The following is a 57,671-nucleotide window of genomic DNA, read 5'->3' as shown; positions in this document are numbered from 1 at the left end:
TGGAATCGGCTACCGGGTGCGCACCGAGTCAGGCTGGCAGAACCAGTCGGTCAATCTGAGCAAGCAGGAGGTGTTGGAACAGCTGGAGGGAGGCATAGGCCAGGGGAGGGTCACGGTCTCTACCATTCACGCCGCCAAGGGATTGGAGTTCCCCCATGTCTTCATCGTGGGCTGTGCCGAGGGGTTGATTCCCTTTGGTTCACCGCCGGAGGGGGATGCCCTGGAAGAGGAACGCCGTCTCATGTACGTAGGGGTGACCCGTGCCGAGGACACACTGCACCTTTCCTACGCGGAGCATAAGGACGGCAGCGCCTTCGTCCGACGCGCTCCCAGCCGGTTCATTCACCGCTGAGCGCTATCGCCTGGGCCCTCGGAACATGGGGGAGCCGCTGTTCAGGCGTGGTCGTTGTCCGAGTCGTCTCTGTCCGAGTCGTCTCTGTCCGAGTCGTCCTGGTCCGGGTGGCCATCATCGAAATTCTTGGTATCTTTGCCGGCGCTGTTCTGGCTGCCAGGAGCCTCATGGTCTGGATGCCCCTGGTCATTGGAAGCGTCGGAGTCTGCCGGGGTGATCGGGTTGGCAGAGGAATCCTTCTCTTCGGCATTCAGCAGTTTGTCCAGCTCGGCATCCCAATCCACTGAGGTGGCGGGAGTGTCGGCCTTCTGCTCGGATTGCCCGTCTGCAGAGGTCGATGTTCCGACTTGGTCGGCATCCTCCTTGACAGGCAGGGAGGGCAGCAGATCAGGATGGGACCAGTGATCGTCGCGGCCCCGCACGCCCTCGTCAGCGGTGATGCGCTCCCAGAGATCGGCGGCCTCGCGCAACCGCTTGGGATGGAGATGCAGTCCCAGCAGGGATTCGAAGGTCTGCTCGGCCGGCCCTCCCACGGCGCGCTCGCGTCGGGTCATCTCCCGCAGCTGCTCCAGGTGGGGCAGGTGGGCCATGCCAGCGTTCCATACCACGCAATCCACCCAGCCGTCGACCAGGGCCAGCAGGTCGCCCAGGCTGTGCAGGGCCTCCTTCTGCTCAGGGGTGTCTTCGATGCCGACATTGCTGAGATTGATGGCGCCGGCAATGGATTCGGGGTTGATTTGCTCAGCATCGCGCAGCTGGTCCTCCACAGCGTCCAGGTCGATGGAGACTCCCCGGGCGTATTTGCCGATCAGGGCCTCGAAGCGCGGCATCAACCAGGGGACGGCGGCGTAGAGCCGGGCGTGGGCGGCCTCCTTGAGGGCCATGTAGCGGGTGACCTCGTCCAGATCCAGTTCAAGGGATTTGGCGTAGGTCTTGATGTTCTGCGGAATGAGGGCGCCGGCGGGGTTCTTCAGCAGCGGGATGCCCTGGTCGAATCCTCCGCGGACCTCCTTGGCCAGCTCGCCGGCGGCCTGCCCCAGCTGCATGGCGAAAGAGGTGTTCCCCAGCAGCTTCATCAGCGTGGTGGGATCCTTGAGGTTGTCCGGCAGTGGAATGGGCACAGGTCCGGCGAACATCCCGGAAATCTCGCCCTGATCGAAACCTTGGAAGCGCTGGCTTATGACGGAGGTCAAGGCGTCGCTGACCGCCTGGGCCACCGGGGAGGCGAACTTTACCCAGGCGTCTATGCTGCCCTCGATCCATCCGGCACGGGTCAGGGCTTGCGTTTGGCCCGGGGCGGGGTCGAAGGCGCAGACGGTGTCCAGCCAGAGGTTGGCTTCGCTCATGACTCGGGCCACCCTTTCGCTGTCTTCGGCTGTGACTGTGGTATCGGACTGGTCGGCCCTGGTGCGTCCCAAGGCGATGTTCTTGGCCAGTGCAACATTGATGGGACCCTGGTCAGCCTGGGCCTGCATATCGGCAGGTGTGTTGAGCCCTCCAGCAGTGAAGGCCTGGATCAGGGCCTGAACCTCGGCGGGTTTGGGCAGTTGATCGGCTCCCTGGGCCGCCATTTGGGAGCGGATGGACTCAGGCAGCTGCGAGAACTGACTCCAGGCCAGCTCGCCCTGCACCGGGCCGAAGCACTCGATGAGCCATTGGTGGATTGCATTCTCGTCCATTGCTTTGATTCCAGTCCTCGCCAAGGCAGACCGTCCGCCCTCAAGGTTGACGTCTGCCGGGATTATCGTCTTCATCAACCATAATATTGGAGCTATGACACTTCCGCACGGGAAATCGGATCACTGCGCCACAGGCGCACCCGAAAGGCAAGCCGGGACGCTTGGCGGACCCACCCGCAAAATGCTGGTCGGCGGTCTTCTGGTCATTCTGGCCATCTTGGTGCTCTTCCTCCCATCGCCCTATACCATCGAGACGCCCGGCCCCACCCAGGATGTGCTGGGAAGTTCAAAGGGCTCACCTGTCATCAAGGTGAAGGGCGGCCAGGTTCACCATGACAAGGGTCGCCTACTGATGACCACGGTCAATGCCCGCGGAATCCCCGGCTACCCGGCCTCCAACCTTGATGCCCTGGTGGGCTGGGCCGACCCCCACGCCACGGTGCTTCCCCAGGAGGCCGTGGTCCCCCCCGGACAGAGCGTTGAGGAGTACAAGCGCCAGGAGCAGGGCGACATGCACGGCTCCCAGAAGGCCGCATCAGCCCAGGCTCTGGCCTTCCTCAAGGCCCGAGGATATGACGTTTCAGGCCTGCAATTCAGCATGAGGGTGGCCGACATCGGCGGTCCCTCGGCCGGACTCATGTACACCCTGGGGGCCATCGACAAAATCACTCCGGAGCAGGAGACCGGCGGTCTGACCATCGCTGGAACCGGCACCATGGATCAGAAGGGACGGGTCGGGGCCATCGGCGGTATCCAGCTGAAGATGCTGGGTGCCAGGCGGGACGGCGCCACCTGGTTCCTGGCCCCGGCGGCCAACTGCTCACAGGTGGCAGGTCATGTGCCCAAAGGGCTGCGCGATGTCCGGGTGTCCACCTTGGACGATGCCTACAAGGCCCTGGTGGCCATCGGCCATGGCCAGGGGGAGGGGCTGCCTCGCTGCACAGCCGCCAAGGGCAAGTAAGACAAGGCCGGTCCAATTGGTGAATTCCGGCAGTCTTGTTATGCTGAAGCCGTGGCTGAGACTACAACCTATACAGCGGAAGAGTTCGGTTTTCATCCCGGAGATATCGTTCAGGAATGGATGTGGGACGACGATGTCGACGACGGGATCCGGACCAGGATTGAGGATCTGACCGGCGAGGAGCTGGTGGACGAGGACTATGACGCAGCCGTGGATGGGGTCATCATCTGGTGGCGGGACGGCGATGCGGAGGACGATCTGGCGGATACCATCATGGATGCCTCGGCCATGGTCAACAAGGGAGCGCCTTTCTGGGTGCTGACTCCCAAGCCTGGCAGGCCTGGGGCTTCGGCGCCAGGGGTCGTCTCCAATGCGGCCAAGACTGCGGGCATGAACGCCCTGATGCCCACCACCGTCAGCGAGGATTGGAACGCCACCCAGCTGCGGGCTTTCGGCAAGGGCAAGTAAGACTTCTGGCTGCATAAGCGCCAATGAACGAGGTGGTGGGCATCGGGGTCAACCGGTGCCCACCACCTCGTTTGTCATTCATGAGGAATTCCCGGAAGAATCCGTTGGCCAGCGGCCTTTACTGCTCGCCCTTCTCAGCAATGGCAGGAGCCACCGTCGTGGCCTTGTTCTGGTATTCGGCCAGCAGGGTGCGCGAGCGGATGTCGCAGAGGTTGGCCACCAAGGCCACGATCAGGATGACCAGGCCCACCAGGAAGATCCAATGCAGGCCGTCGAAGACGATGGTGCGGGCCGGGCCCAACAGGCGTGAGGGGATGCTCCCTGCCGTAGCCGGGTTGATCATGCTGTTCATCATGTCCTCGGTCAGTCCCTTATGCTGGGGCACCTCGCGGGCGATGACCGTGTTCATGACGATGCCGAAGATGGAGACCATCAGGGTCTGCCCCAGGGAACGGGCCAGAGTGTTGAAGCTGGTCGAGGCGCCTACATCGCCGGCTGGCACCACGCTCTGGGCGGTGATGGTCGAGGTGGTGATGGTCAGGCCGAAGCCGAAGCCCACCACGGCGGAGATGACCAGGAAGACCCAGTAGGCGGTGGCCTGGGGGACGGCTATGTAGCAGACGCAGGCCGTCAGGATGAAGGCCAGGCCGATGTTGGTGGCCCGGTGCGGTGGGTGGTGCATGGTCAGCGGTCCGGCCAGGTAGGCGCCCAGGAGCCAGAGAATGGAGGAGGGGGTGACCACAAAGCCGCCCAGGGAGGGGTTCATTCCCAGCACAGACTGCATCCAGATGGGCATGTAGGTGTCGAAGCCCATGAGGAATCCGGCCACCAGGAGCATGCAGATGTTCTGGATGACGAAGGTCCTGATGCGGAAGAGCCGCAGAGGCAGGATGGGATCCTCCTGGCGGCCCTCCACATGAAGAAGCAGGACAAAGGTGACCACGGTGGCCGCAGCCAGGATCAGGGTGATTCGCACATCGCCTGCCGATCCCAGGCTCTGCAGGCAGAGCATCAGGCAGATCAGGCAGATGCTGAGCAGCCCGATGCCCATGTAGTCGACGCGCGTTTCACGCGCCTTGATATGCTCGCTCAGGAAGATCTGGATCATGATGATGACCAGCAGGCCGATGGGCACATTGATGGCGAAGACCCAGTGCCAGCTTATCTGCTGGACGATGAAGCCTCCCAGCAGGGGGGCGATGATGGAGGCGATGCCCCAGGCCGAGCCGTTCAGGCCGATCATGCCAGCCCGCTTGTCCAGGGGGTAGATGTCGGCCAGGACCGTGTATGTCAGCGGCTGGATGGCACCGGCCCCCAGACCCTGCAGAAAACGGGCGCCGATCAGTTGGGGCATGGACTGGGAGAGGGCGCACAGGGTGGACCCGATCACGAAGACCAGCAGACCGATGGTCAGCAGCGGCTTGCGGCCGAAGCGGTCCGAAAGCTTGCCGTAGATAGGCGTGGTGACCGCCGTCATGAGCAGATAGATGGAGTAGACCCAGTTCATGATGGACAGCCCATGCAGGTCCCCGATGATGGTGGGCATGGCGGTGGAGACGATGGTCCCCTCGATGGCCGTCATGAAGGTGGCGATGAAGACCGCCACCGTCACCAGGGTGCGGTTGGTCTTCCTGCCACTGCCTGTATCGACTGTCTGTGACAATCCGAACCCCCTCTTCTATGGTGAATATGGTGTGTTTCTCTTCTTTTGCGGACAAGGCCCGCGAATTCCTAGTGGATTATAGCCGCACCGTGCGGCCTTGTCACCGTGTATTCTGCTAAGGTAGTGTGCTGGTCCCGTGGCTCAGTTGGTTAGAGCGCCACCTTTACACGGTGGATGTCCCCGGTTCGAGTCCGGGCGGGACCACAGGGGTTTTCAGGGGGCATGCCCGGAATCGCGTCTTAGCGCTCACGTAGAATCGATGCACGACGATCGTTGGCAAGAAAGGTCAGGAGGTCGATGCCTGATGTCAGCTAAGCCTGATGCCCGTGGAACCGAGGCGACCATCGCGCGCTCGGGCAAGCGCAAGTGGGGATATGACACCAAGCAGGTGGACGCCTTCCTGGAGCGGGCTCACTCGCTCTATGAGAGCCAGGACCCCGATTTGACCCAGGAGGAGATAGCCAACGCCTCCTTTGATCTGTGCAAGAACGGCTATATCATCACCCAGGTGGATGCCGCCCTCTCGCGGCTGGAGAGGGTGATTTCCGACCGACAGACCAGCCTGGAGATAGCCCGGGTGGGCGTGGATGGTTGGACGACCAGAATGGTCAGTCTGCAATCGGAGCTGACCACCCATGCCGGCAGGCCCTCGGGCAGCGTCTTCAAGCGTGGGGATCCTGGCATGCCCTCATACGACTGCAAACAGGTCGAGCGGCTGATCGAGCAGGTCCTCAACAAGACTTCTGACCAGCTCAACCTGCAGGAGGGGCGGAAGACGGATTCGGGCAAGTCGAGGAACACCGACATCACGGCTGACCGCGTCTCCAATGTCATCTTCACCCAGCGTCGGGGGCCCAAGGGTTATGACGAGCGCCAGGTGGACTTCTTCCTGGCCAAGGCCGTCGAGCTTCTGGAGCAACTGGAGTCCTTTGCCAGGGTCAGCGAAAGGGCCAAGAGGGACAGAGCCAATGCAACGGCGCCTGCTGCTGTTCCCGCGCAGTCGCAGATGCCGGTTCAGGACCCTTCAGCTTCGGGCGTTCAGCCACTGATCGGACAGAGCCAGGCACCCGCCTGGAGCATCCCCAATGCTTCCGCTGTCGCAGGCGATCAGGGCAGTCAGGACGATTTCGCCCAACTGCACCAGGCAGAGCGGGCCATCTTCGAGGCTCCGGCAGCCAGTCCGCAGACGGCATCTACGGCGCCGACGGCGCAACCCAACAGTTCCCTGAGTGCTCTGGCTTCGGCGGTCAACCAGCGGCTGGCCCAGGAAGCCGCTGGTACGGCCCCGGCAGCATCGGCGGCAGCTGCTCCTGCCTCCTCAGCAGGCGTCAGCGGCGGAGCCCCAGCCCCCGTTGCTTCAGCCAATCCCACCCCTGCCAATCCCTTTGTCTCCGGTCAACAGGAATCGGTCATGCCCGCCTCCGTGCCGCCTGCGGCCGCCCAGTCGACCCCTGCGCCAACCAGCCACAATCCTGTGGTTCCCACTGCAGCGTCCGCGGCACCCGCGTCGGCTGCTCAATCCGTGCCTTTCAACCCGGTGGCGCCTTCTTCGCCCTCCTCCGCACCACAGACTCCTGAGCCTGCTGTATTCCAGCCGACCCCTTCGGCACCCGTAGCCTCCACCCCGCCTACTTCGGCAGGGGATGCCTTCTTCACCTCCACAACAGGGCCGGAATCGCCAGTGCCTCCCTCGACGACAGGGGCTGATGCTGACGGCTCGTCTACACCCGGGTCCACCTCAATCATCTCCTCGCCCTTCGTAGATGGTCCTCTGGGCGCAGGTGGACCCCTGGGCAGCTATGAGGAACCAGCGCCAGCGGCGTCTGAGGCCCAGGAGCGTCCCTGGGCTGAGACAGCCGGAAGCAGCACGGATACGCCCGACTGGGCCAAGCCCCGGTATTCGCAAAACACACAGGGGAACAAGCAGGACCAGGACCCGGATTCCTATCTGGCTTCGCTGCTCAACCAGGATCTGCCCAAGATGGATCTGGACATCCCCGATATTTCTTTCCCGGCCTTCGGCGACGAGGGGGAGCAGGATAAAGGCGGTCGATGAGTCATCTGACAGCAATGAATACAGGCAGTGAAGGCAGGCAGGACGGTTTGTCAGTCGAAAGAGAACGTACCTTGGTGGATTGGTCGCCCAGGGTCGATGCCGATCGGTCTCGCAGTCTGGTCATCCTGGGATCCACGGGGTCCATCGGCACTCAGGCCCTGGATCTGATCAGTCGCCATAGGGATCGGTTCCAGGTGACCGGGTTGGCCGCAGGTGGCGCGCATGTCGAGCTCCTGGCCCGCCAGGCCCGCGATTTTGGCGTGACCCGTCTGGCTCTGGCCGACAAGGCCCAGGTTCCGGCCCTGCAGCAGGCTCTCAATGCCTTGGGATTGACCGGTATCCATGTAGAGGCAGGCATGGAGGCGGTCCAGGCTCTGGCCGGTTCCGGCAGCGATCTGGTCCTCAACGGCATCACCGGATCAGTCGGTCTGCGTCCGTCCATCGCGGCTCTGCAGGCCGGATCCCAGCTGGCTCTGGCCAACAAGGAGTCCGTGGTGGCGGGCGGCCATCTGCTCTTTGACGCCGAGATAAGGCCGGGCCAGATCAACCCGGTCGACTCCGAGCATTCGGCCATCTGGCAGTCCCTGCGTTCGGGGCAGCATGGGGAGGTGGCCCGTCTGGTGGTCACCGCCTCGGGAGGTCCCTTCCGGGGCTGGAGCCGCCAAGCCATGCGCGAGGTCACCCCTGAGCAGGCCCTGAACCATCCCACCTGGTCCATGGGTCCGGTGGTCACCATCAACTCCTCCACCATGGTCAACAAGGGTCTGGAGGTCATCGAGGCCAGCAGGCTCTTCAGGATCGAGCCCGAACGGATCACCGTGGTGGTCCACCCCCAGTCCGTGGTCCACTCCATGGTCCAGTTCCAGGATGGGGCCACCATAAGCCAGGCTTCGCCTCCTGACATGCGTCTACCCATCGCCCTGGGCCTGTCGGCACCCGCCCGTCTTGACAATGTGGCCGCGGCCTGCGACTGGTCCAAGGCCAGCACCTGGACTTTCGAGCCCCTGGACGACGAGGCCTTCCCGGCGGTCAACCTGGCCAGGCGGGCTCTGGGCAGCTGCGAGCCCATGACTGCGGTCTTCAATGCCGCCAACGAGCAGGCGGTCAGGGCCTTCCTGGATCACCGGCTGCCCTACCTAAGCATCGTCGAAACCATCCGTTCGGTCATGGATGCCATGGAAACGCATCTTCCGGGAACATTCACATCCGTGGAGGTAATGGAGCAAGTCGAGCATGAGGCACGCCAAAGGGCTGATGCTTTGATAGACATGACAGCGTGAGTAGCATTCCCAAGACCGAACAGTCGACATCCTCCCAGGGGTTCCGCAAGACAGGCGAGCAGGCCATCAGCCAGACTCCGCTGCATCCTCGTCGCCGCTCCCGTCGGATCATGGTGGGGTCTGTGCCGGTCGGCGGGGGAGCCCCGATTTCGGTGCAGTCCATGACCAACACGGTCACCGCTGACATCAACGCCACCTTGCAGCAGATCGCCGAGCTGGCCGCCGCCGGCTGCGATATCGTGCGGGTGGCTGTACCCAGCCAGGACGATGCCGACGCGCTTCCCATCATTGCAAAGAAGTCGCCCATCCCGGTCATCGCCGACATCCACTTCCAGAGCAAGTACGTCTTCCAGGCCATCGATGCCGGCTGTGCAGCCGTCAGGGTCAACCCGGGCAACATCCGCAAGTTCGACCAGGTCGGCCCCGAGATCTGCAAGGCGGCCACCGACGCGGGCATCTCCCTGCGCATCGGCGTCAACGCCGGCAGCCTGGACAAGGACATCTACGCCCGCTACGGCGGCCCCACCCCCGAGGCCCTGGTCGCCTCGGCCCTGAAAGAGGCCCATATGTTCGAGGACGTGGGCTTTCACGACTTCAAGATCTCCGTCAAGCACCACGATCCCGTCACCACGGTCCAGACCTATAGGCTCCTGGCCTCCAAGGGCGACTGGCCCCTGCACCTGGGCGTGACCGAGGCCGGGCCCTCCTGGCAGGGGACCATCAAGTCCTGCCTGGCCTTCGGCGCGCTCCTGGCCGAAGGCATCGGCGACACCATCAGGGTCTCCCTGTCCGCGCCGCCTGTGGAAGAGGTCAAGGTGGGCTGCAAGATTCTGGAATATCTGGGGTTGCGCCAGCGCCACTTCGACATCATCTCCTGCCCCTCCTGCGGCAGGGCCCAGGTGGACGTGATCGAGCTGGCCAAGGAGGTCACCGAGGGGCTCAAGGACATCACCGCCCCCATTCGGGTAGCTGTCATGGGCTGCATCGTCAACGGACCAGGCGAGGCCAGGGAGGCCGACCTGGGAGTGGCTTCGGGCAACGGCAAGGGTCAGATCATCATCAAGGGCAAGGTGGTGCAGACCGTGCCTGAGGACCAGATTGTCCCCACCCTGCTGGAACGGGCCAAGGAAATCGCCGCCCAGATGGATGCCAAGGCTGCGGCCGAGGGTGAAACCCTGCCGGAGGCAGGACCCATGGTGGTCCCGGTCACCGGCCGTGCCAGCTGAGGGCGTAAGCGCCATCCCCGCCACCGGCTACAATGACCGACGTGTCCCAAGAGGTTGAGCGTTCCCTCCCTGCAAGCGGGTGGAGCAGGGTCAGGCGGCTGATGACCAGCCTGCCCGTCTTCATCATCCTTATGGGTCTGCTGGCCTCTGTCTCCCACTTGACCGCCGTTCCCTGGAAATACGAACCGGTGGATCAGAATTTTCCCACCCTGACTCCGGACACCGCGGTCACCTTCGACTGGCCTGCCGGGGTTGACAGGGATACCGTGGGGCAGTACCAGGTCGAATCCCGTCACCAGGAACTGAGCGTGGAAAGGCCCGCCACTGGGGAGCACCAGCGTATCCGGATTCTGATCCGCACCCCCAAGGGGGCTTCAGGGAATCGGCCGGCAGTGGTCTTCATGCATGGCGCCGGATATGGCACCTGCGACAACTCCTTCGGGGACGTGGCCCGGACCCTGGCCTCTGCCGGTTTCGTCACCGCCGTGCTGGACAAGCCGGTCTGGTCCACCACGGATGCCGACCGGGACTATCCCGCTTCGGCCAAGGCCTACGAGCGGGTTGCCAACCTGCTGCGCGACCGGGATGATGTGGATGCATCCAAGGTAGGCATCTATGCCACCAGCGAGAGTACCTGGATCGCCGCCATGCTGCTGACCATGGACCACCGGATCGCCTTCCAGATCCTGCTGAGCCCCATGGTCTATTCCCCGCGGCACGCCATGGGCTTCTTCGTGGCACAGGACTTCGCCATCGCCGGGGCCAACCAGGGCTACCAGTCGGTGGTCCGTCGGCTCTTCAGCACCGATGCCTCCCTCTTGGGTCTGAACAATCTGGACATCGATCCCACCGACCGCTACACCTATGCCATTCCCACCCTGTTGGCCTACGGGGCCAAGGATGTGATGACCGCCCAGGTGGAGGGGGTGCAGCGCGTGCTGTCCCAGGCCCACGCCTCCGGCAACGAGAACGTCACGGTGCGTTCCTACCCGGTCTCCAATCATGTGCTGCGGCTGGGGGATGAGGCCCGGACCGGCACGCCCCTGGCCGACCACTACCAGCAGGACATGATCGATTGGGCGGTGGGCCAGGTCCATGGCCTGCATCAGACCAGCCCCAGCGTGGGCGGGGCCACCATCCACCAGTCCATAGCCGTGCCCACTGACCTGCGGGGGCGGCGCTCGCTGACCATCTATATGCTGGTCCTGCACCTGCTGACCCTGGTGCTTTTGCTGGCGGCCCTGGTCATGGCCCTGGTGGCCGGTGTGATGAAATTGTTCCGCCTGCGACGACGCAAGGACCCGGTCCTGGGCTTCAGCCATGGCTTCGGCGGCACCCTGGTCACCATCACCGGCACCACCCTGGCTACCCTGGTCCTTTTCGGAGCTGGTCTGGGTCAGGTCATCATGGCGGTGGTACGACTGGGGTGGGGCGGTGTGCCCGATCAGGCCGGGGTCAGCTACTGGAGCTGGCCGGTCATTCAGGTGGTCTGCGCCCTGGTCATCTGGGCCTGGTCGCGCACCTTTGCCCGCATGGTCGAAGTCGCCTCCCTGAGGGGATTGGACCGGCTGCCCGACCAGGTGCGCACAAGCAAGGCCGGCGGCCCCAGTCTGCGCCAGCAGATGCGGAGCATGGATCCCAGGCCTGTGCTGGCCTCCACCCGTTTTGGCGTTGCCCTCTTCGTCGTCACCACCCTGGCCATGTTCGGGGTCCTGCTGATCTTCGCCTTCTGGGGCCTGTTCATCTACCAATGAAAGGACGGGACCGTCGTGGCCATCTATCGTGACGAGGGCCTGGTCCTCAGAACGGTCAAACTGGGCGAGGCCGACCGGATCGTCACCATTCTGACCAGGGGGCACGGCAAGGTCAGGGCCGTGGCCAAGGGGGTACGACGGACCAAGTCCCGCTTCGGCGCACGGCTGGAGCCATTCATGCGTGACGATCTGCTCATCTCCCGCGGCCGCAACCTGGACATCGTCTCCCAGGCCGTCTGCATAGCCGCCTATGCGGATGCCATATGCGCCGACTATGACCTCTACGCCAACGGGGGCGTCATGCTTGAGACAGCCGACAAGCTGGTGGTGGGCGAGCATGAGCCGGCCCCGGAGCAATACCGTCTGCTGGTCTCCGCCCTGGCCAGCCTGGCAGGTCACCGGCATGGACCCCGTGACATCGGCGCCTCCTACCTGCTCCGGTCCCTGGCGCTGGCAGGCTGGAGGCCCCGGCTGGATTCCTGCATCGTCTGCGGCCGAACCGACCAGCTGACCCATTTCTCGGTGCCCGGCGGCGGTGTGGTCTGCAGTCGGGACAGGCCTACCGACGCCGTGGCAGTGGATCCCGCCACCCTGACACGCTTCCGGGCGCTGAGCACCGGGGACTGGTCCAAGCTGGACGGCAAGGGTTCCACCCCCCTGTGCGACGGTCTTGTCGAGAAATGGGGCGAATATTACCTGGAGCGGCCCATCAGATCCCTCAGGCTATTAGATTCTTGAAGCATGAGCTTTGACCCCGTCGACTACACCTCCCTGGATGTGCCTGCAGCCCCCTTCTCCGATCCCGCTCGTATCCCGCACTTCCCCGAGGGCTCAGTCCCGCGACACCTGGGTGTGATCATGGACGGCAATGGCCGCTGGGCCAAGCAGAGGGGCATGGAGCGCACCCAGGGTCACCGGGCCGCCGAGCCGGTGGTCTTCGACACCATAGCCGGAGCCATCGAGGCCGGGGTCCGATATCTGAGCCTATATACCTTCTCCACGGAGAATTGGAAGCGCTCGCCGGCCGAGGTCCGCTTTCTGATGGGCTTCTCCCGGGACATCATCCACCGTAGGGTGGCCCAAATGGATGACTGGGGGGTGCGCGTGCGCTGGGCTGGCCGTCGGCCCCGGCTCTGGAAGTCGGTCATCGACGAGCTGGAGGCGGCCATGGAGCGCACCCGGCACAACACCAGGATCGATGTGATCTTCTGCATCAACTACGGGGGCAGGGCTGAGCTGGCCGATGCAGCCACCGATATCGCCCGGGAGGTGGCGGCCGGGCATATCAAGGGCTCCAAGGTCACCGAAAAGATGATCGCCCAGCACCTCTACAACCCAGACATACCGGACTGCGACCTGGTCCTGCGCACCTCGGGGGAACAGCGCACCTCCAACTTCCTGCCCTGGCAGGCGGCCTATGCGGAGCTGGATTTCGTACCCGAGCTCTTCCCCGACTGCGGGCGCGAGGTGCTTTGGCGGGCCATCGACGATTACATCCACCGGGACAGGCGCTTCGGCGGCGTGGACCAAGCCTAAAACCAAGCCTAAAGCAGATGAGGCCTCCGATTTTGTGAGGTTAGCCATAGTCGTCCAAATTTACACGTCTGAACACTCTCGTAATGCCCTTGAAAGGTAGTCTGTGTCATATCGCAGCGGAGCAAGCCATGTCTGCTGTGGAAATCAGGGCAGCAAACGAAGCGAAGGAGTGACAGGCGTGGACGACAAGCAGCGCATTATGCAGATCATCGAAGATAAGTCACAGGAGTTCATCGAGGCCGCCGACCATATTTGGGGCACCCCCGAGACCCGGTTTGCCGTGAAGGAGTCGGTCCAGCAGCACTACAAGGTGCTGGAGCAGGAGGGCTTCGACATCGAAAAGGGCGTGGGCCATATGGACTATGCCTACGTGGCGACCTGGGGATCGGGCCGTCCGGTGATCGGCATCACCGGCGAATACGACGCCCTTGGAGGCCTCAGCCAGGTTGCTGATCTGGGCGAGCACAAGCCACTGGTCGAGGGCGGCAATGGGCAAGGCTGCGGCCACAACATCCTGGGCATGGCCGCTGTAGCGGCCGGAGTCGGGATCAAGACCTTCATGCAGGAGAAGGGGCTCAAGGGGACCATCAAGGTCTTCGGCTGCCCGGCTGAGGAGTCGGGCTACGGCAAGGCCTTCATGGCAAGGGATGGGGTCTTCGACGGGCTGGACCTGGCCCTGTCCTGGCATCCCTCGGATGTGACCCAGGCCTGGGGCTCCTCCAGCCTGGCTGTCCTGCAGGCCTACTTCGACTTCACCGGCGTGCCGGCGCACGCGGCTGCGGCTCCTGAGCTGGGCCGGAGCGCCCTGGATGCCGCTGAACTGATGAACGTGGGCGTGCAGTTCCTGCGCGAACACATGATCGATGCGGCCCGCGTGCACTACGCCTTCATCGACGCAGGCGGCGAGTCGGCCAATGTGGTGCAATCCCACGCCCGGCTCTACTACTTCGTGCGCGCCCCCAGGATGGACCAGGCTCAGGATCTGTTCAAGCGTGTGGAGAAGATCGCCCAGGGTGCGGCTCTGATGACCGAGACCCAGGTCAAGGAGGAGTTCGACGCGGCCTGCTACAACTTCATCCCCAACCATCCGCTGACCGAGGCCATAGACAGGAACCTGGACCTCGTCGGCCCCCTGCCCCTGGACCAGCAGGAGTTGGACTACGAACGCCGCTATACGGACACGGTCCCCGAGGCCGGCAAGCAGCGGGTGCTCAGCCGCACCAAGGAGGCCTTCCCCGATCTTTCGGATGAGGAAGTCAGGAAGATGGCCGAGTCCACCATGGCCCTGAAGAAGTATCCGCTGGCCTTCACCGATACGGCATCGGGGTCCACCGACGTCGGCGATGTCAGCTGGCAGACGCCCACCGCCCAGTTCAGCGGCGGCTTCGAGCCCCAGGGCACCTCTGCTCACTCTTGGCAGTGGGCGGCCAACGGCAAGTCCTCGGTGGCCCACAAGGGTCTGCTGGCAGCAGGAAAGACCCTGGCTCTGACCGCCTACGATGCGTTTACCAACCCGGACCTGGTCAAGGCCGCCAAGGAGGACTTCGACAAGACATTCGCCGGCCAGGAGTACAAGGTCGTCATCCCTGACGATGTGATGCCCCACTGACCTACCTACCGTTCGGCTGCCGCCGGCCCCAGTGATCCATGCGGATCACTTTGCCCGGCGGCGGACGGCTTCGACTGAAGGATGACAGACCAATGGCAATCAAGCAATCCTCAAAAACGGCGAGCGGAACGCTGATCTTCTCCCTGATGGCCGGTTACTCGATCGTGTACATGGACAAGAACATGATCTCGACCGCCATCATCCCCATCTCTGAGCAGTTCCACCTGGACTCGGGGCAGACAGGCATCATCATGTCGGCCTTCTTCCTGGGCTACTCGCTCATGCAGATACCCAGCGGCTGGCTGGCCGACCGGCTTGGGGCCAAGCGTGTGTTGATGGCCTCGATGATCATCATCGGTCTGTTCAGCTACCTGTTCGGCCTGGCCAATGGTCTGGCCTTCTTCATCATCGTCCGGTTCTTCGCTGGCATGGGCCACGGCGGCTACCCGCCCTCCTGCTCCAAGTCTATTGCGGAGAACTTCCCCCAGGAAAGGCGTACCTTCGTACAATCGCTGATTCTGTCGACCTCGGGCATCGGCGGCATTCTGGCCTTCGTCCTGGGCGCCAACCTGGTCGCCATCAACTGGCACCTGGCCTACGCCGTGCTGGGCACCCTCTATCTACTGGCCTTTGTCTGCATCCTGATCTTCGTGCCCTCCAAGCCCCGCCAGCCCGAGGTTGACCAGAAGCCCGGAACCAAGGGTGCAGGGTTCCTGGAGGTTCTGAAGAATCGGAACGTGCTGGTCCTCTTCGTGGCCATGCTTCTGCTCAACATCCTCCTGTACGGCAATATCTCCTGGATGCCCACCTTCATAAAGAACACCTTCGGCCTTACGATTGGCCAGGCCGGCATCCTGCTGGCGGTCAATGCGGTCTTCACGACCGTCGCCACCATCTATGCCGGTCAGCTGCTCTCGAAGCTCTTCCTGGGCAGGGAGAAGGTGGCCATTCTGGGCGCCGGGGTGATCAGTGCCGTCCTGGTGGTCTGCTTCGTCTTCTCGCGCAGCATCTGGCTCTCCCTCCTGCTGCTGATCCTGGTATCCTGCGTCTCCGTGGTGGCCTTCACCGGCATCTTCACCTGGCCCCACAAGATCATGGACCCGCACATCATCGGCTCCGCCATCGGCATCATCAATACCGGCGGCACCCTGGGCGGATTCCTGGCCCCCATGATCATCGGTTACCTGGTCAAGGCCGCAGGCGGCTCCTTCGTCGGAGCCTTCCTCTTCATGGGTGCGGCGGCCATCGCCTCCGGACTTATGGCTTTGCTGGTCAAGATCGGCAAGTAAAACCGGGGCTGACGCGGCCTCGTACAGGCTTCCGGTCCCGAAGCTCAAAGGTCTGAGACCGAGTCATGGCTGACTATCTATGGCAAGGAGTCACTGTGAAAGGACCGGTATCTCTTCTAGGATCTCCGATTCTTTGGTTCTGACCATGGCTGCTTGAAGGCGATGCTTGCAAGATAAAGGGCCCGCCCCCTGAGGGATTTCAGGGGGCGGGCCCTTTCCATGTCGAAGAGTTGGATCAGCGATCCGGCTCTTCCCAGATGGTGTCCAATTTGGCGATGGAAAGGGAGTCGACCAGGGCCTTGCCCTCGCCTGATTCGGCGATCAGGCGGATGCCGCGGGGCCCTTCGGCGGGGAAGGAGTAGGAGGACATGATCTCAAGCCCGTCGTTGATGACGACCTCGACCGAGCCCCGGTCCACGATGATGCGCAGCTTGAGCTTGCCCGAGGACTTGTCGACGGGAGCTGTGCGGTAACCCCGGTCGCCGTAGGTGTTGCAGTGGCGGTCGAGCACCACGCGGCCCAGCTGGTCGTCATAGCAGACCAGCGTGTGGTCACCTGATTGGGTCCGATGAATCTCCAGGCCGATGCGCTCGGCCTGGGACTTGTTCAGGTCGATTTCCATATTGATGTCAGCGGTCTGCGCATCGTCCACCAGATCCCGGCTGCCGTTGACCTCCAGCTCGATGGGACCGAAGTCCTGCTGGTCCTGGTCCAGGTTGGAGAACTCGCGTATGGGCAGGCAGCGCAGATGATCACCGGCCAGGGTGACCTCGCGAGGCACCGTGAACTGGCCGCACCAGCCATCCTCCTGCATGGGGATGGGTTCGGTGAAGGGGCTCATCCAGCCGAAGACCAGCCGACGGCCGTCAGGGGCCTGGAAGGTCTGCGGTGCATAGAAGTTGTGCCCGTCATCCCAAAGGTGGAATTCAGTCTCCTGATGGAAGTCGCCGCCGGGCTGCCAGCTACCGATCACGTAACCGGCGTTGTTGTGGTTGCGCGCCTCGAACCCCTGGGGCTTAAGGCCCATGGCCGAGTAGCAGATAACCCATTTGTCCTCCAGGGGGAACATGTCGGGGCATTCCAGCATGAAGACCTCAGGGTCGGGGTGCCGGTAGATGACCCGGTCGAAGGTCCAGTGCTCCATGTCATTGGAGGTGTACATCCAGATCTCGCCGCGTTGTTCGGGGGTGCTGACTCCGAAGACCATGTACCAGAGCCCGCCCATCTTCCACACCTTGGGATCGCGGAAGTGCAGGATCTTGTCGTCGGGGCAGGGGACTACAACCCCCCTCTTTTCGAAGTGGATGCCGTCTGAGGAGACAGCCATGCACTGCTCTTGGAGGTTGCCGTCATCTTCATTGACCCCATTGCGCCAGCGGTGACCGGTGTAATAGATGGTCAGACGGCCGTCGTCGCCCACCACGGCCGATCCGGAGAAGACTCCGTCCTTCTCGACCTCCAGGGTGGGTGCCATGGCCAGGGGCTCGCGCCGCCAGGTGACCAGGTCGGCGCTGGACACATGCCCCCAGTGCATGTTTCCCCACTCGCTCCCGTAGGGATTGAGCTGGAAGTAGGCATGATAGCGCCCCTTGTAGTAGCTCAGGCCGTTGGGGTCGTTGATCCATCCGGCCTTGGAGGCGATGTGGCACTGGGGATACCAGCGGTCATTGCGGGTGGCGAAGAGCCGGTTGATGCTCTTCTGGGCCTTGTCCAGTTGAGCGTTCATGTCGGCGTTTTCCTTGGTTGTTGGCTGGTTCATCCTTGAATCCTTTCGGGTTGGATGGGTCCTGATGATGGTTGGTATGGGGATCAGCCCTGGGTCACGGCGGACTTCTGCGAATCCCTGATGAAGGGATCGCCGTCCACCTGCTGGTCGTCGCGCTTGAGCACGAAGATGCCGTAGATCAAGGCGACCAGCACTACCAGTGAGATGGTGTAGAAGGTGACCTGGTCGCCGGCGCGGTCGTGGAGGATGCCCAGCGGGGTGGACATGGCCACCTGGCCGACCTGGGAGGCGATCTGGAAGCCCACCATGTAAAGGGTGGCGGACAGCTTGGGGTTGAAATGCAGAGTGAAGTAACGGAAGGCAGGCAGGCTGAAGAGCGGGACTTCAATGGAGTGGAAGAGCTTGACAACGGAGACCATGACCGGGTCGTGGAAGAAACCGCACAGACCGATCCTGGCGAACATGACCGTAGCTCCCAGCAGAAGGGAGTTACGCACGCCGATCTTGCGCATGATGATGGGAACCACGCCCATCATGGCTGATTCCAGGAACACTTGGATGGAGTTGAGGATGCCGTAGACCTCGTGACCCTGTTCCGGGGTGGGGAAGAGGTTGGCATAGTAGTTGGGGAACATCTGCTGGTCGAAGACCGTGTAGAAGGTGTTGGTGAAGATCACAAAGACGATCAGGAGCCAGAGGGCGGGCATGCCCAGGACATGGATCATGTCGCGCAGGGAGGGCTGGGACTTTTCGCCCTCGGGGGTGGACTCTCGCTTGATCTCCTCGCGTTGCTCATCGGGGATCCAGAAGGCGTAGACCAGGAGCATGCACGCGCCGAAGGCGGACCCCAGCCAGAAGTTGATCATCGGGTTAATGTTGAAAGTGAACCCTGCGATCAGAGCCACAATGGCGTAGCCGAAGGAGCCCCAGGCGCGGGACTGGCCGTATTCGAATCCGAATTTGCGGCTGTACCGCTCGGTGATGGCCTCGATCAGGGAGCAGCCTGACATGAAACCTGCGGATAGAACGATTGAACCGAGTACGGCGCCCAGGATCAGGTTGGAATGCATGAGGGGGGCGTAGATGAACTGCACGAAAGGTCCGACCAGCGCTGCAATGGCCGCGATGAAGATGGCGAGCCTACGCTTGACCCCCAGTTCGTCCTGTATTACCCCGTAGACAAACATTATTATCAGCGTGCCCACGGAGTTGATGGAGTAGATGTTGCCGACCTGGGTGTTGGTCATGCCAAGGCCGTTGATCAGCCATGGCGAGTAGAAGGACCACCAGATGCCCCAGGCGCAGAAGAAGAAGAATATTCCGGTAGAGGATTCCAAATATGATGGATTCCTCCATGCTGATGATTTGGCGGCCATGCTGCCCCTCCCTCACTTGTTGTGCACCGCTTCTCCGCAGTGCTTTCCGGTTCGATGCACTTACTGTGTGCAGAGCGAATCCTGGTAGGTATAGTAAGTCGTCAATCGATTTACGTCAAACGATTGACAATCGTTCTGCGTGCCTGTGAGCACAATTAGCAGCTAGCGGGGATGTTGGCCGATTGGCAATTGGCGCGAAGCCCTCCGGAATTCGACCTTGTTTTACTATCTTGCGCTAAGGAGGGAGTGTGATTCGGCTTTAGTCGCTGGCCGGGACCAGGTCTGAGGTGGCATCGAGGCGGGTGGAACCTTTGCGGATCAGGGCGCAATGGATGCGCACCCCGCCAGCCTGATCGAGCGGCGGCAGGACGGCACGGGTTTCGGGCAGAGGCAGGGCAACGCGACGGGGGTTGATTTGCGCCAGCAGTCGTCGCACCGCCCAGAAGCCCATCTCGTAGTGGGGGAGTTCGATTGTGCTCAGGGGAGGTGCCATGGTCTCGGCTATGACCTGGTGGTTGTCCACGCCCACCAGATTGAGGTCCCTGCCGATGGACAGATGGCGGGCTGCGGCCGCCTGGTAGAGGTAAATGGAGCGCGAATCATTGAAGCAGAAGACCCCATCGGGGTGCTGGTCGTCCATCAGGTCGTTTGTCTGATCCATGGCCTCCTGGTTGAATCCGACCAGTCGGATCAAGTTCTGACCTGTGGGCAAGCCAGCTTCCTTGAGAGCTGCCCGATATCCGCGCATTCTGTCTTCCTGCGCCGGCAGATCCTGCGTGGTGCCCAGGTAGGCCACCCGGCGGCAGCCTGATTCAATCAGATGGCGGGTGGCATCGTAGCCGATCAGAAACTCGTCAGGCGCGATGCTGGGGCAACGGTCGGCCCGCTCCACCGCGTTGACCACCACGGCAGGGCAGGAGCGCAGAGCCTGGGGCAGGTCGACATCCTGGTCATACATCTTGGCGAAGAGGAAACCGTCCACTCCATAGCGCTTCAGGGCCTGAATCTGTTCGGCTTCCCGAACGCCCCCGTCGGTGGAGACGGTGAGAAGCACATAGCCGCGCTCGGCTGCCGCATCCTGCGCACCCTGAATGATGGCGCCGGCGTATGGCGTGGTGGCCACCTCTTGGCTGATGAAGCCCAGCATGCCGGTCTTGCTGGTGCGCAGCGACCGTGCCATGGGATTGGGCCGATAGCCCAGGGTCTTGGCTGTGTTGCGCACCTTTCGGGCGATCTCCGACTTGACCCTGCCCTTGTCGCGGCCGTTGAGCACCAGGGAGACCGTGGAAACGGACACGCCTGTGCGTTCGGCGATCTGCTTCATCGTGATCATGGGCACACCTTAACTTGCTCAGGCGATTTCAGCCCGGCTGATCTTCGGTGACAGTGAGCTTTCAGCGGTTTTCCCCGCCTAGGATCCGGTCGACCCGCTCCACCTTTTCGTGGATCTGGTCCCGCTTGCCGGAGCGGATGTCCAGCTTGAGGCTGACGCCGGTCCTGTACCCCCGCTCGGCCAGGACCCGTGTGGCCTCTTCCACGACCTCCATGACCCGGTGCAGATCACCTTCGATCACGGTGCTCATGGCATTGGTCTGGTTGGGTAGCCCCGAGTCCCTGATGACCTTGATGACCTGGGCCACATAGGTGGACAGCTCCTCACCCTGACCGGAGGGTGCGATCGTGACCTCGGCTACGGTGTTCAGATAGGATGGGTCGTTCATATCGGGCATATTGGGAACCTTTCCGCATCGATTGGTTTTCGTAGGCAGGATGCCCGGTGTCCCCTGCGGTCACCTGCGCGGCCTCCCGCACCTGCCTTGATGGTAGGCCTCTACGCTGACAGCAGGTCACCCGCCGAAGGTATGCTGGAGGCCGGTCATCAGGTCGTAGCCCCCAGGAGGGGGTTCCCGAGCAGAAGGTGTGATCAGTGGCAGTATCGAAACTGGATGAGGTCATCTCCCTGGCCAAGCGCCGAGGATTCGTCTTTCCCGCAGGGGAGATTTACGGCGGGACGCGCTCGGCCTGGGATTACGGACCCCTGGGCGTGGCTCTCAAGGACAACATCAAGCGTGAGTGGTGGCGGACCATGGTGGTCACCCGCGACGACGTGGTCGGCGTGGACACCTCGGTCATCCTGCCCACGGCGGTCTGGGAGGCCTCGGGCCATGTCTCCGTTTTCAACGACCCCCTGATCGAGTGCCTGAACTGCCACAAGCGGCACCGGGCCGACACCCTGGAGGAGGCCTACGTTGAAAAGCACGGCCATGATCCGGAAAACGGCCTCAAGGACATCCCCTGCCCGGACTGCGGCACCAAGGGCCGGTGGACCGAGCCGCGCGACTTCAACATGATGCTGCAGACCCACCTAGGGCCGGTCCAGGACGAGAAGAGCCTGCACTACCTGCGTCCCGAGACCGCCCAGGGCATCTTCGTGGACTTCAAGTCCGTCATGGCCTCCTCCCGTTCCAAGCCACCCTTCGGCATCGCCAACATGGGCAAGAGCTTCCGCAACGAGATAACCCCCGGCAATTTCATCTTCCGTACCCGCGAGTTCGAGCAGATGGAGATGGAGTTCTTCGTCCATCCCGGCACCGACGAACAATGGCATCAGTACTGGATCGACGCCAGGACCCGTTGGTACGTGGACCTGGGCGTCAAGCCCGAGAACCTGCGCCACTACGAGCACCCAAAGGAGAAACTGGCACACTATTCCAAGCGGACCGTGGACATCGAATACCGGTTCGGCTTCCAGGGCTCCGAGTGGGGCGAGCTGGAGGGCGTGGCCAACCGCACCGATTACGACCTCAAGGCCCATGCCGAGCACTCGGGCGAGGATCTGAGCTACTTCGACCAGGCCAGCGGGGAACGCTACATTCCCTACGTGATCGAGCCTGCAGCCGGTCTGACGCGCTCGCTGATGGCCTTCCTGGTGGATGCCTATGACGTGGACGAGGCCCCCAACACCAAGGGCGGGGTCGACCGGCGCACCGTGCTGCGTCTGGACCCGAGGCTGGCCCCGGTCAAGGCCGCGGTCCTGCCCCTGTCCAAGAAGCCTGATCTGCAGCGGATCGCCCATGACCTGGCCGCCGACCTGCGCCAGAATGAGTGGATGGTGGACTACGACGAGTCCGGCGCCATCGGCCGCCGCTATCGTCGTCAGGACGAGATTGGCACGCCCCTGTGCATTACCGTGGACTTCGACACCCTGGACGACAAGGCGGTCACCATCCGCAACCGCGACTCCATGCAGCAGGACCGGGTGGCCCTGGACCAGGTGGAGGACTATGTTCGCCGGGTCGTCGGCGAGCAACGGGTGCGTTACCCCATGGGCCCCTCCGACCTGACCGGTGCGCGCGCCGCTGACGGCTATACGGACCTGGCCAGCGAGCCGGGTACGGACGAGAGCGAACCCATCAAGGTGGCCGAGGCCGGTGGCCGGTACTGAGACTGATCGACAGACCCCGAAGGTTGCTCCGGTACAGCTGGGCCCGATAACCGTGCCTGTGCCGGTCATGCTTTCGCCCATGGCGGGCGTGACCAACTGGCCCTTCCGCCTGCTCTGCCGCGAGTACGGACCCGATGGACTGTATGTAGGGGAGATGGTGACGGCCCGGGCCCTGGTGGCGCGCAACCCCAAGGCCTTCCGGCTCTGTCGCTTCGCCCCCCAGGAGAAGGTGCGCTCCCTGCAGCTGTACGGGGTGGACCCTCAGATCATGGAGCAAGCCACCAGAATGGTGGTTGATGCGGGCTGGGTCGATCATATCGACATGAACTTCGGTTGCCCTGTACCCAAGGTCACCAGACATGGCGGTGGATCCGCCCTGCCCTGGAAGACCGACCTCTTCGCCGAACTGGTCCATCGTGTGGTTGCTGTCTGCTCGCCTGCCGGGATTCCCGTCACCGCAAAGATCCGGGTGGGCATCGACCACCAGCACGAGACCTTCCTGGAGGCGGCCCACATCGCCCAGGAAGAGGGGTGCGCCGCCGTGACCCTGCATGCCAGAACCACGGCTGAATACTATGGCGGCCATGCCGACTGGGACCGGATCGCCCAGCTGGTCCAGGCAGTCGATATCCCCGTCTTCGGCAACGGCGACATCTGGACCGCCGAGGATGCCCTGGACATGTTCGCCCAGACCGGCTGCGCAGGCGTGGCCATCGGCCGGGGCTGCCAGGGTCGTCCCTGGCTCTTCGCCGATATAGCGGCGGCTCTGGCCGGCTCCCCGGAACGTCAGGAGCCCACCCTGGGCCAGGTGGGGGCCATCATGGCCCGCCACGCCAGGCTTCTGGTCAAGTTCTATGACGGCGATGAGCGCATGGCCGTCCACGATATGCGCAAGCACGTGGCCTGGTATCTCAAGGGCTTCGCCGTAGGCGGCCAGGTACGCCGCGACTTCATGTCCTGCGAGAGCCTGGAGGATATGGACCGCTGCATCGCCAATCTGGACCAGGACATGCCCTATCCGCGGGCCGTGGCTGGCAAGCCAAGAGGCAGGGTCCGCTATGCCAAGAAGGTCCGCCTGCCCTATGGCTGGCTGGATTCGCGGACCACCACCCATCAGGAGCGCGAGACGCTCTTCGGCAACGACCCCATGGACGCCTCCTACTGAAGCCGGAAATATTCCCGTCACCAACCATGCGCATCCGGGTCTAGAATCAGGGTTTAGAATACGGACGGAACGGCGTGGAGGTTCTCTCGGAAGGCCAGGGCGGTTGGCTCTGACCTCCCGGACCCTGGGCCCACGGCCGTCAGGGAGGGTCGGAACGCCTGTGGGCAAATGCGTGTTGGCGTATATGACCTGCGCTAGAGTTGAGCGTAACGTGAGTGACGGGAGCATACTGTGAGCGAGATTGCCCAGAATGACAATTTCAATGACAAGACCAACATCAAGGTCGTTGGTGTTGGTGGAGCCGGTGGCAATGCTGTCAATCGTATGATCGCCGAAGGTCTGCAGAATGTCGAGTTTGTGGCCATCAATACCGATGCCAAGGATCTCCTGCGCTCAGAAGCCGATGTGAAGATCTCCCTATCTGATGCCAACAGCCGCGGCCTGGGAGCAGGAGCCGATCCCGAGAAGGGCGCCAAGGCCGCCCAGGACCATCAGTCCGACATCGAAGAGGTCCTCAAGGGCGCCGATATGGTCTTCGTCACTGCAGGCGAGGGTGGCGGCACCGGCACCGGTGCCAGCCCCCTGGTAGCGCGTGCAGCCCGTCAGCAAGGCGCGCTCACCATCGCCGTGGTCACCCGTCCCTTCACCTTTGAGGGGCCCAGGCGCTCCGCTTCCGCCGAATCGGGCATCGAGAACCTGCGAAAGGAGGTCGATGCCCTTATCGTTATCCCCAATGACCGGCTTCTGGACCTCTCGGATCGCACGGTCTCGGTCATGGATGCCTTCAAGACCGCAGACACGGCCCTGCTGGCCGGCGTTCAGGGCATCACCGACCTGATCACCATGAACTCCTACATTCACGTGGACTTCTCCGATGTCACCGCCATCTTGAAGGATGCCGGCACCGCCCTCTTCGGCATCGGCGCAGCCCGGGGCGAGGATCGAGCCACCCAGGCCGCCGAGATCGCCATCTCCTCCCCGCTTTTGGAGGAGAGCATCGAGGGTGCCCATGGGGCCCTGATCAATGTGGCCGGCCCCACCGACCTGAGCATGCAGGAGGCCTCTGCCGCCGCACAGCTGGTTCAGGATGCCATCCATCCCGAGGCGCAGATCATCTGGGGCCTGGCCTTGGACGATGCCTACGGGGACGAGGTGCGGGTCACGGTCATCGCCGCCGGATTCGATCCCACCCCGAAGAAGGACGAGACCCCGGCTCCTGCAGTGGACACGACCACCGCACCGGCAGCGGCCACCCCGGTCCAGGAGCCCCAGCAGCCGCTGACGACCCCGTCCGTCCAGGCGGAGTCCGATGAGACCTCCGAACACGATGTGGTGCCCCCCGCCTCCGGCGATGACGGCACCTCCGACCCGGGATATCTGGATATCCCTGACTTTCTGCGGTAATCAGGCGAAGGAGCAGGTATGGCAGGATTGATGAAGAACGCAATGTCCTTTTTCGGCATGTCGGATGTCGTGGATGACGATGACGACGACCTGGCCGACGATGACGAGGCCCGCGATGGCTTCGACACCGATCACTCTGTGACTCCCATGGCTCCGCAATCCACCTCCAATAGCCAGGAAGCCGAGTCCACGCCCTTCCAGAGCCGGATCAACCGCATCACCACCATCCATCCCAAGTCCTACGAGGATGCCCAGATGGTCGGCAGGGCCCTGCGGGACGGGGTTCCGGTGGTCCTCAACCTGACAGGTGTGTCCGAGTCGGTGGCCTACAGGATCGTCGATTTCTCCGCCGGTGTGGTCTTCGGGGTGCGCGGGTCCATCGAGCGGGTCACCCCCAGGGTCTTCCTGCTCAGCCCCGCACAGGTCAACATCAAGGTGGAGGAGCCCGAGTCTGGTTCCTCGGCCAAGGGGCTTTTCGCCCAGTGACCGACGCCCTGGAAGCCGTGTCCGCAGGAGCCTGAAGACGCATGCTTGTTCCTTTTATTCGATATCTGATAGACATCTGCATTGAGACCTACCTGCTCATCCTCTTCGTGCGGATGATTCTGGACTGGGTCCTGGTTCTGTCGCCCAGCTGGTACCCCCGTGGCTTTGTGGCCTCGCTCATTCGGGTCATCTATGCCCTGACCGAGCCGCCCCTGCGCTGGCTGCGCCGGTACATCCGGCCCCTGCCCATGGGCAGGATCCAGCTCGACGTGTCCTTCATGGTGCTCTACGCCGCCCTGATCATCATCCAGGTGCTGCTGGGGTAGAAAGCAAGACCGCGGATACGGCAGACTCCGTGCTAGCATGCAGTAAGAGAACACAATCGGGCTGGTTGGCCTGAAGCGAGGTGGAGAAACATATGGCTCTATTGACGCCTAATGACATAAGGGAGCATACCTTCCAGACAGTGCGGTTTAAGGAAGGCTACGACGTCGACGAGGTCGACGACTTCCTGGATCAGGTCACCGATACGGTTGAAGCCCTGGGCAAGCAGGCCATGCAAGGCAACGCCGCTTCCACCCAGTCCCTGGGTACCGATGTGGCCTCGCTGAACTCAAAGATTTCCGACTTGACGGCTCAGGTGGAATCCCTGCAGACGGAGAACCGGGATCTGAAGCAGGCCCAGGGTAATGCCGCCCAGCAGCCTGCCGTGGATGCCCAGACCAAGCGGCTCCTGGCTGAATCCCAGAGCCAGGTCAAGACCCTGGCCTCCCAGAACGACCAGCTCAAGCGTCAGGTCGAGCAGCTCAACTCCCAGATCGACCAGCTGACCGCCCAGGCCGCCGCGGGCAACAACACCCAGGCGCTGACCAACCAGCTGACCGCCATGCAGAAGGAGCGCGACCAGGCCCGCCAGCAGGTTCAGGCGCTGACCAACCAGCTCAATGCCTCCCAGCAGAGCATGGCCACGGCCCGCCAGCAGGTCACCCAGGCACAGAAGGCCTCTCAGCAGCAGCAGCAGCGCACCGAGCAGCTCAACAAGCAGCTGGAGGAGTCCCGCAAGCGCGAGGAGCAGCTGCGCCAGCAGGTTTCCAAGGCCGAGCCCTCCACGGAAACGGGCAGCCTGCAGCGGATCGCGGGCGCTGGCGCCGAGGCCAGCAGCGAACCCGAGAGAGCCACCGCCATGCTCACCCTGGCCATGCAGTTGCACGATCAGTACGTGGACAAGGGCAAGGCCAACGCCTCCCAGCTGGTCGCCGAGGGCCACGCCCAGCACGATGACATCGTCAAGAAGGCGGAGGACTACTCCAAGAGGACCCGCGCCGAGGTGGACGAGTACTCCAAGCGAGTCCACTCCGAGGCCGATGGCTACTCGCAGCGCGTACGCTCCCAGGCCGACGAGTACTCGGTCAAGACCCGTTCCGATGCCGATGCCTATTCCAAGCGCCAGCACACCCAGGCCGACGAGTACGAGACCCAGGTGCAGACCCGGGCGCAGGAGTACGACAAGAACACCCGCGACAGTGCCGATCGCTATGCCGCCGATGTCAAGAACAAGCTCATGGATCAGTCCAAGGTTCTGGAGGAGAACATCCAGGGGCTCAAGCAGTTCGAGGCGGGCTACCGCAGCAAGCTGACCGAGTTCCTCAACCAGCTGATCAACCAGATTTCGGACACCAGCAATTACCAGTCCATGGAAAAGAAGTCCGAACAGGCCCACTGATTCCATCCGGTAATGACGAAGAACACACACAAGGGACGGCTGCGCGGGCGCGTGGCCGTCTTCGTCACTCTGGCGGCAGTGGCCATAGCCCTGGACCAGGTGACCAAGGCCCTGGCTCTGGCTCGGTTGGGCAACGGTGTCAGGGTGGCCTTGCCTGGACCATTGCGTGGACTGCGTCTGGTACGCAACCCCGGGGCCTCTCTTGGATTGGGGTCGGGGAGTACCTGGATCATATCCCTGATTGCCCTGGCAGCCTGTCTGCTCATCATTGTTCTGGCTTTGCGCACCACCTCCATGCTCTGGACTTTGGTGCTTTCCCTGGCCTTCTCCGGGGCAGCAGGCAATCTGATCGACAGGGTGGCCTATGCCTCCGGTTTTCTTGACGGTGCCGTGGTCGACTTTCTGGACTACGGCTGGTCGGTGGGCAATGTGGCCGACGTCTATCTGACCCTGGCAGGCGTGGCCGTGGTGGTACTCATTATCTGCAATGTGCGATTCAGCGACAGGGACAAGCCCGAAAAAGATGGGGGAGCGGCCAAGTGACCCGGCTTCTTCCCGCACCGGATGCCTTGGTGGGTCGGCGCCTGGACATGGCCCTGTCCAAGATGCTGGGCCTGTCCAGGGCCAAGGCCAGCGATCTGGTGGCACAGGGCCATGTGCGGATCATGGGCCGCCGGGTGAACAAGGCCACCACCCTGATGAGCGGCGATCTGATAGAGCTGGACGAGCCCGAGCCAGCCAAGCAGGTGGAGCCGGTGGCCGAGGACATGCCCGTGGTCTACGAGGACGAGGACGTGGTTGTCGTGGACAAGCCGGTGGGGGTGGCGGCGCATCCCTCCATAGGCTGGACCGGCCCAACCGTCCTGGGCAGCCTCCTGCAGCGGGGCACCCACATCACCTCCATGGGGGCCCAGGGCCGTCAGGGCATCGTCTCCCGCCTGGACGCGGGCACCAGCGGCCTCATGCTGGTCTGCAAGTCCGACCTTGCCTACAAGGAGATGCGCCGGCAGTTCGCGCGGCATGAGGTGGTCAAGATCTACCACGCCCTGGTCCAGGGCAATCTTACCGAGGACAAGGCCACCATCGAGGCCCCCATCGGCCGGGCACGTGTCTCGGACTTCCGCTTCACGGTCACACCTGCCGGCAAGGAGGCCATCACCCACTGGGATGTGCTGGAGCGCTTCGGCTCGGCCACCCTGGTCAGCGTCAATCTGGAGACCGGACGCACCCATCAGATACGCGTGCACTTCTCCTCCATAGGCCATCCCCTGGTGGGCGACCACATGTATGGGGCCAACCCCGACCTGGCGGAGCGACTGGGCCTGAAGCGGCAGTGGCTGCACGCCATGCGCCTGGAATTCCGCCATCCCCGTACCAAGATCTGGACCAAGGTGGTCTCCTCCTATCCGGCTGATCTGCGCCGCTCCCTGCAGATCGAGCGTCAGAGCGCCTCCGGTATACGCAGCTAGCGGACTCCGGCGATTCGGCCAGGGTCCTGGGTAAGTTGGAGATATGTCCTCAACCCGGTCAGACTTCGTTCACCTTCACACCCACACCCACTATTCCACCCTGGACGGGGCCAGCAGGATCCCCGACCTGGTCGCCGAGGTGGGACGTCTGGGACAGCCGGCCGTGGCCATCACCGACCACGGCAACATGCACGGGGCCTACGAGCTTTGGCGGACGGCCGTGGACGCCGACATCAAACCCATCATCGGTATCGAGGCCTATGTGACCCCTGAGACGGCCCGCCAGGACAAGAGCCGGGTCCACTGGGGAACCGACGAGCAGCGTTCGGACGATGTCTCCGGCGGCGGCTTCATCACCCACATGACCCTCTGGGCCAGCGACGATACGGGCCTGGTCAACCTGATCAAGGCCTCCTCGGTAGCCAACCTGGAGGGCCTGGTCGGCAAGTGGCCCCGCATGGACAAGGACCTGCTGTCCACCTACCACAAGGGGGTCATCGCCACCACCGGCTGCCCCTCGGGCATCGTCCAGACCAGGCTGAGGCTGGGCCAGTTCGACGAGGCGCTGCGGGCCGCCGGGGAGTTCCAGGACATCTTCGGCAAGGAGAACTATTACGTGGAGCTGATGGACCACGGGCTGGAGATCGAGCATCGGGTGACCAAGGATCTGCTGGAGATCGCCCGTCGTCTGGATGCCCCCCTGGTGGCCACCAACGACTCGCACTATGTGCGCAAGGAGGATGCCTCGGCCCAGGACGCCCTGCTCTGCATCAACTCGGGGTCCCGGCTGACCGACCCTGGACGCTTCAAGTTCGACGGCACCGGCTACTACATCCGTTCGGCCCAGGAGATGCGTGAGATCTTCAAGGAGTTCCCCGAAGCCTGCGACAACACCCTGGAGATCGCGGAACGCTGCAACGTCATGTTCGACGACCACGAGGACGGGGCCTTCATGCCCCGTTTCGACTGCCCGGAGGGCTGGGACGAGACCTCCCTCTTCCTGAAGAAGGTGGACGAGGGGTTGAAGAACCGCTACCCGGACGGGGTGCCCGAGGAGGTCTCCCACCAGGCCGACTACGAGTGCGGGGTCATCTGCCAGATGCAGTTCACCGGATACTTCCTGGTGGTGGCCGATTACATCAACTGGGCCAAGAACCACGGAATCATGGTGGGTCCGGGCCGTGGATCGGCGGCAGGATCCATGGTGGCCTACGCCATGGGCATCACCGAGCTGGACCCGCTCAAGCACGGCCTGATCTTCGAGCGCTTCCTCAACCCCGAGCGCGTCTCCCTACCCGATATCGACGTGGATTTCGACCCCGAGGGGCGCATGAAGGTCCTGGACTACGTGGCCCGCAAGTACGGCTCCGACAAGGTGGCCCAGTGCGTGACCTACGGCACCATCAAGACCAAGCAGGCCCTGAAGGACTCGGCCAGGATCATGGACTACGAGTACTCCGTGGGCGACCAGGTCACCAAGGCCCTGCCGCCCACGGTCAACGGCAAGGACATGAGCCTCAAGGAGATCTTCGACCCCCGGTCCAAGCGTTACCCGGAGGCCAAGGAGTTCCGAGACCTGTACGAGTCCAACCCGGACGTCAAGCGGATCACGGAGGAGGCCAAGGGCATCGAGGGCATCATCCGCCAGACCGGCGTGCACGCCTGCGCCACCATCATGGCCTCCAACCCCATCACCAATACCTCGCCGTTGATGGAGCGCACCGACGGCACGGTGACCACCACCTTCGAGTACCACACCTGCGAGACCCTGGGGCTGGTCAAGATGGACTTCCTGGGGCTGTCCAACCTCACGGTCATCAGGGACACGGTCAACAACATCAAGCGCAACGGCAAGGAGCCCATCAGTATCGAGAAGGTCCCCCTGGACGACAAGGAGACCTACCAGCTGCTGTCCAGGGGCGACACCTTGGGTGTCTTCCAGCTCGATGGCGACGGTATGCGATCCCTGCTGCGCATGCTCAAGCCCGACAACTTCAACGACATCTCCGCCCTGATTGCCCTCTACCGGCCGGGGCCCATGGATATGAACTCGCACATCAACTATGCCAAGCGCAAGAACGGGCTGCAGAAGATCGAGCCCATCCACCCCGAGGTGGCCAAGCCCCTGGCGGGTGTGCTTGATGAGACCTACGGCCTGATCGTCTACCAGGAGCAGGTCCAGTCCGCAGCCCGGATTCTGGCCGGTTACTCACTGGGCCGAGCCGATGTGCTGCGAAGGGCCATGGGCAAGAAGAAGCCCGACGTCCTGGCCAAGGAGCAGGTGCCCTTCTTCGAGGGCATGAAGGCGCATGGCTACTCCCAGGAGGCCGCCCAGGCGGTCTGGGACGTCCTGGTGCCCTTCTCCGGCTACGCCTTCAACAAGGCGCACTCGGCGGCCTACGCCCTGATTGCATACTGGACCGCCTACCTGAAGACCCACTATCCGGTGGAGTTCATGGCCGCCCTGTTGCAGAACGAGCGGACCAACAAGGACAAGACCGCCCTCTACCTGGGCGAGGCCAGGAGGATGGGCATCCGCATCCTGGCGCCCGACATCAACGAGTCCGTGTCCGAGTACTCCGCTGTCGGCGACGTGGTCCGCTTCGGCCTGGGCGCCATCCGCAATGTGGGCGACAAGGTGGTGGCGGACATCATCAAGGAGCGCCAGGGGCCCCGGGGCAAGTACGTCAACTTCATGGACTTCGTCAAGCGGGTGCCCATGGAGGTGCTCAACAAGCGAACCGTGGAATCCCTGATCAAGGGCGGCGCCTTCGACAGCATCGACCCCAACCGGAGGGCCCTCTTCCAGATCCACGACGAGGCCGTCGATCAGGTCATGCCCATCAAGCGCAAGCAGGCCGAGGGCCAGTTCGACCTCTTCGCCGATGCCGATGACGACCAACCCCAACAGGACGCACTGGGCGATGCCCAGGTGACCGTGCCCGACATCGACGAGTGGGACAAGTCCACCAAGCTCAACTTCGAGCGGCAGATGCTGGGCCTGTATGTGTCCGACCACCCGCTGAGCGGCATGACCTCGGTTCTGGCCGGCATGCGCGACATGTCCATCGCCCAGCTGCTCAACCGGTCCAAGGGCATGGACGGCAAGGCGGTGACCCTGGCCGGCCTGGTCACTGCAGTGGACCGCCGGGTCTCCAAGAAGGGCAATCCCTGGGCCATCGTCACCATCGAGGACCTGGAGAGCTCGATCCAGTGCATGTTCTTCGGCAAGGTCTACGATGCCCACTCCGACGACCTGGTCCTGGACTCGGTCATCCGGGTCAGGGGTGTGGTCGAGCTGCGGGACGAGGCCACCAATATCCGCGTCAACGATATGGAGGTGCCCGTCCTGGAGTCGGCGGACGAGCGGCCTCTGACCATCACCCTGCCCAGGCAGGCCCTGGATCGGGGGCACATGGAGCGGCTGGCCCGGATACTCAAGTCCCACCCCGGCTACTGCCAGGTCCGTCTGGCCGTCACCGACGACCGGGGCAATGTGCGCCTGCTGACCTTTGGCGACGGCTTCCGCACCAGGCACGACACCTCCATGATGGCCGAGATCAAATCGGTCTTCGGGCCCTCCTGCCTGCCGTCGGCCTAGGACGCGTCCGGAACCGTCTCACCATTTGGGACGGCGGTGAGTCGCTGGCTTTGGCGACACAAAAGTTCACTACCATCAAAGTATGTCAAAGCTCATGATGAGAACCATGGATCTGCGCGGGAAGACCATGTCCCGCGCCCAACTCCTGGCCGCCATGCCCCGGGCCGATATGGGTACCCGGGAGGCCAGCGCCCAGGTGCAGCCCATAATGGACCAGGTGCGCAAGCACGGGGCTGCGGCCCTGCGCGACCTGGAGGAGAAGTTCGATCATGTGCGTCCCCATGATCTGAGGGTTCCGGCATCGGCCATGCAGGAGGCCTTGGATGGGCTGGATTCCAAGGTCAGGGCGGCAATAGAGGAGTCCGTCACCCGCATCCGTAAGGTCTGCACCACCCAGGTGCCCAAGCCCATGGCCACCGACCTGGCACCCGGCGCCCGGGTCAGCGAGCGGTGGATCCCGATCGAACGCGTAGGCCTCTACGTGCCGGGAGGCAAGGCCCTGTACCCTTCCTCGGTCATCATGAACGCGGTCCCCGCCCAGATTGCCGGCGTTGATTCCCTGGCCGTGGCCACGCCGCCCGCATCCGACGACCCCCGCGGTCTGCCAGCGGCCATCATCCTGGCCACCTGCGCCATCCTGGGGGTGGACGAGGTCTATGCCGTGGGCGGCGCCCAGGCTGTGGCCATGTTCGCTTACGGGGCCAAGGGATCCGAGCCTCAGGACGGGGAGATTCTCTGCGACCCGGTCGACAAGATCACCGGCCCTGGCAACATCTTTGTGGCGACAGCCAAGCAGATGGTCTCCGGCATGGTGGGCATCGACGCTGTGGCCGGACCCACGGAAATCGCCATTCTTGCCGACGGTCAGGCCAACCCCGACTGGGTTGCCGCAGACCTGATCGGCCAGGCCGAGCATGACGAGCTTGCCGGCTCGGTGCTGATCACCGACAGCCAGGACTTGGCCCAGGGCGTTCAGGAGGCTCTGGAGCGCAGGGTGCCTCGGACCGAACACGCCGACCGGGTGTGCACATCTCTGAGTGGCAACCAGTCGGGAATCATCCTGACCGACGGGATCGACCAGTCCATCGACGTGGCCAATGCCTATGCCGCCGAGCACCTGGAGGTTCAGACGGCCGATCCTGACGCCGTCATCGACCGGATTCGAAACGCCGGAGCCATCTTCCGCGGCCCTTACTCTCCTGTGCCCCTGGGCGACTACATGGCCGGATCCAACCACGTCCTGCCCACCGGCGGAACCGCCCGCTTCGACGTGGCCCTGGGAGTACACACCTTCATGAAGCCTGTTGAAGTCATTGAGTACGACCAGGAGGGGCTCAAGCCCATCGCTGCCAAGATCAATGATTTCGCGGTATCCGAGGACCTGCCCGCCCATGGGGAATGCGTCCTGAGCAGGTTCCTGGACGACCCCTACGACAAGGCCGGCCTGGAAGCCAACGAAGAGAAGGCCGGTCTGCGGTGAGTGCCATACCAGCCGATCTTCCCCTCCGTGCGGACCTGGTGGGGGAGGAGCCCTACGGCGCCCCCCAGCTGGATGTCCCGGTCTGCCTGAACGTCAACGAGAACCCCTACCCCCTGGACCAGGAGGTGGTCGATGCCATCTGCCAGCGCGTGCGCCTGGTGGCCCCCGGCCTCAACCGCTATCCGGACAGGGAGCATGAGGAACTGCGGCGGGCCCTGGCTGCCTACCTGAAGAAGGAGTCGGGGACCTCGCTCCAACCCGGGCAGCTCTGGGCGGCCAACGGGTCCAATGAGATCATGCTCCAGCTCTTCCAGGCCTTCGGTGGGCCGGGCAGGACGGCCCTGGGCTGCGACCCGACCTACTCCATGTATCCCGAGTACGCCCGGGATACCTTCACCGACTGGGAGCTGGCCCATCGGCTGCCCGATTTCAGGCTGGATGTTGAAACGATCATCGAGCGCATCAAGGCTTTGAGGCCAGCTATGGTCCTGGTGACCAGCCCCAACAATCCCACTGGGACGCCCCTGCCCATGGATCAGCTGACCAGGCTCCTGGAGGCCTGCTCCCAGGTCCCTGTAGCGGGCGCGGATCCGTCCGCCCGGCCCATCGTGGTCGTGGACGAGGCCTACATCGAGTTCCGAGACCCGGGTACGCCCTCGGCGGTCAGCCTGATCGGGCAGTACGACCACCTGGCCGTCAGCCGGACCATGTCCAAGGCCTTCGCCTTCGCCGGCGCCAGGGTGGGCTACCTGGCTGCATCCCAGGGAATAATCGACGCGGTCCGCATCGTCCGGATGCCCTACCACCTGAGCGCGCTGACCCAGGCTGCGGCCCTGGCTGCCCTGGAACACACCGACCTTCAGCTGGCTCGTGTGGATCAGCTCCGCCAGACCCGTCGGGAGACCGCCGAGTGGCTGGCCGGGCAGCAGTTCCACGGCCGACCCTTGACCGTGGTCCCCTCGGCCTCCAACTTCATCCTCTTCGGCATCTTCCCCGACCGGGATGCCGTCTTCGAGGCCATGAAGGATGAAGGCGTGCTGATCCGGGCCGTGGGTCCCCAAGGGTATCTGAGGGTCTGCATGGGCACGGACGAGGAGATGGAGCGATTCCGGCAAACCCTGGTCCATGTCCTCAAGCGGTTCTAGGAGGATGCAGACCAGCGGCACGGCTATGCTGGTGGTCTAGACGCCGTGCAGGAGCCACAGTGCGGACTGGAGTGCGCGGCAAGAAAGCGGAGGAGCAGCAATGGCAGGCAGAACAGCCACCATCACCCGCCAGACCAGTGAATCCAAGGTGAGCCTGAGTCTGGACCTGGATGGCACCGGAGTGACCGATATCGACACCTCGGTTCCCTTCTATGACCATATGATGACGGCCCTGGGCAGGCATTCCCTGATCGACCTGACCATCAAGGCCAGCGGGGACACCCAGATAGATGTCCATCACACCGTCGAGGACGTGGCCATCGTCTTTGGCGAGGCCCTGGCCCAGGCCCTGGGGGACAAGCGGGGCATCAAGCGCTTCGCCGACGCAACCGTTCCCCTGGACGAGGCCCTTGCCCGAGCCGTGGTCGATATTTCCGGCAGGCCCTATGCGGTCTGCACCGGTGAGCCGGAGGGGTTCGAGTACGCCATGATCGGCGGGCACTTCACCGGTTCCCTGGTCAGGCACGTCATGGAGTCCATCGCCCTGCACGCCGGCATCTGCCTGCACCTGACCCTCTTGTCGGGCAGGGATCCGCATCACATCGCCGAGGCTGAATTCAAGGCCCTGGCCAGGGCTCTGCGTTTCGCCGTGGAGCCTGATCCCAGGGTGAAGGGCATCCCCAGCACCAAGGGGTCGCTATGAGCACTGATGAACACGACAACAACGACAACAAGGATCAGGACCTGCCGGATTCCGGCCATCATCTGAGCGAGGAGGAGGTCGAGCGGGCCCTGGCCAGCTTTGAGGCTGAGTTCAATCAGGACCAGGACCAAGCGGATCAGCCGGTTGAGCACTCCGAATCGAGCGTGGACGACGAGGCTGGGCTGAATTCCGAGCCTGCTGACCAATCGTCAGCGGAACCGGACGGGGCTGATGGCGTTGAGGCTGATTTCGATCAGGAGCTGGAAGGCCTGATCGGCAACCGGGCCAAGGCCGCCGTCATGGTGACCCGTCTGGCTTCGGCGGAGCTTCTGGCGGCCTTCTGCCAGATCTCCGACATTTCCGCCTGGTGTATCCAGGCCCGTGAGGGTGCCGTGGCCGTCCTGAGAAACCTGGACGGGGACGGACCCGAGGCGGCCATCCGCGATCTGACCACGGTCGTATCCGGACTCAGCGCCATCCTGGCGGTCAACCGGGCCGACAAGCTCGAGGTGACACTCTGGATCAGCGGACAATCAGGGCAGACGCTTGCGCCGCCCATCCTCTTTGCCGCCACCGCTGACTTCGTGGAGGATCTGATGATCGGGACCACCACGGTGGACAGGCTGCGCCAGGACGGGGCCGCCGTCTTCGACTCGGGGGAGTACAACCGGGAGAAGGCCATGGGCATCATCGCCTCGCACACCAGGTTCGGTGCCGGCGGATCGACTCGCCAAGGCCGCGTCGAGTAATCGAGTCGAGTAGAAGTTCAGGCAAGAGGCTTGGCTAGGAGGAACATGACCCGGATACAGGTGCTTGACTATGGGTTCGGCAATGTCAGATCCATGGTGCATGCCCTCTCCCAGTTGGGGGTCGATGCGCAGATCAGCGCCGACCCGGACCTGGCCATGAAGGCCGACGGCCTGGTCATCCCAGGTGTGGGAGCCTATGGGGCCTGCATGGCGGGGTTGCGCGCCGTGGGCGGCGACCGCATCATCCTCGATCGTCTGGCCCAGGGACTGCCGGTTCTGGGGGTCTGCATAGGCCTCCAGGTCATGTTCCAGTTCGGGGACGAGGACGGCCGCAGCGAGCCTGGTCTGGGCCTGATTCCCGGTCGTGTGACCAAGCTGGATGCCGATGTGGTGCCCCATATGGGCTGGGACCATGTCCAGGCGCCTCAGGGAACACGACTCCTGGCAGGGGTCCAGGACCAGCGTTTCTACTTCGTCCACTCCTATGCCGCCATGGCTGCGCAGGGCGATGACCGGGTCAGCGGGACGCAGCCCGATCTGTGCCTGCGGGTATCAGCATTCAAAGAACATGGTGACAGCCGGCCAGGGTCATTCCGGCCAGGGTCGGACAAAACCTCACAGGGCGCCTCTTTCGGTGAACCGCTGGTTACCTGGGCCACCTATGGACGCAGCAGGTTCGTGGCCGCCTATGAATGCGGTCCCTTGAGCGCCACCCAGTTCCATCCTGAAAAGTCCGGACAGGCCGGCGCACGGTTGTTGACCAATTGGGTGCGGACCCTTCCCGGGGCTTCCGGACTCCCCTGCGAGAAAGGTGAATGAGATGCTGACGCTTCTACCCGCTGTCGATGTCCGTGACGGAAAGGCGGTCCGCCTGAGGCAAGGGATCTCCGGCTCCGAGAAGGTCTATGGTGAGCCTGCCGATGCAGCCAAGGCCTGGGTGGACCAGGGTGCCGAGTGGCTCCACCTGGTCGACCTGGATGCGGCCTTCGGCACGGGCGACAACCGAGACAAGCTGGCCGCCCTGGTCAACGAGCTGGGCGATCGCGTCAAGGTGGAGCTCAGCGGCGGCATCCGCGACGATGCCAGCCTGGAGGCAGCCCTGGATGCAGGCGCCACCCGGGTCAACATCGGCACGGCGGCCCTGGAGAACCCGGAGTGGACCAGCCAGGTTCTGGGTCGCTACGGAGAGAAGGTCTGCGTGGGGCTGGACGTGCGCGGGCACACCCTGGCCGCCCGGGGCTGGACCAGACAGGGCGGGGACCTTTTTGAGGCCATGGAGCGACTGGACCGGGACGGGTGCAGCCGGTACGTGGTCACCGACGTGACCCGCGACGGGATGATGACCGGTCCCAACCTGGATCTGCTCGGCCAGGTGGCTGACCGGACCCCGGCCAAGGTGACCGCCTCGGGAGGTATATCCAGCCTCGATGACCTGGGCCGGATCCTGGATCTGGCCGATCGGGGCGTGGACAGCGCCATCCTGGGCAAGTCCCTCTATGAGGGGGCCTTCACCCTGGAGCAGGCGCTGGACCTGGTCTCGGGGCATTGTTAACGCTATAAGCAAGTCTGCGAAATATAGGAATGGGAGCATAGGCTCTATGGATAAGCAAGAGGAGTTCGCGCTGCGCACTGTCGAGGAGCGCGATGTCCGGTTCATTCGTCTCTGGTTCACCGACGTCTTGGGAACCCTAAAATCGGTGGCCATAGCGCCCACCGAGCTGGAAGTGGCCTTCGAGGAGGGACTGGGCTTTGACGGCTCGGCCATCGAGGGCATGACCAGGGTCTCCGAGGATGACATGATCGTCAAGCCCGACCCGTCCACCTTCCAGATACTTCCCTGGAGGGGCGGACCCCAGGGTACGGCGCGGATTTTCTGCGACGTGCTCACACCGGACGGCGAGCCCAGCAGCGGTGACCCCAGGCATGTGCTCAAGCGTGCCCTGGCCAAGGCCAAGGAGAAGGGCTTCATCTTCTATACCCACCCGGAGATCGAGTTCTACCTGTTCGAGAACCAGGATGACTGGTCCCAGGTTCCGACCCCCATCGACGAGGGCGGCTACTTCGACCATGTGCCCCGCAGCCCGGGGATGGACTTCCGCCGGGCCTGCGTCAACATGCTGGAGCAGATGGGCATCTCGGTGGAGTACTCCCACCATGAGGCCGGACCGGGGCAGAACGAGATCGACCTGCGCTATGCCGACGCCCTGACCACCTCCGACAACATCATGACCTTCCGGACCGTGGTCAAGGAGATCTCCCTGGAGCGGGGGATCTACGCCAGCTTCATGCCCAAGCCCTTCACCGACAAGCCGGGTTCGGGCATGCACACCCATCTGAGCCTGTTCGAGGGGGACACCAACGCCTTCTACGAGGTGGGCCAGGAGTTCAACATGTCCCAGACGGCCCGGCAGTTCGCCGCCGGCATCCTGGCCCATGCGGCCGAGATCTGCGCGGTGACCGACCAGTACGTCAACTCCTACAAGCGGCTCTGGGGGGGAGCCGAGGCACCCAGCTACGTCTGCTGGGGGCACAACAACCGGTCCGCCCTCCTGCGCATACCCCAGTACAAGCCCGGCAAGGGCAACTCGGCCAGGATGGAGTTCCGGGGGCTGGATCCGGGGGCCAACCCCTACCTGGCATACTCGGTGCTGCTGGCTGCCGGCCTGGACGGGATCGAGCAGAAGATGACCCTGGGCGAGCCCACCAGCGACGACGTCTGGGAGCTGACCGACGCCGAGCGGCAGGCCATGGGCATCGAGCCCCTGCCTGACAGCCTGGACGCGGCCCTCAAGGTCATGGAGAAGTCGGACTTCGTGGCCCAGGTGCTGGGCGAGCAGACCTTCGAGTACTTCCTGCGCAACAAGCACCGGGAGTGGGCCGGATACAGCCGGCAGGTCACCCCCTACGAGCTGGCCTACTACCTGCCCAGGCTTTGAATCCGGGGCTCACTGGTCCGATCGGCCGAACCAGCTGTTGTAAATGATGACGAAGTTGCGATTGCCATAGCTTGAGCAGCGGTTGCCCTCGCCGTCGCCTGCCCGCAGCGCTGCCTCGTTGGGCTGGTAGGGCGTATAGATGTAGAGCAGGGCAGTGGCATCGTTCTCGATGTAGACCTTGCCGCTGCCACAGGAGGCATCGGGGCTGAAGCGCACATCGTTCAGGGCCTTGGTCCGGTAGCCGTATTGGTCCCGGTGGGCCTGGTAGTAGCGGAACCGGTGGGCGGCACCGTAGACCTGGTTGAAGAATCCGGCGTAGCGGGCGTCGCAGTCTGCATCGTCAGGGCAGGAGAGGCCCATGGCCGACTGGAGCTGGACCTGGGTGGGGGGCTGGTCGGTGGCCACCAGGTGCTGCTCCTTTTGCAGCATGGTCAGGAGGACCTTCTGACTGATCCCGCAGGAGCGGGCTGACCCGTCAATGATCTGAGCCGCGCTCTGCCCCTTGCCGCCCTTGTAGGCATCACATAGGCCGTCGCCAGGGCGGTCGGGGACATCCATCTGCAGACTGCGCAGGCAGGTGGAGCCGTTGCAGGATCCCCCCTTCTGGTCCAGGAAGGCCTGGACATCGTCGGCGTTCATGTCCACCGTGTCATGGAAGCGGTGATCGGTGATGATCCTGCCTGGATTGAAGACGTACTCCTGGGAGAGCTGCTCCTGGTGGCGGATGACGCGGCCGACCATCAGCCGGTAGGAGACGAAGCGGACGGCCAGGATGCACAGGGCGACCACCAGGACTATGGCCATCAGGGCTGCCCCCAGGGTCTGCGCGCGGCGGAGGGTCATCCGTCCGCGTTTGTTGCCGCCCCTGCGTGCTCGTCCCGATGGCCTTGTGCTCATGGTTTTCCTTCCAGCGCCTTCCTGATCCTTTGCAGGCTGACGGGGATGGCCGTCCCCAGCTCCTGGGCCCAGATGGAGACAAAGTACTCCTCCATCATCCAACGTCCCCTTTGCGCACGGTCCATGGCCTGGTCTCGTCCGGGACCGGCGGGCAGGGCCTGGGCCGCCTTGGCCGCCTGGTCCACCAGATCCTGGGCGGTCTGCGCCTGCCATGCCCATCGTACGTCACGATCCTTGTCCCTGCGGGCCTTGTCCAGGCGCATCAGGTCCGCCTTCAGGTATGTGTGCAGGCGGGGGAGGGCATAGGGCGGATCGGCGCCGATGAAGCCCTTGGCCACCAGATTGGCAGAATGCTGGCGTATCCACTGCAGGACCGAGAGCAGGGGAAGATCGGCCGGGCCGGACACGGCCTTGTCCACCTGGGCCGAGGTCTCCAGAATGGCGACCACATCCCTGGCCACCTGATAGACGGTGTCCTCGTAGACCTGGCTGACGCCGGCCACAGCCTCCTGCAGGGTCCGGTCGTCGGTGACGGCTTCGGTGTGGGGGATCAGGCGCTTGACAGCGGCCATCTGCAGGTCCTCGGCAAGGGCAGAGGTGCCCGGGTAGGGGGCCGAGGCCAGCATCAGGGCCTCCCGGCTCAGCCAGCGTGAGGAGATCCGCTGGGCAGGCAGGTGGAGCTTGTCCAGGGCGGCCTGCCAGATCAGTTCCTCGCGCGGTTTGGTGGTGGCGCCGGACTGGTGGAGCAGGTCGGCGCTCTTGACCACCTGACCCTGTCGGGCGGCCTTGCTGGCCTGGGAGTCCACCCGGGACCGGGCCGACTGCCGGGCCTGTCCGGCCAGGTCGCGCTGCAGGTCGGCCAGGGACTTGGACCGGCCCAGGACCTTGGGGTGGCCCTGGCCCTTGCGGCCGTGGCCCTGGCGCCGATCCTCCTCCACCTGGAAGGTGGGGCGCAGGTAGTCGGGTAGCCGTTCCAACCTGGCCTGGGTGAAGACCGCCGGGTGCAGCTGGGCGCCGACCGTATCGATGGCTGCGGCGGTGAAGGCCTGCTCGAAGTCCGGCCAGCCCCCGGCGGGGATGGCTCCTGCACCGTTTTCATCCCCGGCTGCAGGCTGGTCCGCCGACCCATAGGTGGCCTGCTCTGCCGATGCCGGATCGGCGCCGGGCAACAGGGGATAGTGGCCGTCTATCCAGGCGCGGATGGTCCGGGCGGCGTCAGGGGCGGGGACGAACTGGACCCGCAGGGCCTTGGGCAGGGACTTGATGGTGGCTGTGATCAGGTCGTCCAGAAGACCGGGCACGGTCCAGCTGAACTGTCCGGGCGTCAGCTGGTTCAGGCAGTGCAGGGGGATGTGGACAGTGATGCCGTCGTCCGGCTCTCCCGGCTGGTAGCGGTAGGTCAGGGGCAGATCCATGGGCCGGCCGTCGATGCCCAGGGTATGCCAGTGGTCGGGGTAGTCCCCGGGTCGGTAGGAGGCGGACTGGTCGTTCAGGCGCTCCACCTTGTCGGGGTCGAAGTCCAGCAGGTGGGGGTCCGCATCGTGGCGCTTCCGCCACCAGGCGCCCAGTGCGGCCAGGGAGGTGGCCTCCTGGGGAATGCGCTCCTGGTAGAAGTCGTAGAGGTCCTCCTCGGTGACGGTGCCGGTCACCTGGCGGGTCCGGCTGGTCCGCTCTCCGGCTTCGCTGAGCACCTGCCTGTTGGCCTGAATGAAGCCGTCATGGGGGAAGCGCTCGCGCACGTCACCCTCGACCAGGCCCTGGCGTATCAGCATGTCCCGGGCCTGGCCGGGGTTGATGCGGGCCCACTGGACCGTCCTGTCGCGCACGATGGGCAGGCCGTAGAGCAGAACCTTTGAGGTCGCCACCGCGGCACCACGGGAGGCCGACCAATGGGGCTCGGCGTAGGCGGTCCTGGTCAGGGACTTGGCCAGGGGCTCGGCCCAGGCGGGGTCGATGGCTGCACAGCAGCGCGCCCAGAGCCGGGAGGTCTCCACCAGCTCGGCGGCCATGATCCAGGGCGGATTGGCCTTGGCCAGTGCAGAGCCGGGGAAGATGGCGAAATGCGTGCCGCGCGCCCCCTGATAGTCGTTCTTGGCCTGCCGGCGAGCCCGCTTCATGGCCTTGGCCCGGGCGGCACCATGCAGGCCGGCGAAATCGGAGGCCTTGGGTTCGTGGACCACCTGCATGCCCATGCTGGAGAGCAGTCCGGCCAGCATGGACCGGTGGATGCCTTGGTCGTCCCAGGAGCAGACCAGGGCGTGTGCCGCCTGCTGCCCAATCGGCAGGGCCAGCAGGGCCTGATCCGGTCCCTTGACGGGGACGGGGGAGCCCACCTTCATGTGCAGGCCCCGGCACATCTGGGCAAGCTGCCGGTAGAGGTCATGCCACTGCCGCATGCGCAGGAAGGCCATGTACTCCTGCTTGCAGGCCTTGCGCAGGGCCCCATTGGAGGGTTCCTTGTCCTGCGGGAAGAAGCGGTTCCAGATGTTCAGGGCCGTCAGGAAGTCGCTGGATGGGTCCTCGTAGCGGGCATGGATCCGATCGGCCTCCTCGCGCTTCTCCTCAGGTCGCTCGCGAGGGTCCTGCAGGGAGAGGAAGGCCACGACCACCAGAACGGCGGCCAGGGTGTCCGGGGTGGCATCCTGGCCGGCCTGCAGGATCATTCTGCCCAGACGGATGTCGATGGGGATCCTGGCCAGCCGTCGTCCCAGATTGGTCAGCCGGATGAGGCCCTGCTGGCGGGAGATGGCCTGCAGCTCGGTCAGTTCCCGCAGACCGTCGCTGACTGCTCGGGTGTCGGGCGGGTCGATGAAGCCGAAGTCGGTAACGTCCTCGGCCGTATGGGCCACGCCCACCGAGAGCATATGCAGGATGACCGAACCCAGAGAGGTGCGCAGGATCTCCGGGTCGGTGAACTTGGGACGGGTGTCATAGTCGTCCTTGGCATACAGGCGGATGGCGATGCCGTCGGCCACACGTCCGCAGCGGCCTGCACGCTGATCGGCCGAGGCCTGGGAGATGGGCTCGATGGGCAGGCGCTGGACCTTGGCCGACTTGGAATAGCGGCTGATCCTGGCCAATCCCGGGTCCACCACGTATCGGATGCCCGGTACCGTCAGGGAGGTTTCCGCCACGTTGGTGGCGATGACGATGCGCTGATGGCCGTGGTGTTCGAAGACCCGGTGCTGTTCCTTGGCCGACAGGCGGGCGAAGAGGGGGATGATCTCCAGGGCGTCCGGGCGGCGCATGTCGGAGGTTCGCGGGCCGAAGTGGCGTCGCAGGGCGGTTTCGTACTCACGGATGTCGCGCTCGCCGGCTGCGAAGACCAGGATGTCCCTGGGGCCGTCCTCATGGGTGGAGTGGATGACCAGCTCGGCGCAGGCCCGGGCCACCGCCTTGGGGATGTCCGGTTCCTCCCTGTCCTGGCCTTCCCCATCGGAGTCGAACCCGGGTACATGCCGCATCAGGGCAGGTGCCGATCCGGCGGGCTCGTAGAGGGTTTGGACCGGATAGGTGCGTCCGGAGACCTCCAGCACGGGCACCTGGGTGTGCAGGGCCTTGGCGAAGTGGTCCCGGAACTTGACCGAATCGATGGTGGCCGAGGTGATGATCAGCTTCAGATCGGGCCGTTTGGGCAGCAGGGCGGTCAGGTAGCCCAGCAGAAAGTCGATGTTCAGGCTGCGCTCGTGGGCCTCGTCGATGATGATGGTGTCGTAGGCCCGTAGCTGGGGATCGCCCTGGATCTGCGCCAGGAGGATGCCGTCGGTGACCACTCGCAGGCGGGTGCTCCTGCTGGACTTGTCGGTGAAGCGCACCTGGTAGCCGATCTGTTCACCCAGCCTGGTGCCTGTCTCCGAGGCGATGCGCTCAGCCACGGTTCTGGCGGCGATCCTCCTGGGCTGGGTGTGCACGATCTGGCGGCCGTGGTCGCCACGACCCATCTGAAGGAGGATCTTGGGAATCTGGGTGGTCTTGCCCGAGCCGGTCTGACCGGAGACGATGACCACCTGGGAGGACTGCACGGCGTGGACGATGTCCTCCTTGGCCGCACTGATGGGCAGCTCGGTGGGATACTCGAACCTCATGCCCGGCCCACCTCGATGATCCGGTAGCCCTTGGACGAGGCATACTTCTCTGCCGTCCAGCCGGAGCCCAGGGCCTCAGCCAGCCAGGGAATCAAGGAATCGGCGCCCAGGTTGCGCTGGACCACCAGGTAGGCCCGGCCTTGGGGCTTCAGTCTGGGCAGGTAGGTCATCAGCAGGTCGTGCAGGGCCGCCTTGCCCACTCGGATGGGCGGATTGGACCATATCAGGTCGAAGCGTAGATCGTCCGGCACCTGTTCCGGAGTCAAGGTGCGAATCCTGTCAAGACTTTGGGTTTTTGCATTGCGGGCAGTCAGATCCAGGGCTCGGAGGTTGGTGTCCACAGCATAGACCTTGGCTTTGGGTGACTGCATGGCCATGCTCAGGGCGATGGGACCCCAGCCGCAGCCCAGGTCCAGAAAGTCACCCTCGGCCGGGGGCTGGGGGACGCGTTTGAGCAGGACCGAGGTGCCCAGGTCGAGCCTGCCCGACGAAAAGACCCCGTTGGAGACCTCCACCTGGCAGGTGCGGCCGGCGAGTTCAACCTGGATGGTCCGCCGCTGGTCGGGGGAGGCCGGACGGGCTACGAAGTATTGTTCGCCTCCGTCCGTCCCGGTCCTGGAGGATTGCCCCCGGCTGCTGCCATGGTCCCTGTGCGTCATGTCCATCCTGTCCGTCTTTGAAGACTGCCCGTCCGTCGGGCGCTCGCTGATGTCTGCTAAGAAGATGATAATAAAGACTGTGTCATGATTCCGCCTACACCGGATTCGTTCCCTAGTCCATAGATCAATGCAGAGGTGCCTTTGACCCAAGAAAAACCGACCCAAGAGCATGGTTCAGCAGTTGACGATGCCCGCCAGGACCCGCTCTTACACAAGTCCGAGGTGCTGACCCGCGGCGAAGGGCAGGTCGGGCAGGACCAGGATCAGGAGTGGGAGGAGCGCAGTCGACTCAATGCCTTCCGCCATGTCGAGGGGCTTGGCGAGCTCCAGGACGTGACCGAGGTGGAGTACCGCAAGGTCCGTCTGGAGCGGGTGGTCCTGGTCGGCGTCTGGTCGGGTTCGCGGACCACGGTCGGTCAGGCCGAGGAGTCCCTGCGCGAGTTGGCCGCCCTGGCGCGGACAGCCGGGGCCGAGGTGCTGGATGGACTGCTCCAACAGCGTGTCAAGCCTGATCCGGCCACCTACCTGGGCTCGGGCAAGGCACGGGAGCTGGCGGATATCGTGGCCCGGCTGGGCGCCGACACCATCATCACCGACGACGACCTTCATCCCTCCCAGCGACGTGCCCTTGAGGATGTCACCAAGGTCAAGGTGGTCGACAGGACGGCCCTGATTCTGGACATCTTCGCCCAGCACGCCACCAGCCGAGAGGGCAAGGCCCAGGTGGAACTGGCACAGCTGGAGTACATGCTGCCCAGGCTGCGCGGCTGGGGCGGATCCCTCTCCCGCCAAGCCGGAGGACAGGCTGCCGGGCAGGCCGGCGGCATAGGCTCCCGCGGACCCGGAGAGACCAAGATCGAGACCGATCGGCGGGTCATCAGGCGGCGGATTTCCCGGCTGAAGCGACAGATTGCCCAGATGGCCCCCTCGCGTCAGGTCAAGCGTGGGTCCCGGCGGCGTTACCAGTTGCCGGCTGTGGCCGTGGTGGGTTACACCAATGCCGGCAAGTCCTCGCTGACTAATCGGCTGACCGGGTCCGAGGAACTGGTTGAGAACGCCCTCTTCGCCACCTTGGATACGGCCGTCAGGCGGACCAAGGCGGCAGATGGCCGGCTCTACGTCTATGTGGACACGGTCGGGTTCGTCCGCCGCCTGCCCACCCAGCTGGTCGAGGCCTTCAAATCCACCCTGGAGGAGGTGGGTCAGTCCGACCTGATTCTGCACGTCGTGGATGGCTCCCACCCCGATCCCTTCGGGCAGATCAGGGCAGTGGATGCCGTGCTGGCAGACATCCCCGGCGCCGAGTCCATTCCACGCCTGCTGGTCTTCAACAAGGTGGATCTGATCGACCAGGATGCCCGGCAGCGGCTTGCCAACCTCGAGCCTGAGGCCTTTTTGGTCTCGGCCAGGCAAGGTCAGGGTCTTGAGTCCCTGCGCAGGCGGGTGGAGGAGCTGCTGCCCGCACCCGCCGTGCATGTCCAGGCCATCCTGCCCTACACCAGTGGTTCCCTGCTGGAGCAGGTGCGGCAGTTGGGACGGGTGGATTCATTGGAATACCGGGCCGATGGGGTTGCGCTGAGCGCTGATGTGGATGACCGGCTGGCGGCTGCCGTGCTTGACCAGGCCATTGATCAAAAGCCCTTGCAGGCTCCGGCGGGTGACACGCCATCGGGAGGACTGAACTCCTAAGGGGCGGATGCACGCCAGGTCACCTATGCTGGGTAGACTACGTATGTTGTGTCAGCGGCAAACCCGTTTCCCGGGTTCCGATAAGAGAGGTCCATAAAACTATGGCGGAATCATCAATCAAGCCAACCAAGCTAGCGATCGTAGGAGCCGGAGCCGTGGGGTCGACCCTGGCCTTCTCGGCGGCCCAGCGCGGTGTGGCTCGGGAGATCGTCCTTGAGGATATCAACGCCCAGCGTGTTGAGGCCGAGGTCCGCGACATGCAGCACGGATCCAGCTTCTACCCCACGGTCACCATCGACGGCTCGGACGATCCTCAGATCTGCGCCGACGCCGACATGGTGGTCATCACGGCCGGAGCCAGGCAGAAGCCTGGGCAGACTCGGCTTGACCTGGCCGGCGCCACCATCAACATGATGAAGTCCATCATCCCTCAGATGGTCGAGGTGGCCCCCAATGCCATCTTCCTGCTGATCACCAACCCCGTTGACATCGTCACCAGGGTTTCCCTGGAGCTGTCCGGACTGCCGGTCAATCAGATGTTCGGCTCGGGTACCAACCTGGACTCTGCCCGCCTGCGCTACCTGATCGGCCAGCAGACCGGGGTCAACGTCAAGAACGTCCATGCCTACATCGCCGGCGAGCACGGCGACTCCGAGGTCCCGCTCTGGAGCTCGGCCACCATCGGCGGCGTGCCCATGTGCGACTGGATGGAGCTGCCCGGCCATGAGCCCCTCGATGCGGCCAAGCGTGAGGAGATCCACCAGGAGGTGAAGAACGCCGCCTACCAGATCATCGAGGGCAAGGGGGCGACCAACTTCGCCATCGCTATGTCCGGCGTGGACATCATCGAGTCCATCCTGAACGGCACCGACCGGATCCTGCCGGTCAGCTCCCTGCTGGAGGATTTCCATGGGATCTCCGACGTGTGCATGTCGGTTCCCAGCGTGCTCAACCGTGACGGGGTCAACACCCATATCAACACCCCTCTGAGCGACGGAGAGCTGGCTGCTCTGAAGCGTTCCGCCGAGACCCTCAAGGAGACGGCAAGCAAGTTCGGCTTCTGAGTATTTCCCAGAACACCCTTGCCTTGTGCCCCCTGGTGGCATACCTTGGTGACTGATGAATCGGGGTATGCATGAGCGCTCATGAAGGTGTTGTCCAGGGCGGCGGGTCCGCCCATCGTCGACAGTTGCTGACGACCTTGGCACTGACGGGGTCGGTCTTCGTGGCCGAAGTCGTCGGCGCCTTGGTCACCCGCAGCCTGGCCCTGCTGGTCGACGCCGGGCACATGATGACCGACATGGCCGTGCTGATCGCCTCCACCGTCACTGCAGTGTTGATGGAGCGCCGCCCCACAAACCGGCGGACCTGGGGCTGGTCCCGCCTGGAGGTCATCACGGCGGCTGGCGGGGCTCTGGTTCTGCTGGCTGTGGGCATTTACGCCATTGTGGAGGCTGTCTTGCGGCTCTGGTCACCTGGGCGGGACCAGGTCCATCAGCAGGGGCTGTTGCTCTTCTTCGGCATCCTGGGTCTGGCTGCCAATGTGGGGTCCATCCTGGTCCTGGCCTCCGGGCATAAGGACAACCTGAACATGCGCGCCGCTTTTCTCGAAGTGGTCAACGATGCGCTGGGTTCGGTCGCGGTTCTGGTATCAGCAGTGGTCATGATGCTCACCGGCTGGGCCGGATTTGACGCCGTAGCGGGAGGTCTGATCGCTCTGCTGATGATTCCGCGTGCTATCAAACTGCTGGCCAGCAGTGTTTCCGTGCTTCTTGAGGAGACCCCAGCAGACCTCGACATGGCCAAGGTCAGGAAGCACCTGGAGGATGTGCCTGGCGTACTTGAGGTTCATGACCTACATGCCAACAGCGTCTCCACCGGCCTGCCTCAGCTGACAGCACACGTAATCGTTCCCAAGGGTACGACGGCCGTTGAAAACGAACGTATTCTGACCAGCATGCAACGCTGCCTGCGCGATCATTTTCCGGTCTCGGTCGAACACACGACTTTTCAGATAGAGCCGCAGGGGCACAGAGACAGCAGCGGCGAGCATTTGGACATGTAGCCTTCAGACCTTGCGCAGAACGGTGACCACCTTACCCATGATGACGGCATGGGTGCCGTCAATAGGGGAGTATGCCGGGTTGTGGGGAATCAACCAAACGTGGCCCTTCTCGCGTCGGAAGGTCTTTACCGTGGCCCCATCGTCCAGCAGAGCCGCGACGATATCCCCGTTCTCGGCTTCCTGCTGACGGCGGACGACAACAAAGTCTCCGTCGCAGATGGCGGCATCGACCATGGAATCCCCATGGACCTCGAGCATGAATAGCTCACCGGATCCCGTCAGACGTTCGGGCAGACGCATGACATCGTCCACATGCTGCTCGGCCAGAATGGGCTGACCGGCGGCGATTCTGCCGACCAGGGGCACGTCGCGCGACTGCATGATTGCCTCGTCGGCCTGCGTGTCGGGGAAGGGTACAATCTTGGCGGTTCCTGCAGCCGGCTCAGGCTGGTCCTGAACCAACTCTATGGCACGTCCCTTGTTGGCAGTCAGACGAATGTAGCCCAAATCCTGCAAGACCTGAAGCTGGTGCTTGACGGAAGAAGTGCTGCGTAGTCCTGCGTCTTTGCCGATCTCCCTGTAGGAGGGCAGGAATCCGCGCTCTGCCAGGTGCCGCTTGATAGCTTCCAAAACCCTGGCCTGGCGATCGGTCAGCTTAGGTCGGGATCCCTTATTCAGGCTCTCGGCGTTGACGGAGGTTTCAGCGGCTTCCTGAGAGTCGGCGCTGTTGGTGACAGTGGCCTGGTTGAGGGAGCTCGTAGCCATGGACCCGGTAAAGGGGATGGTACTCACGATGGGCTCCTTTCCTTGCAAACTGAACTCAGTCTAACCTGCCGGGAGTGAAAAATCAAACAAATGTTCGAATCAGCCTTGCCAAATGGCTCTTGCGGTGCCACAATGAGAACATCTGTTCGATAGAACAAATGTTCGAAAGAGGTGTGCCATGGTTGTTCGTACCTGTGCCAGTTCCCGCATGTCTGCGCCGTCGAACCTGTTTTCGGCCTGCCGGGCGTATGTAGGTTCTGTGTTCTCGTCCGTCATGGCTCATCTTCGTAGAGCTGTTAAAGCCTGTGTGTCCGAGCAAGGTTTTCTGAGTGTCGTTGTGCATAGATTTGCGGTTTTTCTGGCTGTCGCTGTTCTGACCCTGGCTGGAATCGGATTGATGGCTCGACCGGCCAGCTCCGCTCCAGGACCGCAGGAGGTCATCACCAGAACTGTTCGTCCGGGCGATAACGTCTGGTCCTACGCGGCCTCGATCACACCACAAGGTGAGGATGTCACTAAAAACGTGGACCGCATCATGCAGATCAACAATATGTCTTCACCCAATCTGCGTGTTGGCGACCGAATTCTGATCCCCAGCGACGATTGAGACCGTGACTTTCAATCCAGTGAATCAATGAAGGGGTTTCAATGACTTGTCGTCTGAACGAAGGCGATAGCTGAATTCGAGGAGTTTGTCCAGGGTTGTACGCTGATAGGCCCGGTATACGTGGGTCTCGCGGTCCTTTGGCGCTATGATATTATCTATGCATTGTCCTTTCTGCCAGAATCCCGATACCAAGGTTGTGGATACGCGAATCAGCGACGACGGCCATGCCATCAGACGCCGCCGTGAGTGTCCGAACTGCTCGCGTCGGTTCACCACGGTGGAGACTTCGATTCTCTTGGTCATGAAACGCTCAGGCAATGCCGAGCCTTTCAACCGCGACAAGGTCATCTCTGGTGTGAGGAAGGCCTGCCAGGGTAGGCCCATCGATGAGAATGACCTAAAGCTCCTGGGCCAGCAGGTCGAAGAGGATCTACGTTCGCGCGGCCTGGCCCAGGTTGATTCGGAAGAGGTCGGCAGGGCCATCCTGAAGCCCCTCAGGGAGCTGGATGAGGTGGCCTATCTGCGCTTCGCTTCGGTATACCGCAACTTCAGCAACCTGGAGGACTTCCAACAAGCCATCGATACCCTGCGCGCCGAGGACCAGTCAGCTGAAGAGCAGTCTGCAACTGCACAGTCCTGAAATTAGCTACTCAGGCACATAGGCACATCATCCCAGGTCCAGCAGCCTCTGATCCTTGGATGTCTGGGCGATGACCAACTCCTGGGTCGGTCGCGTCATGGCCACATAAAGGTCGGCCGCCGCGCTCAGTCTGGAGGGGGCTTCATCCTGAATGGCTCCAGGTTCAACCAGAACCACGGCGTCGAATTCCAGTCCCTTGGTGTGGCCGGTGGTCGTGACCATGATCTGGTGCTCCTGTGACTTATCAATATGGAGCCGGGAGCTGACCTCGGCTTCCAAGGCACTGGGAACGATGATGGCCAGGCGCCCGGTACCGTCTTTGCCTAGATGGCGTTCCGCCAATTCGCCCACCAGGTCAGGCAGCTGATCCAGCAGGCTGGCCTGATCCTCTGCTCGCAGATGACTGACTGATCCTTCCACCTCGCGCACGGCCTTGAGTGTGGAAACCTCAAGACCCTCGGAGGCTGCGAAGGAGGAGGCCAGGTTGGATACCTGGCGAGGGTTGCGATAGTCGATGGTCAGCTGCCGCAGGTCCCACCCGTCCGGGCCGAAAAGCTTGTCCATGGTGGAGGCCCAGGACCGTGTGCCACCAAGGGCCGCTGTCTGGGCCACATCCCCGACGATGGTAAAGGACCGGGATGGGCAGCGCCGGACCAGCATCCTCCAGTCCATGGCCGTCAGCTCCTGGGCCTCGTCGACCACGATGTGCCCGTAGACCCATTCTCGGTCGCCGGCCGCCTGGGTGGCTGCCTGGTTATCGTCCTGGCCGTTGATGGAATCCAGCAGCATCTGCGAGGTCACGATGCCTGTGCCGATGCCGTTTTGAGCCAGAGTGTCGCTGGCAAACCGACGTTCCTCCTCGCGGCGGGCCTTTTCAGCCTGATCTCGATCCGCCTGGTGGGGGTCGGGGCCCAGCAGCTCCATGGCCTCGTCCAGGATGGGGATGTCGGATACGGTCAGTTCGGCGCCGTCCTGGCGGGTCAACAGGTCAATCTGTTCAGGAGTCAGCCAGGGGGCGAACCGGCGCAGACGGTCCGGCCTGGACCAGAGGTCGTTGACCAGCCAGCGGGGGTTCATGGGGAGCCAGGCCAGATTGAGGGTCCGTCGCACCTGGTCGTTCAGACGCAGCAGGGAGGTGACCCGGGCAAGTTCCTCGGCTCCGGGCTGATAGTCCACTCCCTCGGCATAGCGGGTGGTCATGGCGTTCAGGGCCGAGCGCACGAAGGTGTTTCTGGCCTTGTTGTGGGGTTGATGGCTGCGGCGTGCATCGACCAGGGCCTGTTCCAGGTCGACCGCCAGCATGGGTACGGCAACCCCGTCCACCTTGACCGTGGGCAGGGAGCCAGGTACCCGCTCCCGAGATGCGACGGCGTTGGCTACGGCCTCGGCCATGCGGATGTCCCCCTTGAGTCGGGCCACGTGCGGGTCCTCCTGGCGTTCGGTGCTGATGCCGGGGATGAGGTCGCCTATGGTGCGGCTGAGCACTCCGGTCTCACCCAGGGAGGGCAGGACCTGGTCGATGTAGTGCAGGAAGGCGTTGCTGGGCCCGACGATGAGCACGCCCGAACTCTCCAGTCTGCGCCGGTGGGTGTAGAGCAGATAGGCCGCCCGATGCAGGGCCACGGCCGTCTTGCCGGTTCCCGGCCCGCCCTGGACCACCAGCGGACGGGTCATGGGGGAGCGGATGATCCGGTCCTGTTCGGCCTGGATGGTGGCTACGATGTCGGTCATCTGCCCGGTACGGCGGCTGGACAGGGAGGCCATGAGCGCGCCCTCGCCGGCAAGCGTGCCGCCCTGGGCCGCCTTATCTACCTCGGGGGCGGATAAGTCCAGGACCTCATCCTCGATGCCGGTGACCTGGCGGAAGTTGAGGGTGATGTGCCGACGCATGACGATGTCGCCGTGGTCCGCCGGGGTGGCCTCGTAGAAGGGGCGCGCGGCCTCGGCACGCCAGTCGGTCAGAATGGGCTCGTGGTTGCTGTCCAGCAGACCCAGCCGTCCGATATATCGCCGGCCGCCCTGGGCCGTATCCAGTCGGCCGAAGACCAGACGGTCCTCCACGGCCCGCAGCTGGGTCAGCCGGTCCTCATACATGTTGGCGAAGGAATCCCGCTCGGTGCGCTGGGTGGGGGATCCGTGTGAGCCGGCGGCCCTGACTGCATCCAGTCTGGTCCTGGCCTGTGTCCGCAGCTCGTCCAGACGGCCGTAGGCCCTGTCCACCGCCGTCTGCTCTTCATGCAGCTGTGAGGAATAGCTCGACATGTGCGTCCGTTCTGTCCAATGTTCAAAAATCGGATGATCCAATATACCGCTCGACCTCTACTTTTTCGGCTCTGAAGACCCTCGGCCGCGCTCTCTTTGACGGGTGGCGAAACGCCGGGCCGGTCCCTTTGGTGAGTCGAATGGTTGGGTTTGGGCCTGAAATGGTGTCATGGTGGTGAGCAATGGGGATAAGTGGGGTAAAGTGGGGAGCATTGCGTAGGGGACGCTACCCGATGGGGTCGTCCCATGGTTACCAAACTGGCATTGGAGGTGGGGCATGGCCGATACATACGAGGCAGATGCCTCCTCGCCTTCCCTGCCGCCCATGCTTCTGGGTACCTACACACCCAAGATGGATTCCAAGGGACGCCTGGCTCTGCCGGCCAAGTTCCGCGCTCAGCTGGGTCAGGGTCTGGTCATGGCCCGCGGTCAGGAGCGTTGCGTCAGCCTGCTGCCCACCGAGGAATTTCGGCGGATGGCCGTGCGCATCCAACACACTTCCATGGGCGACAGGTCAGCCAGGGACTACCTGCGCGTATTTTTGTCAGGCGCCGTCGACCAGATCCCCGACAAGCAGGGGCGCATCCTGGTTCCGCCCATGCTTCGCTCCTACGCACGGCTGACCGGCCCCGTCGTGGTCATCGGTGTGGGAACCCGTGCCGAGATTTGGGATCAGGATTCCTGGTCCTCCTACCTGGAAAGCAAGGAGCAGGGCTACGCCGATATTGCCGACGATGTTCTTCCGGCGGTGGATTGCTGATGGAGGCCCTCATGGAAAATCGCAATCCGCCCGACCAGGAGGCTGTGGACAGCGGCATGGTCCATCGTCCCGTCCTGCTGGAGCGCTGTCTTGCGCTGGCCCGGCCCGCCTTGGAGCACCGGGGGGCCGTGGCTGTGGATTGCACGCTGGGCCTGGCCGGTCACGCCACCGCCTTCCTCAAGTCCTGTCCTCAGGCCCGTCTTATTGGCATCGACAGGGATCTTGAGGCTCTGGACCTGGCCACGGGCCGGATGCGTGACGAGGGCCTGGCCGACCGCTTCACCCCGGTGCATGCCCCCTTTGACCAGCTGGATCAGCAGCTGGATGCCCTGGGCCTGGGCCAGGTAGACCTGGTCTTCATGGATCTGGGGCTGTCCTCCCTGCAGATCGACCAGCGCGACAGGGGGTTCACCTACCGGCAGGACGCTCCGTTGGACATGCGTATGGACACCAGCCAGGAGCTGACGGCTGCACAGGTTCTGGCCGAGTACGACCAGGACCAGTTGGCCGGCATCTTCTCCCGGTATGGGGAGGAGCGCTATGCAGGACGCATCGCCCGGGCCATCGTGGAGGTCAGGCAGGAGCAGCCGCTTACCACCTCGGCCCAGCTGGATCGTCTGGTTGACAGGGTTGTGCCGCGTGGCCACCGTCCTCCGGGCAATCCGGCCAAGAGGGTCTTCCAAGCCCTGCGCATCGAGGTCAACGGAGAGCTAGACCGCCTGCGGCGAACCCTGCCTCAGGCCATTCTTCGCTTGACCCAGGGTGGTCGTCTGATTGTGGAGTCCTACCACTCCCTTGAAGACCGTATGGTCAAGCGCTTCATGGCATCAGGGCTGCATGTGGACCTGCCGGCGGGCATGCCGGTGGTGCCCGATCAGGCCCGTCCCTACTTATCGGATCTGACTCATGGGGCCATCAAGGCCGATGTGGCCGAGCGGGAAAGCAACCCCCGGTCCGCCTCGGTGCGCCTGCGGGCCGTGGAGATGATTGGGACAATCCCTGAGGAGCGTCGTCATCGGCTTGAGTCCGAAGCCCGTGGTGAGTTCTCAGATGGTCATCATCGCCATCCCGGCCACGGCTCGGAATCGAGGCGCCGGTCATGACCATGCCAGCACGTTCGGTCCGTTCCAAGGCCTCCCCGGACAAGGGGCATCCCCGCATCCAGGAGATGCCCACCAGGCCTGAGCTCAGTCTGATCAAGGGCACAGGCAAGGCAGGCAAGGCGCGCCAGCAGGAACGAGGTCCAGTGGCTGAGGGGGTCCGGCGTCTGATCGGCTGGACGCGGACCCGGGGCAATCCTCTGCTGCGGATTATGACATCGGTGGTTTTTCTGGCGGCCTGCATGTTCGGCTCCCTGATGCTGCGCACCCAGATGGTCCAGGATTCTTTCGAGGCCACCCGGATCCAGCATGAGATCAGCAATCTCAACCAGGACGTCCAGGATGACCAGAACAAGCTCGACCAGCTCCAGGCCTCTCTGCCGGACAAGGCCCAGCAGTTGGGCATGCAGCCACAGCAGGGTCTGAACTCCATCGATCTGCAGGGCTACAAGCCTCCTCAGGATGCCCATGGCAAGGCGGGGCATCCATGAGCGGCAAGGGAACCAAGCGCTCCTGGCATCTTTCCTTCTGCAAGCGTTCGCTGTCTGTGGGCCTGATTCTGATCCTGGTGGCCGCTCTGGCCCTGGGCAAGCTGGCCTACATCCAACTCTTTGACGGAAGGTCCATGGCCCAGGCTGCTGCGGCAGGTCGCACCGTGCCGCACACCATCAAGGCCCAGCGTGGCCGCATCCTGGATGTCAATGGCCGGGTGCTGGCCCAGAGCCTGGAGCGATACAACATCATCGGCGACCCCGAGGCGGCCGCCTCTTTCATACCAATCAACTGCACCAAGCGCACCGGAAACGACTGCCACAGCATCAAGGGCCATCCGGTGGGTGCCGACGGTGCTGCCGGCGTGGCACGTCTTCTGGCACCGGCCCTGGGGATGAACGCCATGGAGCTGGGCGGCAAGCTCAGCGTTCCCGGACGGTACGTGGTCCTGGCCAAACGGGTGACTCCCGAGGTCAAGCGCTCCATCGACAAGCTGGGGCTGCAGGGGATCATCACGGCCGAACTGAGCAGCGAACGCACCTATCCTCACGCGGATCTGATGGGAGCCCTGATCGGGGGCATCGACGACAGCGGCAAGGGAGTGGCCGGGATCGAGCAGATGGAGAATCGGCGGCTGACCGGCACTGACGGCTATACGGTCTATCAGCAGGGGATGCTGGGCCAGGAGATTCCCGGAACCATGACCCGTCAGCGCAATCCGGTCAACGGCAAGGATGTGAGATTGACCATTGATCAGGACGTGCTTTGGTATGTCCGCCAGGCCCTCAAGTCAGGCTGCCAGAACTATCATGCGGACTGGGCACTGGCGGTGGTTCAGGACACCCGCACCAACGAGATCCTGGCCCTGGCCGACTCCGACGATTACCAGGCGGGCAGCGACCAGGCCAAGGTCAACTCCTCCAGGGCGGTGGCGGAGACTTTCGAGCCCGGATCGGTCGGGAAGACCATCTCGGCCGCTGGCATGCTCCAGGAGCAGGCGCACTCCATGACCGACCGCTTTACGGTGCCCGACCACATCACCCTCGACAACCAGCAGTACAAGGATTCCTTCAACCATGGGGACGAGCATTGGACGCTGGCCGGAATTTTGCAGAATTCCTCCAACGTGGGCATGGTCATGGCCGGCCAGAACTATCCGGACCAGAAGCGTTACGACTATCTGACCCGCTTCGGCATCGGCCAGGTCTCGGCCCTGGGTCTGCCGGGGGAGTCCAAGGGGCTGCTGACCACACCTCAGACCTGGGACCGGCGCACCCGGAACACGGTGCTGTTCGGCCAAGGCTATGCCACCAACGCCGTTCAGCTGACCAATGCCATCGCCACCCTTGCCAATAAGGGGGTCCGTTCCGACCAGACCATCATCCGCGGTCAGGGCGCCCCCAAAGCTCATCAGGTCAGGGTCGTGGACGAGAAGGTGGCCGCCGAGGTCATGAACGCAATGGAATCGGTGTCAGAGAAATACGATAAGACGGTCAAGGTGGAAGGCTACAGGATAGCCGCCAAGACCGGCACCGCCGAGGTAGCCGACAGCTCCGGCAGGCTGGGCGGCATCGTCAGCGACTGGGTGGGCATACTGCCCGCTGACGATCCCCGCTTTGTGATCACCGTGGTGCTGAAGAACCCCCACAGCAGCGCCGGGATTTTCGGCGGCGTCACCGCAGGTCCCATCTTCGCCCAGATCGGTGAATTCCTTATGCAGAAATACCAGGTCCCCACGTCCCAGCCCAGAACCGATGCTATCCCGGTAACATGGTGATACCGGCAGGCATCATGGCGTTCCCGGACGAAGGAGAGATTGCAGCATGAGTGCGCTGAGTGAATCAATCTCCCGACGGTTGACCCTGGGTCAGCTCAAGGGGCGCTACGGGCTTACCCTGGTCCCCGACTTCGCTGAACCAGTCACGGTGACCTCACTGGTGGACGACCTGCCCTCAGTACGGCCCGGCAGCCTTTATGTGCCTGCAGACCAGCAGGTGGACCAGGGCATGATCGAGGAGGCCGAGCGTCGAGGGGCCTACGCAGCCCTGCTGCCGACTTCGGCCCGCCAAGAGGTGGGACGAGCCAACATACCCCTGCTCTTCGGCACCATGCACCCCTGGCAGATGGGCCAGTTGCTGGCCAATGCCGCTGGAGACCCTTCTGGAGCCCTGGCTGTCTTTGCCCTGGTCGGTTCCCAGGTGCAGGACCAGGTGGATCTCCTGGCCGACTTCCTGCACGTGTTGGGCAATCCCGTCGGTATTCTCAGTGCCAAGGGCTCATACTCGCTGGACCGGCGACTGGACCTGGAATACCCCCTGAGCATGTTCGATGTGCAGCGCAGTCTGTCCATTGCCCTGGAGGACGGAGCG

48 protein-coding genes and 1 tRNA gene (2 of these 49 cut by a window edge) are annotated in these 57,671 nt (G+C 63.6%); 38 read left to right on the top strand and 11 right to left on the bottom strand.

The annotated features are described in order from the left end of the window. Window positions 1-352, top strand: partial view of an ATP-dependent helicase gene (locus AACP62_RS05100; protein WP_339346821.1) — the end only. It extends 1,139 nt beyond the left edge of the window; only the last 352 of its 1,491 coding nucleotides appear in the window; its start codon lies off the left edge, out of view; its stop codon occupies window positions 350-352. A gap of 41 nt (window positions 353-393) precedes the next feature. Here the strand turns inward: AACP62_RS05100 and AACP62_RS05095 are convergent, their stop codons facing one another. Continuing rightward, window positions 394-2,031, bottom strand: a complete 1,638-nt coding sequence (locus tag AACP62_RS05095) for a zinc-dependent metalloprotease (RefSeq protein ID WP_339346819.1) — start codon at window positions 2,029-2,031, stop codon at window positions 394-396. 94 nt (window positions 2,032-2,125) lie between these two features. Here AACP62_RS05095 and AACP62_RS05090 point away from each other — a divergent pair, with 94 nt between their 5' ends. Both AACP62_RS05090 and AACP62_RS05085 read left to right on the top strand, forming a co-directional pair. Then, a complete protein-coding gene (locus tag AACP62_RS05090) occupies window positions 2,126-2,992 on the top strand; it encodes a YlbL family protein (protein ID WP_029677885.1) in 867 nt (288 codons plus the stop codon). A gap of 51 nt (window positions 2,993-3,043) precedes the next feature. Further along, window positions 3,044-3,460, top strand: a complete 417-nt coding sequence (locus AACP62_RS05085) for a DUF3052 domain-containing protein (protein WP_339346816.1) — start codon at window positions 3,044-3,046, stop codon at window positions 3,458-3,460. A 118-nt stretch (window positions 3,461-3,578) separates the two neighbouring features. Here the strand turns inward: AACP62_RS05085 and AACP62_RS05080 are convergent, their stop codons facing one another. Further along, on the bottom strand, window positions 3,579-5,123 hold the full coding sequence (locus tag AACP62_RS05080) for an MDR family MFS transporter (RefSeq protein WP_339346815.1): 1,545 nt from the start codon (window positions 5,121-5,123) through the stop codon (window positions 3,579-3,581). 130 nt (window positions 5,124-5,253) lie between these two features. Between AACP62_RS05080 and AACP62_RS05075 the strand changes: the two genes are divergently transcribed. The 9 genes from AACP62_RS05075 (at window position 5,254) to AACP62_RS05035 (ending at window position 15,873) form a co-directional block, all read left to right on the top strand. Next, window positions 5,254-5,327: transfer RNA gene (locus AACP62_RS05075), tRNA-Val, on the top strand. Between the two features lie 100 nt (window positions 5,328-5,427). Next, window positions 5,428-7,179: a DivIVA domain-containing protein gene (locus AACP62_RS05070; RefSeq protein ID WP_339346813.1), complete on the top strand. Its 1,752-nt coding sequence runs from the start codon at window positions 5,428-5,430 to the stop codon at window positions 7,177-7,179. Between the two features lie 47 nt (window positions 7,180-7,226). Further along, window positions 7,227-8,459 (top strand): 1-deoxy-D-xylulose-5-phosphate reductoisomerase, encoded by a 1,233-nt coding sequence (gene dxr / locus AACP62_RS05065; protein ID WP_425332910.1) that lies wholly within the window; start codon window positions 7,227-7,229, stop codon window positions 8,457-8,459. Further along, the gene (gene ispG / locus AACP62_RS05060) at window positions 8,456-9,685 is read left to right on the top strand and encodes a flavodoxin-dependent (E)-4-hydroxy-3-methylbut-2-enyl-diphosphate synthase (protein WP_198186904.1); all 1,230 of its coding nucleotides are present in this window, start codon (window positions 8,456-8,458) and stop codon (window positions 9,683-9,685) included. The genes dxr and ispG overlap by 4 nt, the downstream gene beginning before the upstream one ends. Window positions 9,686-9,786: 101 nt before the next feature. Beyond that, window positions 9,787-11,439, top strand: coding sequence for an alpha/beta hydrolase family protein (locus AACP62_RS05055; RefSeq protein ID WP_339347304.1), 1,653 nt, complete (start codon window positions 9,787-9,789; stop codon window positions 11,437-11,439). A gap of 15 nt (window positions 11,440-11,454) precedes the next feature. Next, window positions 11,455-12,177 (top strand): DNA repair protein RecO, encoded by a 723-nt coding sequence (gene recO, locus AACP62_RS05050; protein WP_198219698.1) that lies wholly within the window; start codon window positions 11,455-11,457, stop codon window positions 12,175-12,177. A gap of 3 nt (window positions 12,178-12,180) precedes the next feature. Next, entirely contained in the window at window positions 12,181-12,975 is a 795-nt protein-coding gene (locus tag AACP62_RS05045) for an isoprenyl transferase (protein WP_198176716.1), read from the top strand. A 178-nt stretch (window positions 12,976-13,153) separates the two neighbouring features. Beyond that, complete coding sequence (locus AACP62_RS05040; protein WP_339346809.1) at window positions 13,154-14,584, top strand: amidohydrolase; 1,431 nt, start codon at window positions 13,154-13,156, stop codon at window positions 14,582-14,584. Between the two features lie 92 nt (window positions 14,585-14,676). Further along, the gene (locus AACP62_RS05035; protein WP_339346807.1) at window positions 14,677-15,873 is read left to right on the top strand and encodes an MFS transporter; all 1,197 of its coding nucleotides are present in this window, start codon (window positions 14,677-14,679) and stop codon (window positions 15,871-15,873) included. A 235-nt stretch (window positions 15,874-16,108) separates the two neighbouring features. Here the strand turns inward: AACP62_RS05035 and AACP62_RS05030 are convergent, their stop codons facing one another. From AACP62_RS05030 to AACP62_RS05015, 4 genes are all read right to left on the bottom strand, one after another. Continuing rightward, on the bottom strand, window positions 16,109-17,632 hold the full coding sequence (locus AACP62_RS05030; protein WP_339346805.1) for a glycoside hydrolase family 32 protein: 1,524 nt from the start codon (window positions 17,630-17,632) through the stop codon (window positions 16,109-16,111). 50 nt (window positions 17,633-17,682) lie between these two features. Beyond that, window positions 17,683-18,975 (bottom strand): MFS transporter, encoded by a 1,293-nt coding sequence (locus AACP62_RS05025; protein WP_339346803.1) that lies wholly within the window; start codon window positions 18,973-18,975, stop codon window positions 17,683-17,685. Window positions 18,976-19,234: 259 nt separating this feature from the next. Continuing rightward, window positions 19,235-20,308 carry a LacI family DNA-binding transcriptional regulator gene (locus AACP62_RS05020; RefSeq protein ID WP_339346801.1) on the bottom strand — a complete coding sequence of 358 codons (1,074 nt, stop codon included), beginning with the start codon at window positions 20,306-20,308 and terminating at the stop codon, window positions 19,235-19,237. Window positions 20,309-20,369: 61 nt separating this feature from the next. Next, window positions 20,370-20,705 (bottom strand): MTH1187 family thiamine-binding protein, encoded by a 336-nt coding sequence (locus AACP62_RS05015; RefSeq protein ID WP_198205993.1) that lies wholly within the window; start codon window positions 20,703-20,705, stop codon window positions 20,370-20,372. 197 nt (window positions 20,706-20,902) lie between these two features. Between AACP62_RS05015 and AACP62_RS05010 the strand changes: the two genes are divergently transcribed. The 16 genes from AACP62_RS05010 to glnA all read left to right on the top strand — a co-directional run bounded on the left by AACP62_RS05010 (window position 20,903) and on the right by glnA (window position 39,281). Beyond that, window positions 20,903-22,420 carry a glycine--tRNA ligase gene (locus tag AACP62_RS05010; protein WP_339346799.1) on the top strand — a complete coding sequence of 506 codons (1,518 nt, stop codon included), beginning with the start codon at window positions 20,903-20,905 and terminating at the stop codon, window positions 22,418-22,420. After that, a complete protein-coding gene (gene dusB, locus AACP62_RS05005) occupies window positions 22,407-23,585 on the top strand; it encodes a tRNA dihydrouridine synthase DusB (protein ID WP_425332909.1) in 1,179 nt (392 codons plus the stop codon). The genes AACP62_RS05010 and dusB overlap by 14 nt, the downstream gene beginning before the upstream one ends. Window positions 23,586-23,816: 231 nt before the next feature. Continuing rightward, window positions 23,817-24,989, top strand: coding sequence for a cell division protein FtsZ (ftsZ, locus tag AACP62_RS05000; protein WP_198183990.1), 1,173 nt, complete (start codon window positions 23,817-23,819; stop codon window positions 24,987-24,989). An 18-nt stretch (window positions 24,990-25,007) separates the two neighbouring features. Further along, a complete protein-coding gene (locus tag AACP62_RS04995; RefSeq protein WP_045935165.1) occupies window positions 25,008-25,475 on the top strand; it encodes a cell division protein SepF in 468 nt (155 codons plus the stop codon). A gap of 41 nt (window positions 25,476-25,516) precedes the next feature. After that, entirely contained in the window at window positions 25,517-25,801 is a 285-nt protein-coding gene (locus AACP62_RS04990; protein ID WP_198178973.1) for a YggT family protein, read from the top strand. 92 nt (window positions 25,802-25,893) lie between these two features. Beyond that, the gene (locus AACP62_RS04985) at window positions 25,894-27,198 is read left to right on the top strand and encodes a DivIVA domain-containing protein (RefSeq protein ID WP_045935167.1); all 1,305 of its coding nucleotides are present in this window, start codon (window positions 25,894-25,896) and stop codon (window positions 27,196-27,198) included. Window positions 27,199-27,210: 12 nt separating this feature from the next. Next, on the top strand, window positions 27,211-27,741 hold the full coding sequence (locus AACP62_RS04980) for a signal peptidase II (RefSeq protein WP_029677904.1): 531 nt from the start codon (window positions 27,211-27,213) through the stop codon (window positions 27,739-27,741). Further along, entirely contained in the window at window positions 27,738-28,667 is a 930-nt protein-coding gene (locus AACP62_RS04975; RefSeq protein ID WP_045935169.1) for an RluA family pseudouridine synthase, read from the top strand. The genes AACP62_RS04980 and AACP62_RS04975 overlap by 4 nt, the downstream gene beginning before the upstream one ends. Window positions 28,668-28,710: 43 nt before the next feature. After that, window positions 28,711-32,268: a DNA polymerase III subunit alpha gene (dnaE, locus tag AACP62_RS04970; RefSeq protein ID WP_198205985.1), complete on the top strand. Its 3,558-nt coding sequence runs from the start codon at window positions 28,711-28,713 to the stop codon at window positions 32,266-32,268. An 82-nt stretch (window positions 32,269-32,350) separates the two neighbouring features. Continuing rightward, complete coding sequence (hisD, locus tag AACP62_RS04965; RefSeq protein WP_339346791.1) at window positions 32,351-33,748, top strand: histidinol dehydrogenase; 1,398 nt, start codon at window positions 32,351-32,353, stop codon at window positions 33,746-33,748. Then, window positions 33,745-34,893 carry a histidinol-phosphate transaminase gene (locus AACP62_RS04960; RefSeq protein ID WP_339346790.1) on the top strand — a complete coding sequence of 383 codons (1,149 nt, stop codon included), beginning with the start codon at window positions 33,745-33,747 and terminating at the stop codon, window positions 34,891-34,893. The genes hisD and AACP62_RS04960 overlap by 4 nt, the downstream gene beginning before the upstream one ends. 100 nt (window positions 34,894-34,993) lie before the next feature. Then, entirely contained in the window at window positions 34,994-35,596 is a 603-nt protein-coding gene (gene hisB, locus AACP62_RS04955; RefSeq protein WP_024627238.1) for an imidazoleglycerol-phosphate dehydratase HisB, read from the top strand. Further along, window positions 35,593-36,345, top strand: a complete 753-nt coding sequence (locus tag AACP62_RS04950) for a hypothetical protein (RefSeq protein WP_339346789.1) — start codon at window positions 35,593-35,595, stop codon at window positions 36,343-36,345. Before hisB ends, AACP62_RS04950 begins: the two co-directional genes overlap by 4 nt. A 45-nt stretch (window positions 36,346-36,390) precedes the next feature. Continuing rightward, window positions 36,391-37,164, top strand: coding sequence for an imidazole glycerol phosphate synthase subunit HisH (hisH, locus tag AACP62_RS04945; protein ID WP_198219712.1), 774 nt, complete (start codon window positions 36,391-36,393; stop codon window positions 37,162-37,164). Window position 37,165: 1 nt separating this feature from the next. Further along, the gene (priA, locus tag AACP62_RS04940) at window positions 37,166-37,897 is read left to right on the top strand and encodes a bifunctional 1-(5-phosphoribosyl)-5-((5-phosphoribosylamino)methylideneamino)imidazole-4-carboxamide isomerase/phosphoribosylanthranilate isomerase PriA (RefSeq protein WP_198219713.1); all 732 of its coding nucleotides are present in this window, start codon (window positions 37,166-37,168) and stop codon (window positions 37,895-37,897) included. 46 nt (window positions 37,898-37,943) lie between these two features. Beyond that, window positions 37,944-39,281, top strand: coding sequence for a type I glutamate--ammonia ligase (gene glnA / locus AACP62_RS04935; RefSeq protein ID WP_045935176.1), 1,338 nt, complete (start codon window positions 37,944-37,946; stop codon window positions 39,279-39,281). Window positions 39,282-39,290: 9 nt separating this feature from the next. Here glnA and AACP62_RS04930 read toward each other — a convergent pair whose 3' ends face one another. Genes AACP62_RS04930 through AACP62_RS04920 form a run of 3 tightly spaced genes read right to left on the bottom strand, consistent with a single transcriptional unit; the run spans window position 39,291 to window position 44,928 of the window. Continuing rightward, window positions 39,291-40,178, bottom strand: coding sequence for a hemagglutinin (locus tag AACP62_RS04930; RefSeq protein WP_198219714.1), 888 nt, complete (start codon window positions 40,176-40,178; stop codon window positions 39,291-39,293). Then, complete coding sequence (gene hrpA / locus AACP62_RS04925) at window positions 40,175-44,263, bottom strand: ATP-dependent RNA helicase HrpA (protein ID WP_339346782.1); 4,089 nt, start codon at window positions 44,261-44,263, stop codon at window positions 40,175-40,177. Before hrpA ends, AACP62_RS04930 begins: the two co-directional genes overlap by 4 nt. Continuing rightward, window positions 44,260-44,928 (bottom strand): class I SAM-dependent methyltransferase, encoded by a 669-nt coding sequence (locus AACP62_RS04920; protein ID WP_425332908.1) that lies wholly within the window; start codon window positions 44,926-44,928, stop codon window positions 44,260-44,262. The genes hrpA and AACP62_RS04920 overlap by 4 nt, the downstream gene beginning before the upstream one ends. A 216-nt stretch (window positions 44,929-45,144) precedes the next feature. Here AACP62_RS04920 and hflX point away from each other — a divergent pair, with 216 nt between their 5' ends. From hflX to AACP62_RS04905, 3 genes are all read left to right on the top strand, one after another. Further along, a complete protein-coding gene (hflX, locus tag AACP62_RS04915; RefSeq protein WP_324612071.1) occupies window positions 45,145-46,611 on the top strand; it encodes a GTPase HflX in 1,467 nt (488 codons plus the stop codon). A 101-nt stretch (window positions 46,612-46,712) separates the two neighbouring features. Next, window positions 46,713-47,675: an L-lactate dehydrogenase gene (locus AACP62_RS04910; protein ID WP_024627229.1), complete on the top strand. Its 963-nt coding sequence runs from the start codon at window positions 46,713-46,715 to the stop codon at window positions 47,673-47,675. Between the two features lie 71 nt (window positions 47,676-47,746). Further along, complete coding sequence (locus AACP62_RS04905) at window positions 47,747-48,676, top strand: cation diffusion facilitator family transporter (protein ID WP_154313353.1); 930 nt, start codon at window positions 47,747-47,749, stop codon at window positions 48,674-48,676. Window positions 48,677-48,679: 3 nt separating this feature from the next. On the opposite strand, the gene lexA is transcribed toward AACP62_RS04905, so the two are convergent. Continuing rightward, the gene (gene lexA / locus AACP62_RS04900; protein ID WP_425332924.1) at window positions 48,680-49,441 is read right to left on the bottom strand and encodes a transcriptional repressor LexA; all 762 of its coding nucleotides are present in this window, start codon (window positions 49,439-49,441) and stop codon (window positions 48,680-48,682) included. A gap of 178 nt (window positions 49,442-49,619) precedes the next feature. Between lexA and AACP62_RS04895 the strand changes: the two genes are divergently transcribed. Beyond that, window positions 49,620-50,048 (top strand): LysM peptidoglycan-binding domain-containing protein, encoded by a 429-nt coding sequence (locus AACP62_RS04895; protein WP_154313354.1) that lies wholly within the window; start codon window positions 49,620-49,622, stop codon window positions 50,046-50,048. A 157-nt stretch (window positions 50,049-50,205) separates the two neighbouring features. Beyond that, window positions 50,206-50,688 (top strand): transcriptional regulator NrdR, encoded by a 483-nt coding sequence (nrdR, locus tag AACP62_RS04890; protein WP_044097646.1) that lies wholly within the window; start codon window positions 50,206-50,208, stop codon window positions 50,686-50,688. A 27-nt stretch (window positions 50,689-50,715) separates the two neighbouring features. On the opposite strand, the gene AACP62_RS04885 is transcribed toward nrdR, so the two are convergent. Continuing rightward, window positions 50,716-52,950 (bottom strand): HelD family protein, encoded by a 2,235-nt coding sequence (locus tag AACP62_RS04885; protein WP_154313355.1) that lies wholly within the window; start codon window positions 52,948-52,950, stop codon window positions 50,716-50,718. A gap of 277 nt (window positions 52,951-53,227) precedes the next feature. Here AACP62_RS04885 and mraZ point away from each other — a divergent pair, with 277 nt between their 5' ends. The 5 genes in view from mraZ to AACP62_RS04860 are tightly spaced (at most 46 nt apart) and all read left to right on the top strand, a layout consistent with a single transcriptional unit that may run on beyond the window. Beyond that, window positions 53,228-53,710, top strand: coding sequence for a division/cell wall cluster transcriptional repressor MraZ (gene mraZ, locus AACP62_RS04880; RefSeq protein ID WP_154313356.1), 483 nt, complete (start codon window positions 53,228-53,230; stop codon window positions 53,708-53,710). An 11-nt stretch (window positions 53,711-53,721) separates the two neighbouring features. Then, complete coding sequence (rsmH, locus tag AACP62_RS04875) at window positions 53,722-54,813, top strand: 16S rRNA (cytosine(1402)-N(4))-methyltransferase RsmH (RefSeq protein WP_339346774.1); 1,092 nt, start codon at window positions 53,722-53,724, stop codon at window positions 54,811-54,813. Beyond that, window positions 54,810-55,301, top strand: a complete 492-nt coding sequence (gene ftsL, locus AACP62_RS04870; protein WP_154313358.1) for a cell division protein FtsL — start codon at window positions 54,810-54,812, stop codon at window positions 55,299-55,301. The genes rsmH and ftsL overlap by 4 nt, the downstream gene beginning before the upstream one ends. Next, window positions 55,298-57,079, top strand: coding sequence for a peptidoglycan D,D-transpeptidase FtsI family protein (locus AACP62_RS04865; RefSeq protein ID WP_154313359.1), 1,782 nt, complete (start codon window positions 55,298-55,300; stop codon window positions 57,077-57,079). Before ftsL ends, AACP62_RS04865 begins: the two co-directional genes overlap by 4 nt. A 46-nt stretch (window positions 57,080-57,125) precedes the next feature. Beyond that, window positions 57,126-57,671, top strand: the 5' portion of a protein-coding gene (locus AACP62_RS04860) for a hypothetical protein (RefSeq protein WP_029677927.1). Its footprint extends 336 nt past the window's final position; 546 of the gene's 882 nt are visible here — the first part of the coding sequence; it begins with the start codon at window positions 57,126-57,128; the stop codon falls past the right edge of the window.

Origin of the sequence: Bifidobacterium apis (genome assembly GCF_036986835.1) — a bacterium.
Classification (GTDB): Bacteria; Actinomycetota; Actinomycetes; order Actinomycetales; family Bifidobacteriaceae; genus Bombiscardovia; species Bombiscardovia apis_A.
Note: the sequence above shows the minus strand (reverse complement) of the source record. Positions and strands in the feature narration are given on the sequence as shown.

What these genes read in the sequence shown, in the direction of transcription:
- AACP62_RS05035 (WP_339346807.1), top strand. Translation starts at nt 14,677, where the DNA reads ATGGCAATCAAGCAATCCTCAAAAACGGCGAGCGGAACGCTGATCTTC.
- AACP62_RS05015 (WP_198205993.1), bottom strand. Translation starts at nt 20,705, where the DNA reads ATGCCCGATATGAACGACCCATCCTATCTGAACACCGTAGCCGAGGTC.
- AACP62_RS04980 (WP_029677904.1), top strand. Translation starts at nt 27,211, where the DNA reads ATGACGAAGAACACACACAAGGGACGGCTGCGCGGGCGCGTGGCCGTC.
- AACP62_RS05045 (WP_198176716.1), top strand. Translation starts at nt 12,181, where the DNA reads ATGAGCTTTGACCCCGTCGACTACACCTCCCTGGATGTGCCTGCAGCC.
- hisD (WP_339346791.1), top strand. Translation starts at nt 32,351, where the DNA reads ATGTCAAAGCTCATGATGAGAACCATGGATCTGCGCGGGAAGACCATG.
- AACP62_RS04885 (WP_154313355.1), bottom strand. Translation starts at nt 52,950, where the DNA reads ATGTCGAGCTATTCCTCACAGCTGCATGAAGAGCAGACGGCGGTGGAC.
- hisH (WP_198219712.1), top strand. Translation starts at nt 36,391, where the DNA reads ATGACCCGGATACAGGTGCTTGACTATGGGTTCGGCAATGTCAGATCC.
- priA (WP_198219713.1), top strand. Translation starts at nt 37,166, where the DNA reads ATGCTGACGCTTCTACCCGCTGTCGATGTCCGTGACGGAAAGGCGGTC.
- AACP62_RS05055 (WP_339347304.1), top strand. Translation starts at nt 9,787, where the DNA reads ATGACCAGCCTGCCCGTCTTCATCATCCTTATGGGTCTGCTGGCCTCT.
- AACP62_RS04865 (WP_154313359.1), top strand. Translation starts at nt 55,298, where the DNA reads ATGAGCGGCAAGGGAACCAAGCGCTCCTGGCATCTTTCCTTCTGCAAG.
- glnA (WP_045935176.1), top strand. Translation starts at nt 37,944, where the DNA reads ATGGATAAGCAAGAGGAGTTCGCGCTGCGCACTGTCGAGGAGCGCGAT.
- rsmH (WP_339346774.1), top strand. Translation starts at nt 53,722, where the DNA reads ATGGAAAATCGCAATCCGCCCGACCAGGAGGCTGTGGACAGCGGCATG.
- AACP62_RS04995 (WP_045935165.1), top strand. Translation starts at nt 25,008, where the DNA reads ATGGCAGGATTGATGAAGAACGCAATGTCCTTTTTCGGCATGTCGGAT.
- mraZ (WP_154313356.1), top strand. Translation starts at nt 53,228, where the DNA reads ATGGCCGATACATACGAGGCAGATGCCTCCTCGCCTTCCCTGCCGCCC.
- dnaE (WP_198205985.1), top strand. Translation starts at nt 28,711, where the DNA reads ATGTCCTCAACCCGGTCAGACTTCGTTCACCTTCACACCCACACCCAC.
- hrpA (WP_339346782.1), bottom strand. Translation starts at nt 44,263, where the DNA reads ATGAGGTTCGAGTATCCCACCGAGCTGCCCATCAGTGCGGCCAAGGAG.
- AACP62_RS05070 (WP_339346813.1), top strand. Translation starts at nt 5,428, where the DNA reads ATGTCAGCTAAGCCTGATGCCCGTGGAACCGAGGCGACCATCGCGCGC.
- AACP62_RS04895 (WP_154313354.1), top strand. Translation starts at nt 49,620, where the DNA reads ATGGTTGTTCGTACCTGTGCCAGTTCCCGCATGTCTGCGCCGTCGAAC.
- AACP62_RS04990 (WP_198178973.1), top strand. Translation starts at nt 25,517, where the DNA reads ATGCTTGTTCCTTTTATTCGATATCTGATAGACATCTGCATTGAGACC.
- AACP62_RS05025 (WP_339346803.1), bottom strand. Translation starts at nt 18,975, where the DNA reads ATGGCCGCCAAATCATCAGCATGGAGGAATCCATCATATTTGGAATCC.
- AACP62_RS05095 (WP_339346819.1), bottom strand. Translation starts at nt 2,031, where the DNA reads ATGGACGAGAATGCAATCCACCAATGGCTCATCGAGTGCTTCGGCCCG.
- AACP62_RS04930 (WP_198219714.1), bottom strand. Translation starts at nt 40,178, where the DNA reads ATGAGCACAAGGCCATCGGGACGAGCACGCAGGGGCGGCAACAAACGC.
- lexA (WP_425332924.1), bottom strand. Translation starts at nt 49,441, where the DNA reads ATGGCTACGAGCTCCCTCAACCAGGCCACTGTCACCAACAGCGCCGAC.
- AACP62_RS05030 (WP_339346805.1), bottom strand. Translation starts at nt 17,632, where the DNA reads ATGAACCAGCCAACAACCAAGGAAAACGCCGACATGAACGCTCAACTG.
- ftsL (WP_154313358.1), top strand. Translation starts at nt 54,810, where the DNA reads ATGACCATGCCAGCACGTTCGGTCCGTTCCAAGGCCTCCCCGGACAAG.
- nrdR (WP_044097646.1), top strand. Translation starts at nt 50,206, where the DNA reads ATGCATTGTCCTTTCTGCCAGAATCCCGATACCAAGGTTGTGGATACG.
- AACP62_RS05020 (WP_339346801.1), bottom strand. Translation starts at nt 20,308, where the DNA reads ATGATCACGATGAAGCAGATCGCCGAACGCACAGGCGTGTCCGTTTCC.
- AACP62_RS04905 (WP_154313353.1), top strand. Translation starts at nt 47,747, where the DNA reads ATGAGCGCTCATGAAGGTGTTGTCCAGGGCGGCGGGTCCGCCCATCGT.
- hisB (WP_024627238.1), top strand. Translation starts at nt 34,994, where the DNA reads ATGGCAGGCAGAACAGCCACCATCACCCGCCAGACCAGTGAATCCAAG.
- AACP62_RS04950 (WP_339346789.1), top strand. Translation starts at nt 35,593, where the DNA reads ATGAGCACTGATGAACACGACAACAACGACAACAAGGATCAGGACCTG.
- AACP62_RS04910 (WP_024627229.1), top strand. Translation starts at nt 46,713, where the DNA reads ATGGCGGAATCATCAATCAAGCCAACCAAGCTAGCGATCGTAGGAGCC.
- AACP62_RS04985 (WP_045935167.1), top strand. Translation starts at nt 25,894, where the DNA reads ATGGCTCTATTGACGCCTAATGACATAAGGGAGCATACCTTCCAGACA.
- AACP62_RS05090 (WP_029677885.1), top strand. Translation starts at nt 2,126, where the DNA reads ATGACACTTCCGCACGGGAAATCGGATCACTGCGCCACAGGCGCACCC.
- AACP62_RS04920 (WP_425332908.1), bottom strand. Translation starts at nt 44,928, where the DNA reads ATGGACATGACGCACAGGGACCATGGCAGCAGCCGGGGGCAATCCTCC.